Raw genomic sequence first — 57,671 nt, 5'->3', positions numbered from 1 at the left:
TAATAGTAGCTAAAAGTTTTTTAAACAAAATGAATATTCGTTATATCGGATTTTCAGATGATTATAATTCAAGTGAAAATCGTTTTATATTAAATCCCCGATTTAATTTTGATGTAAATCAAACGAATTTAAAACTTAATTTCAATTTAGACTACGTTAACACTTCTTTTGATAAAAGTTTTCAAATAAATGTAAGCAATCAAGGAAAAGACATATCGATACAACAATCCTCTCTCATTTTTAGTACACATCCCAGTATTACTTTTAAAAAGATGATGTATCTATAGATTTTGGTGCTGAATTAACCTATCAAGCTAGATTAAAAAATATTTATTCAGGAATAGATCAAGGAACTCAATCAAGCTTTTATATTTATCCTAAAATCTACGCATCCTATAAAGTAGTTAATGACTTAATGGTACTAACAACAGGAGTAGAAGGAGGTTTAGAGCAGCAAACATATCAAAATTTTGTGACTCAAAATAAATTCTTTTCTCCTACATTAGACGCTAAACCAAGTGATCGTCAATATGCCTTATTTATAGGTTTAAATGGTAAATTAGCCAATACGGTTTCTTATCATCTAAAATCAATGTATGAATCAGTAAAAAATAAAGCGCTCTTTGTAAGTAATCCCTATTTATCTAACCCTACAGAAAATTATAGTTACGGAAACTCATTTAATGTTATATACGATGATATTAAGAATTTTAGTTTCTTCGGAGAATTAAAAGCAGATGTTAATAAAGATATAGCATTAGGTATTCATGCAACCTTTAATTCATATCAAACAACAAATCAATTAGAGGCATGGAATTTACCTGTTGTTAAAATAGGCTTTTTAGCAGATTTTACTATAGGACAAAAATTTTATGCAGGAACACAATTATTTTATGTAGGTGAACGAAAAGATCAATTTAAAAATTATACAGGTTTTACTTATCCAGATTCTGTACAAAATGTAGAGGCTTATTTTGATATTAATGCGCATCTAGGTTATAAATACAACGATCGTTGGACATTTTTTGTAAAAGCTAATAATTTAGCCAATCAAAATTATCAAAGATGGTTAAACTATCCTGTACAAGGTACACAAATAATAGGAGGGGCAAGCTACAAGTTTGATTTATAAAATAGTCTAAAATGCTTAATTATTAATTTTTTTAAAAATAAAATAATTATTTTTCTATAAATAATATACCTGTTTATAATTGAAAATGATGCTAAAACAAGAAATTTACAGCCAGTATCTTCAAATCATACAAGATAAGATAGATGTTTTTCAAGATATGATTATAGATCTTACTAAAGACGCTTCCAATGATGCTAAAGGATCCGCAGGAGATAAGCACGAAACGGCTTTGTCTATGATGCATCTTGAACAAGAAAAACTATCAACCAAATTGCGAGAAGCAATTGAATCTAAATCTACTTTAGAAAAAAATAGACATAACTCAAGAACATAAAAATATTGTTTTAGGAAGTCTTGTAAAAACCAATAAGCTAACCGTTTTTATTAGTTGCGCTTTGCCTAAACTAATAATTGATAATAAAACTATTTTTGGCATTTCACCAAACTCTCCTCTAGGAAAAAAACTAATAGGACAATCAATAGATTACCAATTTGAACTAAATGGCGTTTTATACCAAGTGTTAGAAATCTATTAAAAGTATCTTTATAAAGAAAAATAACCGAAATGAAAGCATTCTTATCATTAATAATATTAAATCTTTTGATTTATTTTACCTCCTCAGCTCAAAAGCAAAAGGTTGATATGATTCTAGCTAACGGAACAGTTTATACAGTTGATAAAAACTTTTCTAGAACAGAGGCATTTGCCGTAAAAAATGGAAAAATTGTAGCCATAGGTAAATCTGCTGACATCATAAAAAAATACCAATCAACAAAAATGATTAATGCACAAGGAAAATATATCTTTCCAGGACTTTATGATGCGCATGCTCATTTTTATAGCTTTGGATTAAACCTTCAAAGAGTAGACTTAAGAGGTACGAAAAGCTATCAAGAAGTCCTAGATCGAATTGTTAAATTTCAAAAAGAAAAGAATCTCACGTTTATAACAGGACGAGGATGGGATCAGAATGATTGGAATATTAAAGAATTTCCTACAAAAAGGAATTAGATGCCCTATTTCCTAATATACCAGTAGTTTTAACTCGAATAGATGGTCATGCTCTTTTAGCTAATAAAAAAGCTTTAGAATTGGCTAAAATTACACCTCAGACTAAAGTATCAGGAGGTGAAATTCAAATCAAAAATGAAGAACTGACAGGTATTTTAATAGATAATCCTATGGATTTAGTCTATAATATTATACCAAAACCAACCAAACAAATTCAAGTACAAGCACTAAAAGATGCAGAAAAAGTAATGTTTCAATATGGTTTGACAACTATTAATGAAGCAGGTTTGGATAAAGAAACGATTAATTTAATAGACTCATTACAAAAAAATAAAGAGTTAAAAATTAATATTTACGCTATGGTAAATGCCACGCAAGATAATGTAGATTTATACACCCAGTTAGGCCCTTATAAAACAGATCAATTAAATGTTCGATCTTTTAAATTTATGGGAGATGGTGCTTTAGGATCCCGAGGAGCTTGTCTACACCAACCTTATAATGATCGACCAAATCATCATGGGGCATTATTAACATCGATAGAAGATATTCAAAAATTGGCAAAACAAATTGCAAATTCAGAATATCAAATGAATTCACATGCTATAGGAGACTCTACAAACACTGTTTTGCTAAATATTTATAAAGAAGTGTTAAAAGATAAACCCAACAGAAGATGGAAGATAGAACACGCACAGGTAATACAAGAAAGAGATTTTAATACTTTTTCCTCTAATATTATTCCATCTGTTCAACCAACACACGCAACATCCGATATGTATTGGGCAGCAGAACGTTTGGGGGAAAAGCGAATAAAACATTCGTATGCTTATAAAAAAATGTTAGATGCGGGAGGGATAATTGCTTTAGGAACTGATTTTCCTATAGAAGAAGTAAATCCCATGCTCACTTTTTATGCTTCGGTTGCCCGTAAAGATTTAAAAAAATATCCAGAAGGAGGATTTCAAATCGAAAATGCTTTGTCAAGAGAAGAAACAATAAAAGGAATGACCATTTGGTCTGCTTATTCTAATTTTGAAGAAGGCGAAAAAGGAAGTTTAGAAATAGGGAAATGGGCTGATTTTGTAATTTACGATAACGATCTGATGATAGAAGATATAGATGCTATTCCGTATATAAAACCAGTTAACACCTTTATAAAAGGACAACGGGTAAAATGATAAGAAAGAGTTCCTAAATCATCTTAAATCCAAATTTTTCATTCGATTTCTTGGTGAAGATAAAAAGACAAAGAAAATAAAAAGAGACAGAATTTTTTTCTCGCAGATATGGAGACAAAAGCCTAATTTAACGCTTGGTTTGTCACTTTGATCCAAGGGAGAAGAAAAGTAATATTATCAATATTATGTGATTTCTTCTATTGTAAAATAATAAGATTGAAAATTTCAAAACAAGCTAATTGAAGACAAAATAGTATTTTATTAGATTAGAATTTCTTTTTATTTCTAATAAATTTCTAAGATAGAATACGGGTTAATGCGAAAGAAGTTTACATTTCGAATCTGTTATTCTATATTATTTGAGAAAAAATAAATTCAATAATTTACTTGAGAGCTACTATCCTAAAAACTATTGAAAAAAAATCTTCTAAAACTTATAAAATTGAGTTTTGAAAATATAATTCCCCAAAAAAAATATTAAATCAACTATAAAAGGGCTGGATTTCATGAAGGGTTCAATTTTTCAACAGATCCTACTTAGTTACAATTGGATATCTATAAGATAAATAAAAGGGATAAAAACTTTTTTTAGGCATGATTATTGATGTTTCTTTTTTGTAATATGTATTTTTGTAGTAAAATACTGATATTTAGTGTGATAACTTTCATGTTTTTGTTAAAATATATGAGGGGTTGGTTTAAAAATATTAACTTTGTAGACGAATTTAAATGTAAGAGGGATGAAAAAAAGATTATTGTTAAGTTTTATTATTTTAAGCTCCATGTTACTTAAAGGACAGGTCGGAATAGGTACTGTAACGCCAGAAGGAATATTAGATCTTAATTCTAATACAAACGGATTAGTGCCTCCAAGAGTTGAACTAACGGCATCCAACATTCAAGCACCAGTTTTAAATCCACAAGGAGGAGCAATAGTAGCGGGTACTATTGTTTATAACACCGCAACTGCAGGAGTGTCACCAAATGATGTAATACCGGGTTTTTACTATTGGGATGGTAGTAAGTGGTTACTTTTAACCAGTCAAAATACATCTACTCCTACTAATTGGAGTATTTTAGGAAATAATAATACCACTCCAACTTCCAATTTTATAGGGACAACAAATAATAATGATTTTATAACCAAAACAAATAACATTGAAAGGTTAAGAGTGACAAATACAGGTAATTTAGGGATCGGAACAGCTTCGCCTACCTCTACATTAGATATAAATGGAAGTTTACGAGTTCGTAATATTCCAACTACTACAAGTTCAACTCAAATACTGACGAGCGATAGTAGTGGAAATATAGCGACATTCAATAGCTATCTTCCTTCAGATGTAGATGGTATTGTTGCTTCCAATCCTGTTAGCTATTCAATATCAACTCCGGGAACAGTAAATAATATAAATTTAGGCTTATCCACTAGTATAAGTCTTCCTGCCAATAAAAGTTGTATGATTATCATAAACTATTCAGTACCTATAGGTATTTCTAATTTTCCTAAGCAAGAAGTAGTAGGATATTATGGAATCCGGTTTTTAAAAAATGGGGTAGAGGCAGAAGCAGGCTCTAGAAAATCGACTATTGTAAATAATTATGAAGTTTCATCACCGTATGGATCAACAGCCGATATGTTAACGGTTTCGAATACATATATTGAAAAGTTAACAACAGGAGCATCTCCTGTAAATATAACCTATTCTCTTAATGGTTATATAGAGTACTATTCATCTTTTAATTCAACTTTCCTTTTTAATATGTGGTCTTCATCACCTCCTAATTATAATTGGGGAAGGGCAACCATTACAAAACAAGTTTATATATTATAAAATACTTTAATTTTAATATATAAATTATTTTATAATTAAAAAAAATAGAAACTATCTTTAAAAAGATGTTCAAAAAGTTTACAATTTTCTTATCTAACTTTAGTAACTTTACTTTATATTATCAAAGTGAGATAATGTAAAGATTTAAAAGAAAAGTTATTATTTCTTTTGGATAGGTAAACTAAATGCTAAATTGTTACTTTTTGAACGCCTTTTTAGTTACAGAATTTGCATAAATCAAATCTAAACCCCGTTAATTTAGTTAATCAAACTTTTTTGTGATTCCAAGAAAAATCAAAAATTAAATACCATAACATCTTTGTTCTATTCATTGTCTGATTTCTTCTATCTTCCGATGTAAAAAATATGTCAGTCATATAAATACATAGCAGTTTGTCAAAATGGGTATTTAGTATAAAAGTGAATATTCGATTTTAAAATGAATATTAGTACTGAATTGACTCCAGATTCCGCATTAGACTTCGTTGTGAAACAAAAAAATCAATAAATTTAAGTGCTCACGGAAAATTTTAGAAGATGAAATAGTGAACTATTTCGATGAATAAAAAGGGAGTACGTGTTTAAATTTAAAGAAAAATAAAATGAAATAGATTTACTTCGTCTATTCGTTACGCTCGGGTCTAATGCGTAATTTGGGTTAAAAGTAGATATTTCTAAATTTGCACTTTGCCAAGTTGCAAAATCTTATAAGTAAACAAAACCAGCTGTTTGTTTTTAAAATTAAAGTTTTGAGTAAAAGAAATAAAATTATTTTTTTAGCAGACTTTATTTAGGTTTAACCTAAATTCTGTATTATATTCCGTGCTGAAGATGAAAAGACAAATAAAAAATGTACGAAAATTTTTTCTTGTAGGTGTAAACGGACAAAAGCCCTAACTTAATGTATTCTCTGTCACTTTTATCAAAGAAAGAACTCACATTATCAATAGTATCTTATTTTATTTCTCCTTTTGTGTAAAGGATAAGATTTAGAACTTTTAGGCAACCTAATTAAGTGACAAAAAGCGCCATTTTTGACCACAATGCCTTATTTATTTGTAATCAATCTCTAACGCATAATCTAGGTTTAAGCTAATTTGTATAGTGCAATTTGTTTATAATTTCTTCACTTCTGGCAGATAACAAAAACACAGTAAAACCTTTACAGTAAAAAAGAAATTCATTTTCTTATTCTGATAGAGGAAGATTTTTATTAAATAATATGAAAAACAGGGTGTTATAATTTTATTTTTACAATTTTATCATCTTTAATAATGACAAGTTCACTATTACGTTCTTTTTAAATTCCAACATTTTTTGATAAGCAATAGCCAATCCTTTTATAATATTGTTACGACGTTCAATTTTAGCCTCTTTGGTCATAAATATTTTTAATTTCGTTGAATTTTTTAGCTTCCAATACATTCAATTCATCACTACTTGATTTCTCAGCTATTAACTGATGGTTTCCTTCTGAATTATCAAATAGGAGAACTTGTTCTACAATCGGTAAATATAGATCAAATAAATTTAAAATTCCCTTTTTGTATCTTCTTTCTATAATATCATCAGGAATATTGTGTCCACCTTCTTTTACTCTTGTTTTTACTCTTTCTTTGGCTAGATCAGTTGTTCGTAACCAAAAGAATAACAAAGTTATGTTATAATTTTTATTTTTAGCTTCCATAATTTTGTTTTTGTAACTTCTGGTAGACAAGGTAGTTTCAAATGCAAAGCTTTCATCCTGTGAAAGTAACTCATTAATTCTGTGTAACATAATTCTTCCCGCTTCAAAAGCCACTTTTTCAGGTTGAAAAGGGGAGAGCCCTTTGGCAATTTCATCTGCATTTACAAATTCTTTACAATCTAATATTTCAGGTAATATAGTAAAAGAAGCAGTGGTCTTTCCAGCACCATTACAACCTGAAATAATATAAAGATTCTTTTCTCTCATCCATACAAAGCTAATGAAAATTTTATTGATTTTATCTTTACTTTAAAACCAGATTGCGTATTAGAGTTCGTTTTGAAGAAAAATAAAGTGAAATAAGATTTGTTCTGCCAATTCACTTAGTTCAAGTTTAATACGGAAATTGGGTTAAAATCTTATGGATTGATTGCTTTTTGGATTATAAGAATATAAATTTTATGTTATTTAGTTTGTGTCTTTACTTTTTCTTTTGAAAAAGTAAAGACACATAAACTTTTCAATTGGCTATAAAATAATATTTCTGATTCCCATATAATTTTTATATAAAAACTAAATGTTTAAAATACAACGAATTTTACTCAAACCTATCCTTATATTTTTTAAATAAAGTATTCATTACTAGTAATACCACACCTACGCCCAGTAAGACTAAAGCTCTAATTAGAAAGTCGGCATTAGACAAATCGAAAAACATTAATCGAATAAGACATAAACCAACTAACAAAAGCGATACATATCGGAAATATTTCTCTTTTTAAAGCAATACCTAAAATAAGCAAGCCTAAAGCTTCTAATATCCAGAAGAAGGTTAATATTCCTTTATCAAAAGTCAAGTATAAAAAGGAGCCTATACTTAACGTAGCAGGGTAAATTAATAAGCTATTTTTGAGTTTAAACTCTTCCATCCATTTATAACTTAGATAAATATAAACAGCAAGTAGAATGAATATTAATAGATAAAAGATTAAAAATTTGGTTTCATAAAAATTAAAACTAAAGAAAGCTAAATGTAAATTGGCCAACAAATAATACACAAAATGGATATCTTTCACTTTGCTTATTTTCTTATGATACAAGTACAGATTTAGTATAGCAACAACACACCAAAAAATAGGTAACCATTTATGTTCTAATTGGGAAAACATGATAAAGGATAACCACGCGTTTATGGTAATTTGGTTATACGATTTTAGAGATTCAACTTTTTCTATTTTATCTAATAAAATAACCAATACAAAACCTAGGGTAATTGCTCCTAATTGTAAAAACCAATCACTAAAACTAAAATGATTCCATTGTAACATGCTGTAATTTAATGAGTTGGTTATAGAGAGTAAACCGATTATAGAGATGGTAAAAGATTGGATTTTTACTTTTAATCGGGTAATTACAAAGTAATTACTTATAGCTAAAAGCATTAAAAATAACGAAATGCAATTGGTATCTAATTGAATAAATAATAAGAATAATAGACCTATATTTTGAAGATAAGGTAAGATAAACGAATAATTTTTATCCTCAGGTATATTCTTATCTGTGATATATAAATAGGAATAAGCTAAGGTGATTGTAAAACTTATAAACTGAGACAGGTAAACGTAAAAAAAGGAGTCAGTTGTATTGTTTTTTAATGCAGTTGAAACCATTAGAACAGTAGCAGCTACTGTTAGTGCAAATGAATACACTAAAAAGCGTTTACACTCTGTGAATTTTTGAAAAGCGATAAAGAAAAGTATTCCTAACGAGGCAATGTATATAGGTAAATACGTTATTCTTATGCAAGAAATACCAAAAATCAAAGTCGTAATAATGATAAACTCGGTATTAAAAACATTTAATTTTTCCCAATTGGGTAAATTATCGTCGGTGAATTTTCTAAATCTTTTTCCAAATAAAACATACGATTCTATTAATACAACTCCTATGCTGATGAGAGCTGTATTTGTATTCGAAAACGTAGTTGTTTTGAAAATAAATGTTAAAGTACCTATAATTATAAATAAAAAGTAAAACAGATACAAAATCGATTGATTGTTACTGCAAAGATTTTTTCGTTTGTAGGCAACCCAAAGAAATTCGTGATTCAATAAACCAATACTAAACAAACTAAAAATTTGAAGTATCTCAAAATGGCTTAAATATTTAAAGTTTAAGATTAGTAGTAAGATATTTACCCCCACAATTCCTGAAAAGCGTACGTAAAAATCATTCTTGTAAAATTCTTTTTGGTACCAATTTAGGGTTATGATAGCGAATAAACCAATACTAAATAGTCCATCTTGGTAGGTTTTGTCTTGAATGTTAATTAGAACAAGGCCAATTAAAATAGTTAGCAAATAATAAAGAATTCTTCCTATTTCAAAAGTTTTAGCATCAAATTTCCATTTTAAAAAGAACCATATTCCTGCAAAAGCTATCAAAGCATAGTAAAAAGAATTACCGTGTAAAGCGTTCCATTTTAAAATAACGATGGTAGAAAAAATCATCGCTAATAGACCATTGATGCTAATGCTTTTTTCTAGGAAAAGAGAATCAACTTCTAGATATTCTTTTTTTACTTGTGAAATAATAGGAACAGCTATTGCTATACAAAAGAGTAGGATCGAAGAAAATAAAATAGTAAAACTCTGGTTTGCCTCAATATTATTTGTTACTAGTAATGCAAAGAAAATGGTCAAGGCTACTACCATAAAGTGATTTACTGACAAGAGTATTTTGTGTAGTAAAACTTCTTTTTCTTTGTAAACAATGAATAAACATACTAGAACTAGGCTATAAAGAATACAAGCAATAATATCAAGTCCTATATTCCAATCATTCAGCATAATGATACTCAATCCAGCAAGAATAAAAGAAACCATACCATCTAGATTATATAACCAGTACACTTTTTTCTTTCGTGCTTTGAGTGCCATAAAAAAGCAAATTATTGCACCTAGAAATAATACAACTATTTTAAATTTGCTTCCCGTTGCGTGCAATAGTAATCCCGTTGCAAACAAAAGCCAATTGGTCAAATGGGTAATAAAAGCAGGTTTGTCAAAATAGGAATTTTCATATATAGCTCTATACGGCATAAATAAACAGCTGCCAGCCACTGTAATGATTCCAAGAATAGCAAAAATATTTTCGGTAGCGGTTAATTTTGTTCCTTGGGCATTAAACCAAATATCGAATATCACAAAACCTATAATGACTATTAACAAGTGATATTCCCATTTTTCTTTATAAGATAGAAGAATACCTATCGTAGCTGTAATGGCTGCCAAGAGGAATGTAATTAATAATTTATCAGGAATAACACAAAGTATTAAGATACTCAAGACAACGTGAAGCGATAAAAAAGTTTGTTTTTTTATGATGTAACCTACATATAAATTTACCCCTATTCCAAGACCAATAAGAGCGTAACCCATTGTTGTGTTGGAAATAAAAGTCAAAGCATCAATTTGGGATGCACCAAAGCAACTAAATAAAAACAAACTGGCCCCTGCGCTTCGTAACCACAAACCAGTATTTACCCATTTTTCTTTCTTTTTAAGAATATAGTAAGAACCAACAAATAAGCCGGCGTATAACCATAAAATGAGTATTCTGAAAAACGGTGATACTTTCAAAGCCGTATAAATACTCAAATAGCCAATGCCCAAAACCATAATGGCAGTACCTAGAATTCCTGTCCAATTGTCTGCAAATTGTTTTTCGGCTTTTTTTAGAAAAATTGAAAAAGCACTTTCTTGGTATATTTCTTCTTTAGTTGGTTGTTTGGTAAAAGGAATCGCTTCTTTTTCTTCAATACTATTTATCTTATTAATTTCGGTTGGTACTACTTCTTGAATAGTTTTGGATTGAGGTTCTTCAATGAATTCTACTGAAGTTGGTGTAGCAACTGGAGTTTGAGACACTGTTTGAGATAATTCAATAGGAGTATTGATAGTTTCGGCTACAATTTGTTTTTCCTCCGTAGTGCTAGGAGGTACAAATTCAACGTCTATACGTGAAATATTTTCAATGCCTTGTTCCTGAACAACTTCTAAAGGTTTTTCTGTTTCAGGTATAACAGGAGAAGTTGTTATAAAACCTTCTTCAAGTTTATATTTTATGCTTTCTAATTCTTTTTTTAAGAAATTGTTTTCTGATTTTAGTTTGTTAATATCAGATAAAGCGTTGTTGAATCTTTTTTTTAAATCTTTAATTTGAGAATATAAAATGATGAAAAGTATAAGTAGTAGAAATATCCAGAAATCCATTGTTTAATTTTTTGTAAATATAAATTTATTTTATATTGCTTTGTAATTAAATTCTAAGAATCATTAACAGTTTATCACTTTGGGTTATATAATCCAGTTGAATTAAAATTAATTAAGTTTAAAAAGCTATGTGTTACGTACGTTATGTGATCCCTCCTTGGGTAAGGATGACAAGAATGCCGAATAATTTTTTATAGTAAATCATCGTCTAGTTTGTCACTCCGACGATAGGAGGAGTCACATAAAGAATTTAATATTTAATACAGTTATTCAAAAAAATGATTCAAAAATTCAAAGTTAGGATTGAATTCTTTAATTAATTCTAATTTCTTCTCTCGTCTCCAACTTTTTAATTCTTTTTCACGATTTATTACTTCTTGTACCCAAGTAAATGTTTGGTAATAAACCAAATGCTTTAAGTTGTATTTTCCTGCAAATGTTTTATTACCGATTTCTATATTTAATCTATGTTGTTCTAATCTGAGTTTAAGATTGTTTGTCATTCCAATGTAAAAAGTCGAACGAAAATCGTTTGTGATGATATAAACATAATATGTATGAAAACCTTTTTGAGGATTGAATGGATCCATAATATAAGTTATTTTTTGTTATTGAGTTTGTCACTCCGACGAAAGGAGGAGTTGCATAATCTAGATTAAATTTTATAAGCTATGTGTTACCCACTTTATGAGATCCCTCCTAGGGTCGGGATTAAAAGATTACGAATACATCTTTTTTAAATAAAATCAACGTTCTGTTTGTGACTCCGACGAAAGGAGGAGTTGCATAATCTAGATTAAATTTTATAAGCTATGTATTGCTTACTTTATGAGATCCCTCCTTGCGTCGGGATGACAAAATTTAGCTTTTGTCTTTCTCTTTCTTCTGTTGAAATAAATTTATAAATATTCAAAGAAACTTATCTAGACAAACATAGGATGACAAGATTACGAGTAATTCATTCCTAAAATCATCGTCCAGTTTGTCACTCCGACGGAAGGAGGAGTCACATAATCTAAGTCAAAATGAATTCTTTGAGCAATAATTTCCTCTAATTGTATTTAATTATAACCCGTTAACCAACATATAATCGTATCGACTTCCATTTTTGTACGACCTTTTTCTCCGCTTTAGCTATGTAATGCGGATACACGGAAGTGAATGTGGTTTTGAAGATGCATTGTTTTGCATTGCAGAATATAACATTTAGACTATATTATTAGCTTCAAAGAATAAATCAACTATTTTATTATGTCTGTTTTTTAAAAATGATATATAATTTGATTGATTTATATTATTGACAAAAGACAAATCGTTTTTTGAAGTATAAGTGTATTTCTCAATATTCTGAATTTCTTTTTGAGCTTGCTCGATTGTAAATTCACCTAGCGAAACCAAATTGTCGAAATGTTCATAAAATGTATCATTACCTTTTTCTCTATTTAATTTAGTTTCAAGTAAACATAAGTTAGGTAAGGCGCTGATTGGTAAACCATTATTTTTTGTTGCATAGTTTTTAAGTCTATCAACTGGTATTAGATGTTCGATATCAAATTGCTTGTCAGAGATTTCTTCATATGCACTTAAAGAATGTGTATATAAATATTTTAAAAAAAGGATTGCTTTATCATTTACTCCAACTCTTTGTTTTTCTTTCTTATCTAACTCATTAACCAACCATTCTTCAAAAACATTTTTCCAAGTATTTTTAGGGATTTGTGTTTCATATCTTGTTGAAAAAATTATAGAGTATGCCTTACTGTCACCAGAACCTTTCCAATGTTCTCTTATGATATCGTATAAATAATGATAAGGGATATTATTTTTTAAATTGATGTGTTTTTCATTCCATTCAGATTTAATGGATAGATTTGTATCATATTTAGAATGAAAGATTTTACCAATAATTGATATGATTTGGAATTCAGTATGATTTATAGGTATTCTCTTTTGTTTATTCATTTTTAAAGAAATAAATCCTTTTAGTAGATTGTAAGTTATATCAACAGAATCTAATAATTTAGATTCAAAATCTGAAAGAGAATATTTAGAAAGGTGTTCAGGTAATTTATCCATTTCATTGAAGGCTAATCCTAAACAAATATTAACTAAATTAAATCCAATTGAATCTTCTTGTTCAACTTTAGAAGAATCTTTGAATAAATATTCATATTTCTGACATAGGTGTTTTCCTAAACCAAACAAATATTCAAAATATGAAAATTGAGATGAATAAAAAGACCTAGGACTTCCATCATAATTCTCTACTTCATAACCTTCTTCGAGTAGGCGATCATACTTTTTCTTAATATTTTCAGTAATTTCTCTATTAAGTATTGAAATAGTTGAATACGAAGACCAAGTCGCAGCATAAATCTGATACTTACTCAGTTGAGTGCCTTTTGAATTAAGTCTTTCAAATATTGTCGGTAAATTATTTTGGTCACCAGTATAAACAAGGATTGGAATATTAAATTTTGATATATCAGCTTCATTTTTAATCTCCTCAAGAACAGGTACAAATAGATTAAATAAAGAATTTAATTCATTTTTTTTAAGCAATAAATCAAATTTTTCATCTATAAATGAACTAATTACAAATGAAGAAAAACCCTTACTTTCAATAAATCCTTCTAAATTTACAATCCAATCAACAACTGAGTTAATGATTTCATCTTCAGAAACATTTTGGTTTTTAGAAATTATAAAATCAATAATTGGTTTGAAGGATTCAAAATTAATATTTGTTTTATCGAAAAATTGTGTAGGTCTTTTATAATATTGATTTAAAGTTGAAGATCGTTGAAGTCCATCAATTAAACTAAAATATGTAATAGCATTTTTGTTAGTTGATGATTTAAATAATAAAAAAGATCCAACTGGAAATCCATTTTTTATTGAATCAATAAAACTTTTTTTTTTGTTCTTTATTCCATACTAGTGTCCTTTGAAATTTAGGAATTTCAATTTTATTTTTTTGTGACTTTCATCTGTTAGGGAAAGAATTAAGTCTTCAATAGTCCAAGTTTCTGTTTCAGTAAAATTTTTAGACATTAATTTTTAGTTTGTATTACTTTTCAAATATAAAAAAATCCCCACAAAAAAGCGATCTTACAACCGCTTTCATTTTTTTTATAATTTAATCTTTACAATCTTATCTTCTTTTAGAATAACAAGTTCGCTGTTTCGTTCTTTTTTAAACTCCAACATTTTTTGATAAGCAATTGCTAATCCTTTTATAATATTGTTACGACGTTCAATTTTAGCTTCTTTGGTCATAAATATTTTTAATTTCGTTGAACTTTTTAATGTCAATAATATTATTCACAAATATAAAAAATATCCCACAAAAAAAGCGGTCTTACAACCGCTTTCCTTTTATTTCTGATTTTCAATCCATTTTCTAGCATTCACAAAAGCTTCTAACCAAGGAGAAACTTCGTCTTTTTGTCCGCGGTCAGGGTAATGTGCCCAGTTCCAAGGGAAGATAGAACGTTCAATGTGTGGCATCATTACCAAGTGACGGCCTGTAGTATCACACATCATTGCAGTGTTATAGTCAGAACCATTCGGGTTGGCTGGATAACCTTCGTAAGCATATTTACCTACAATGTTGTATTTATCCTCACTGTATGGTAATTTGAATTTCCCTTCCCCGTGTGAAATCCAAACGCCTAAAGTCAATCCTTCTAATGAAGACAACATCACCGAGTTGTTTTTTTGGATTTTCACCGAAGTAAAGCCACTTTCGTGTTTGTTAGAAGTGTTGTGGTGCATTTTTCCGTGTACTTCGTGTTCTGGATTGATTAATTCCAATTCCATTAACAACTGACAACCATTACAAATACCTACTGATAACGTGTCTTCACGTTTAAAGAAGTTTTGTAAAGCAGTATTTGCCTTTTCGTTATATAAGAAAGCACCTGCCCAACCTTTTGCTGAACCTAATACGTCTGAGTTAGAGAAACCACCTACAGCTCCAATGAATTGGATATCTTCAAGCGTTTCACGACCTGAGATTAAGTCGGTCATATGTACGTCTTTTACATCAAAACCAGCTAAGTACATCGCATTGGCCATTTCACGCTCGGAGTTACTTCCTTTTTCACGGATGATAGCCGCTTTAGGAGCCCCTTCCCGACCTCCCCCAAAGGGTGAGGCGATAGTACCGCTGAAGTTTTTAGGGAATACAAACTGTAATGGTTGATTTTTGTAATTATTGTAACGTTCTTGTGCCATTCCATTTTTAGATTGTTTTGAATCTAATAGGAATGATGTTTTATACCAAGTGTCTCTTAACTGAGGAATATCAAAATTGAATTTGTCATTGAAATTTGCTATTGAAATTGTATTTCCTTCGGTTACTGTACCAATTTTAAATACTTTCACATTGCGTTTCGCAAAAGCTAAATCAATAGCTTCGTCTCCTAAATTAGACTGGAATACTACCCCAATATTTTCGTTGAATAAGGCTTTTACAGTATCCGCTTCATTAAGAATAGTCAAGTCGATGTTGGCACCAATATTTACATCAGCAAAACACATTTCTAATAAAGTTGTGATTAAACCACCACTTCCTACATCGTGACCTGCGCTGATATTTCTTTCTTTAATTTGGTTTTGAATTTCATTAAATGCTTTACGTACGTAAACCGCATCTTTCATTGTTGGAACTTCATTACCAATTTTATTCAAAATCTGATTAAAAGAAGAGCCTCCTAATTTGAAAGTATCTTGTGAAAGGTTGATATAGTAGATGTTACCACCGTCTTTCTTAAGTACAGGTTCAACTACTTTAGTGATGTTTGAACAACTTCCCATAGCTGAAATAATAACCGTACCAGGTGCTATTACTTCATCATTAGGGTATTTTTGTTTCATTGAAAGCGAATCTTTACCTGTTGGGATATTGATGCCTAATTCGATAGCAAAATCCGAACAACCTTTTACTGCTTCGTACAAACGAGCATCTTCACCTTCATTTTTACAAGGCCACATCCAGTTTGCTGATAAAGAAACCGATTGTAATCCATCTTTTAAAGGAGCCCAAACTAAGTTGGATAACGCTTCACCAATTGCATTTTTAGAACCTGCTACTGGGTCAACAATTGCGGCTACTGGAGCGTGTCCAATAGAAGTTGCAATACCTTCTTTGCCTTTATAATCTAATGCCATTACACCTACATTATTCAATGGTAATTGTAACGGACCAGCACATTGTTGTTTTGCTACACGTCCACCTACACAACGGTCAACTTTGTTGGTTAACCAGTCTTTACAAGCCACCGCTTCTAATTGTAATAGTTGGTTTAAGTAGTTTGGTATTTCGGTAACGTTATACTCTGGATTAGCATAATTACGATTAACCTTTTTATCCGTCATTATGGTTTTAGGCGAACTACCAAAGAAATCTTCTAAAGCATAATCCATTGGTTTTGCACCTGTAGTTTTCGATTCAAAAGTAAATCTATGGTCATTAGTTACATCACCTACAGTGTACATAGGAGAACGTTCTCTCTCAGCAATGCGATTTAAGGTTTCGATATCTTTTTCACCAATCACTAATCCCATTCTTTCTTGCGATTCGTTACCGATGATTTCTTTAGCCGAAAGCGTAGGGTCACCCACTGGTAATTTGTCTAAATCGATTAAACCACCCGTAGCTTCTACTAATTCTGATAAACAGTTTAAGTGTCCACCAGCACCGTGGTCGTGGATTGAAACGATAGGGTTATTATCACTTTCTACTAAACCACGAATGGCATTTGCTGCACGTTTTTGCATTTCTGGGTTAGAACGTTGGATGGCATTTAATTCGATACCCGAACCAAAAGCACCTGTATCTGCCGAAGATACCGCAGCACCACCCATACCAATTCTATAGTTTTCACCACCTAAAATAACGATTTTGTCGCCTGCTTTAGGTTCGTGTTTTTTAGCTTGTTCTAATTTTCCGTAACCAATACCGCCCGCTTGCATAATTACTTTGTCGAATCCTAATTTGCGCGCTTCTTCTTCGTGCTCGAAAGTTAAAATTGAACCTGTAATTAACGGTTGACCAAATTTATTTCCAAAATCAGAAGCTCCATTGGAAGCTTTGATTAAAATATCCATTGGAGTTTGGTATAACCAAGCTCTTTCATCCATAGCATTTTCCCACGGACGCGTTTCTTCTAAACGCGAGTAAGAAGTCATATACACCGCTGTACCAGCTAACGGCAAAGAACCTTGACCACCTGCTAAACGGTCACGAATTTCACCTCCTGAACCCGTAGCAGCACCGTTGAAAGGCTCTACTGTAGTAGGGAAATTGTGCGTTTCTGCTTTTAAGGATAAAACCGATTCGAATTCTTTTTCTTGGTAAAAATCAGGTTTGTCAGCACTTTTTGGGGCAAACTGAACCGCTTTTGGTCCTTTTACAAAAGCTACGTTATCTTTATAGGCTGAAACAATCTCGTTAGGATGTGTTTCCGATGTTTTTTTAATTAATTTGAATAAAGAAGTAGGTTGTTCTTCACCATCAATAACAAAAGTTCCATTGAAAATTTTGTGACGACAGTGTTCTGAATTGGCTTGTGAGAAAGCAAAAATTTCAGAATCAGTTAATTTTCTTCCAATTTTAGTTGAAAGATTATGTAAATAAGCAACTTCTTCGGTGCTTAATGCTAAACCTTCTTGTTGGTTGTAAGCTTCAATATCTTCAATTTCAAGAATGGGTTCTGGCTGAATATTGATAGTATAAATTTCTTGATTTAATTCCGAGTATTTTTGAGCTAACATCGGGTCAAAATCAATAAAATCTTCTGTTACTTTTTGAAACTCTTCAATACGGATAATCCCTTGAATACCCATATTTTGAGTGATTTCAACGGCATTCGTACTCCAAGGCGTTACCATAGCGGCACGAGGACCAACAAAAAAATCCGCCAATACGGATTTTTCTATTTTATGGGCGTTGCCAAAAAGCCAGTTTAATTTGTTGATATCTTCAGTCGATAATTCGTTTTGCGTTTGTACGGCAAAAACAGTGTTGGTTGCGTTACCAAAAAAATGAATCATTTTTATTGTGTTGTTGTGTTTGTTGGGACAAATGTAATATTTACTTTTTGAAAAAAGAAATAAGATTTTTCAAAACACTTTAAGGGATTTATGTGTATTTCGTCGTTTTTTTTAGTTCTTTTGTTATGTTTTCGGGTTATTTTGTATTAAAATAACAAACAATATTATGAAAACTTATTTAATAGCGGCTTTGCTGTTTTTTAATTTTAACTTCTATTCACAATCGTTTGTCTTTGATCAAAAGATGTATAAGTCAATTGAAGATAAGACTATTAAATTTGATGAGATTAATAAAAGAGTTGAAGAATCTTTTAAAAATCGCATTATTGATGCTAAGGGTAGTGGTTGGAAAGTGTATCAAAGATGGAAGTATATGGCAAGCTTTGAGGTAGACGAAAACGGTTATTTGCCTAATTCGATTGCAATTGATAAAATGAAGACTGAATTTAAAGAAAGTCCTTCTTTTAATGACAAAATTTACAGAAAATCATTAAACAATTTATGGGCACCAGCAGGGCCTTTTACATATACTAATAAGGGATCTTGGAGTACAGGTCAAGGTAGGGTGAATTGTTCTGTTACAGATCCTAATAATGAAGATATAATTTATATAGGTGCAGCTGCAGGAGGTGTTTGGAAATCTACAGATGGAGGATTAAATTGGTCGCCTAAAACTGATTTTATAGATTCTATAGGTATTTCAGGTTTAGCAATAGATCCTAATAATACGAATGTAATATATGCAATAACTGGAGATGCAGACGGAGCAGATACCGTTTTTGATGGTCTTTACAAATCTAATGATGGAGGGGATACTTGGATAAAAATGGGGCTAACAGATGTGAATTATGGTAGAACAATATTGATAGATCCTAATAATAGTAATGTTGTAATTGTAGGAACTAATTCAGGTGTATATCGTTCAGAGGATGGAGGACTTTCTTTTGAACTAACTTCAGATAGTGACGTTATCTATCAGTTGGCGTTTCATCCTACTAATTCAAATATAGTGTATGCTTCTAATTCAACAGGAGGAGATACTTTTATTTATAAAAGTGTTGATAATGGGGTAAATTGGGAAATGAAGAAATCTTTTGTGCGAGTAAAAAAGATGCTTATGGCTACTACAAAGGCAGATCCTAATTATTTGTACTTATTAGGTGCTAATACATCTGGAGATTTAAATGGCTTTAAAGGGGTTTATTTATCGGTTGATGCGGGAGAAAATTTTACACTTAAAAATGATAGGACTGATATTTTAGAAAGCTACCAAAGTTATTATGATTTGGCATTGGCTGTATCGCAAACTAATAAAGATTTGATTTATACAGGATGTCTTAATATGTGGGGTTCAAAAGATGGAGGGATAACGTTTACCAAATTGAATCATTGGAGTAATATTTCTGATCCACGATATACGCATGCAGATATACATAATATAAGAACAGTAGGTTCTGATGTATATGTATCTTCAGATGGAGGTATTTATATTTCTAAAGATGCGGGTAATACTTTTGTAAATAGAACATCGGGTTTGCAAATAAGCCAGTTTTATAAAATGGATACTTCACCATTAACTAATTCTAGATTGGTAGGAGGATTACAGGACAATGGGGGATATGTATCAGATAATGATGTTTGGTCTAATTTTTATGGAGGAGATGGTATGGATACCGCAATAAATCCAGTAAAACCTCATTTAGCATACGGTTTTACACAGTATGGCGGAAATTTATATGAATATAATTTTAATTCAAAATATGATGGTTCTTTTATTGCAAATCATAGTTATGAAAAAGGAGAGTGGGTTACTCCTTTAGAAATTTCAAATAGAGGAAATATTTATGGAGGCTGGAAAGAGATAGAGGAGTTGGTTAATAGGACTTGGAAACCGATAACGAATAATTCTAATGGATATAATATAAAGAATATGAAAGTTAATCCATTATATCCTAATAGATTGTTATATTATAGAAAAAGTAAGGCTAATGCTAATTTTGATGAATTAATTTATACTGAAGAAGAAAGGGATAATTTAGGTAATTTAGTTCCAAAAGTAATTACTCTTCCTTCTACTTCAAGATTGGTTAAGAACTTAGCAGCTATTTGTTTTAATCCTGTAAATCCAGCTATTTTTTATATACTATATGCAGGAAAAATTTATAAAACAGCTGATTCAGGAAAAACATGGAATGATATAAGTTTTAATTTGCCTTATTCAACTACTTATTGTATTGCAGCGCAAGGAAATCAAAAAAATTCAGTTTATGTAGGAACTAATTTAGGCGTGTATTATTTTGATGAAGAATCTAATTCTTGGAGTCTTTTTAATAATGGTTTGCCAAGAGTAAAAGTTACAGAGTTAAAAATTAATACTTCTGAAAATAACTTAACGGCTTCAACTTACGGAAGAGGAATATGGAGAGTTGCTTTACCTAGCGGGACACTTGCTGTAGAAGAGCAGGTATTAAATGAATATAAAGGAGGTGTTTTTCCTAATCCATCTAATGGCGTTTTTAAAATTAATGTTAGTATTGAAGAGCCTTTAAAAATGGCTATATATGACGTGTCAGGAAAAATGATTTTTGAAAAAAGTTTTCAATCGTTATCTCCTAATGACGAAATTAATATTTCAAATAATCCGAAAGGAATTTATTTATTAGACATAAAATCAGATCAATACACTATCAGAAAAAAGATTTTAATAAAATAATTAGAATTATATAGCGTAAAATCTTTTTAATTGAAAATAAAAAGGAGTAAGATGCGTTATACTTGTGTAGTAAAGACACTTTTAGACTGTCCTGAAATAATTTAAAAAGAAAATAAATAAAAGTAATATCAAGTTTTTTTTAGTTTTTAACCCTATTTTGAGTAAAAATCAAAATAGGGTTTTAATTTTCTATTAACTTCAAATTCGGTGTTGGATTTGAAGTGAATTAGCAACTTCTGATCTATTCCATTTTGTTTTTTAAATTCAAAATACGTATTCAAATTTTAATGATCAAAATAGTTTATTATTTCTTCTTTTGTAATTTTTGATGAGCATTTGAATTTATTGAGAAATTTTGTTTCACAATGAAGTTTTAATGCGGAATATGTGTAAATATGAAGAAGTAAAGAAAAAAGAATTAATCATAAATAGCGAGAGTTCGACTTAAAAAAACTTTTAACTTGCTAATAAACAGTTCTTTCATATTTCTTTGAGGAACTTTGTGAATAGCTATACGACGAAAAACACAAAGAAAGTACTAATGGAAGTACAAAGTTTTTGTGTAATATCTTAAAAATCAATGCTTTTTATGTCGAACTTACGTTAAATAGGAATGGTTTTGTATTTTTTTAGAGTGGTTTATAAGGATTGTTTTTTAGTTTATTGACATTTATTGTTTGCAAAGAACTAATTTAGTACAATCAAAAAGAGTCTTTTTTAAACTAAGTAAAGAGTATCTTTTGTGATGAAGATAGAAAAGACAAAGAAATCGCTTCTTTTTATATTCAAAGTTATTTTTATTTGGCTAAATTTATTATTTAAAGAGAAAAGTATATTGTGATATTAAAATTTATTCTGCTATTTTTCGTAATTGGTTTTTATTTTTAATAGCAATTTTTTTACCTGATATACTGATTAACTCTTGTTTGTTTAATTCAGAAAGTAATCGGATACAGCTTTCGGTAGCGGTACCTATTATACCAGCTAATTCTTCTCTGGATAGTTGAATACGAAGAGAGCCGTCTTCATTATTACCAAAAGTTTCTTCTAAATAAATAAGAGTTTCTGCTAAACGTTCTTTTACGCTTTTTTGAGCCATTGAAACCATGTGATCATCAGCTTCCTTTAAATCACTACAAATAGTTTTCATTATATTCATAGAAAACTGATTGTTTTGATTAAAAAATTTCAAAATTTCGCTTTTAGGAACAAAGCAAACTTCCATATCTTCTAAGGCAACAGCACTTAAGTTGGCGGGTTCTTCGCTAATCATAGATCGTTGTCCTAAGAGTTCTCCCGACTTTACTAATTTTACAATTTGGTCTTTACCATTAGTACTCAGTTTGGTCATTTTACAAACACCATCCTTTATACAAAATATGCCATTGGTCATATCACCTTCTTCAAAAATAGACTCTCCTTTTTTAATGGTGTATGACGTTTTACATTCGGCCATTCGTAATAATTCGTCCTTTGTTAGAGCCTTCAAAGAACTGAATTGTCTAACGATACATTGTTCACATTTGCTCATAGCACAAAAATCAGCATCCAAAGATATTTAAAGTATGACAAATATCATAGTAAAATAATCAATAAGAAAGGAAATTTGTTGAAGGTTTTAAAGAGCAAATGAATTTATGGATAAAATACATTGTTTTCATTGTGGAAACGATATTGTAAAAACGGAAGAAATTGTTTTAGAAGACAAGTCTTTTTGCTGTGTGGGCTGTAAAACAGTATATGAGATTTTTAGTCAAAATGATTTGGTTTGTTATTATGACTTTGAGCAATCCCCCGGTACTGCTCCACAGGATATTAAGGGGAAGTACGTTTTTTTGAATGATAAAAAAATCGTTTCTAAATTATTGGATTTTGAAGAAGAAGGAGTTCATGTTGTTTCTTTGTATATACCACATGTACACTGTAGTTCATGTATTTGGATTTTAGAAAATCTTCAAAAGTTAATCGAAGGAGTTGTTAGTTCACAAGTTAATTTTAATCAAAAGAAAGTTAGAATTACCTATAATCCAGTAAAAACGAATCTAAAAGATATTGTTGAAATACTTAGTAAAATAGGTTATGAACCTTACATTAGTTTAGAAAATTATGAAAATAAAAGACAAGAAGTTGATAGAACCTTAATTTATAAAATAGGGGTTGCCTTTTTTTCTTTTGGCAACATTATGTTGCTTTCTTTTCCAGAATATTTTGAAGTAGGGGAGTTTTGGATAGAACAATACAAAAGCTTTTTTCGTTGGTTAATTTTTTCTTTGTCATTACCTCCTTTTTTTTATTCCGCTTGGGGATATTATGTGTCTGCTTGGAAAAGCATTCAGTCAAAAATGCTTAACATAGATATTCCTATTGCTTTAGGAATTGTAGTCATGTTTGTTAGAAGTACTATAGATATAGTTTTTGATTACGGGCAAGGTTTTTTTGATAGTATGTGTGGATTGATTTTCTTTATGTTATTAGGAAGATTATTTCAGCAAAAAACCTATAATTTTTTATCATTTGAACGGGATTATAAATCTTATTTTCCAATAGCCATTACGAAAATTACAGCAGATGGATTAGAAGAACCTATTCAGGTATATGATATTTCAAAAGGAGATAGACTCTTAATTAGAAATCAAGAATTAATTCCTGTAGATGGTATTTTAATTACATCAGAAGGGTCTATTGATTATAGTTTTGTTACAGGTGAAGCCATTCCAATAAAGAAAAAATCGGGAGATAAGGTATATGCTGGAGGAAAGCAAATTGGTAAAGTAATAGAGATAGAAGTGTTAAACTCTGTATCGCAAAGTTATTTAACCCAATTATGGAGTAATGATGTTTTTCAAAAAAGAGTAGAACAAAAGTATAAAACAATTACAGATACTATCAGTCGATATTTTACCCCAGCATTGTTACTATTAGCTTTTTTATCCTTTGTTTTTTGGATATTTAGACAACCTGTTACCGCTTTTAATGTTTTTACGGCAATTCTAATTGTAGCCTGTCCTTGCGCATTGGCATTAACAGCTCCTTTTACGCTAGGTAATGTTCTTCGTATAATGGGGTATAGAAAATTGTATCTTAAAAACACAACGGTTATAGAACAGTTAGCAAAAGTAGACACAATTGTTTTTGATAAGACAGGAACCATTACAACTAATAAAAAAACGGCTATAACTTACGAAGGAACAGAACTAAGTTTAATAGAATTAAAACAGCTGAAAAATGTACTTAGAGGATCTAATCATCCTTTAAGTAGAAGATTATATGATTTTATTCCAGTTTATGAAAAAATAGAAGTAACAGACTTTGAAGAGATAACAGGAAAAGGAATTTTTGCAAAAATAGCTGGAAATTCAATAAAATTAGGTTCCTCTCAATTTTTGGAACACATGAGTGAAAATACTCATAAAAAAACCAAAGTACATATTGAATGGAATGGAATATATAAAGGGAGTTATGTTTTTAATAATCAGTATAGAGAAGGATTGGAACAACTGTTTGAAAATTTATCTAAAAAATACCAATTAGTTGTGTTGTCAGGAGATAATGATGGAGAAAAAAAGATTTTACAAAAAATGTTACCCTCTTCTACGCGTTTAGTTTTTAATCAAAAACCAGAGGAAAAGTTACAATATATTGAAAAATTGCAGAAAGAAGGCAAAAATGTTATGATGGTAGGAGATGGATTGAATGATGCAGGAGCATTAGCTCAAAGTAATATAGGAATTGCTATTTCAGAAAATGTGAATGTTTTTTCTCCTGCTTGTGATGGTATTTTAGATGCAACCCAATTTTCCAAGATACATTTTTTTATGCAATATTCAAAAAATGCCATGAAAACCATCTATATGAGTTTTGGATTATCACTATTGTATAATGTTATAGGACTTAGTTATGCTGTAACAGGTAATTTATTACCTATAGTGGCTGCTATTATAATGCCATTAAGCACTATTACTATTGTGAGTTTTGTAACATTAATGAGTAATTTTTATGCGTCTAAAAAATAATTTTAAGTTACAGATTTGAGGTTTATTAAAAAAAGAAACTTGAAATATTAAACAAAATAGGGAGTATGATAAAAATCATATTTTATCCCATATAGTCAAGGTAAATTTGAAGTGTAAAAATAAAGATATGAGTATTATATATTTATTAATCTGCATCAGCATTGTATTAGCTGTTACTTTTCTTTACATCTTTATTAGAGCAGTAAGAAGTGGTCAGTTTGACGATGATTATACTCCTTCAGTACGAATGTTATTTGAAGATGAGTTAAAAAATAGTAAACCCAAAACAAATATAAATTCAGAAAAACAAAATTAATTATGGAAATGCAACAATTTTATTACGACAACAAAATTGTAAATAAGTTCATATACGCAACCATAGTTTTTGGGGTAGTAGGTATGTTAGTAGGGCTATTGTTAGCAACAATGTATTTATTCCCTAATATTACAGATGGTATTTCGTGGTTGAGCTACGGACGATTACGCCCCCTGCATACAAATGCAATCATTTTTGCTTTTGTGGGCAATGCAATGTTTGCTGGTTATTACTACTCAATCCAGCGATTATTAAAAACAAGAATGTATAGCGATTTTTTAAGTAACCTAAATTTTTGGGGATGGCAGTTAATTATTGTTGCGGCTGCTATTTCTTTACCTTTAGGTTATACCACTTCTAAAGAATATGCAGAACTAGAATGGCCAATAGATATTGCTATAGCAGTAATTTGGGTAGTATTTGGTGTTAATATGATTATGACTATTTTACGTCGTAGAGAAAGACACCTTTATGTAGCCATTTGGTTTTATATAGCCACTTTTGTAACGGTAGCAGTATTACATATTTTTAATAGTTTAGAATTACCAGTTAATGGTTTAAAATCATATTCTGTTTATGCAGGCGTTCAAGACGCATTGGTACAATGGTGGTATGGACATAATGCGGTTGCCTTTTTCTTAACAACTCCTTTTCTTGGCTTAATGTATTATTTCATGCCAAAAGCAGCTAACAGACCCGTGTATTCTTACAGATTATCAATTATTCACTTTTGGTCTTTAATATTTCTATATATCTGGGCAGGACCTCACCATTTGTTATATACAGCTTTGCCTGATTGGGCGCAAAATTTAGGGGTAGTATTTTCTGTAATGCTAATTGCGCCCTCTTGGGGAGGTATGATTAACGGACTTTTAACCTTAAGAGGTGTTTGGGATAAAGTACGTACGGATGTTGTATTAAAATTCTTTGTAGTAGCGCTTACAGGTTATGGTATGGCTACTTTTGAAGGCCCTATGTTATCATTAAAGAATGTAAATGCCATAGCACATTTTACGGATTGGATCGTGGCACACGTACACGTTGGTGCTTTAGCTTGGAATGGCTTTATGACTTTTGGTATTATTTATTGGTTGTTACCTAGATTAACAAAAACATCATTATACTCCCAAAAATTAGCTAATTTCCACTTTTGGATAGGAACATTAGGTATCATCATGTACGCTTTACCAATGTATGTGGCTGGTTTTACACAAGCCTCTATGTGGAAACAGTTTAATCCAGACGGATCGTTAGTATATGGTAATTTCTTAGAAACAGTAACTCAAATCATGCCTATGTACGCTATTCGTGCTGTAGGAGGAAGTATGTACTTGATAGGAATGTTAGTAATGGTTTATAATGCTTATAAAACAGTTGTAAACGGACAATCAGTAGAAGATGAATTAGCCGAAGCACCCGCTCTAGTTACGATTGCTCCATATCGTTTAAAAAATGAAAAATTTCATGCTTGGTTAGAAAGAAAACCTGTTCAATTAACAGTTTTAGCTACAATAGCCATTTTAATAGGAGGAATTATACAAATTATTCCAACAATCGTTGTAAAATCTAATATTCCAACTATTTCAAGTGTAAAACCTTACACTCCTTTAGAATTAGAAGGACGTGATTTATATATCCGTGAAGGATGTGTAGGATGTCATTCCCAAATGATTCGTCCTTTCCGATCAGAAGTTGCACGCTATGGAGAGTATTCTAAGTCAGGTGAATATGTATATGATCATCCGTTCTTATGGGGATCAAAACGTACAGGTCCCGATTTATTTAGAGTTGGGGGTAAGTATAATGATAACTGGCATTTTAATCACATGTGGGATCCCCAAAGTACATCAGCGGGCTCTATTATGCCTGCATACAAATGGTTATTTGATAATAAATCTGCTGATTATTCTCAAATTGAGAAAAAAATGAAAGTAATGCAAACATTAGGAGTGCCTTATACCGAAGAAGACATCAAAAATGCCAAAACATCTATTGCAGAGCAATCAGCTAAAATAGAGACAAATTTGAAAAATGATCCAGATTTTGTAAAAAGTTATGCTGAAAGCGAAAAAAATGCTAAAATCCGTCAAGAAGAATTTGTTCCTATGAAGGATCGTGAAATTGTAGCTCTAATAGCCTATTTACAACGTTTAGGTACTGATATAAAAGTTAAAGATTCTCAAAAATAAAACTATGTTGAAGTTTGTTAAACATACTATGGAAAATATCACAGGAATTGAGATATATCCTATCATTTCATTGTTAATCTTTTTCTTCTTTTTTGTAGGATTGTATTGTTGGGTTTTTACCTATAAAAAAGAAAAGATAAATCAATTAAGTAATTTGCCTTTTGCTGAAGGTACTACAGACGAATTTTTAAATTTATAAAACATAAAACGGCTGTTTTATAGCAGATTGTAGCTCTATATCAAACATAATAAGATAATAGATATATACTGCTAAAAAATAAAATTTAAGCATTATGAAAAAAATATTTCCTATATACGTAAGAATTCCAGCATTTTTTGCCTTGTTTTTCATGGCGATGGAATTTTTTATAGACTCGGGCGACCGTCCAGCTTTTATTAAGTACCCTATACTAAATGTTATTTTATTGATTTTTTTGTTAATTCTGATAGCTGTAGAGTTAGTCCTTAAGGCAACAGATAAAGTTTTAGATACTTTATTAACTGAAGAACAACGTAAAGAAAAAGAATTAGAAGAAAATCTACCTTTTACTGAAACTCAATTTTTTAAAGGAATTATACAAAAATTAACTCGTTCTCGTAAAGTAGAAGAAGAAAATGAGTTAATTATGAATCATAATTACGATGGAATTCAAGAATTGGATAATGTTTTACCTCCTTGGTGGGTGTATCTATTTTATGGGACCATTGCATTTGCATTAATTTATTTAGTCCGTTTTCACATGCTAGGTCATGATGATCAAACAACTGAGTTTGAAAAAGAAATGACTATAGCAAAAGTTCAGGTAGAAGAATATAAGAAGACAGCCCCCGATTTAATGAGCAAAGAAAATGTTACTTTATTAACAGATGCTGAAAGTATTAATGCAGGTAAGGCTATTTTTCAAACAAACTGTATTGCGTGTCATAAGGCAGATGCAGGAGGAGCAATAGGTCCCAATCTAACAGATAAATATTGGGTTTTAGGCGGCGGAATTAAAAATGTATTTAATACCATTATGGAAGGTGGACGTGCTGGTAAGGGTATGATTTCATGGAAAGATCAAATAAAACCATCAGATATACAGAAAATAGCAAGTTATGTATTGAGTTTACAAGGTACCAATCCAGCTGGAGCTAAAGCACCCGAAGGAGATCTATGGGAAGAAGGCGCTACAACTATGCCTGCAACTCAAAACATTTCAGCAACTGTAGATTCAACTAAAGCTAAATAATACTAAATATAAAATTAGTTGCCATTTGAAACAAAGGGAGAAATCCGCTATAAGTATAAAAATATTGTATATGATTTCTCCATTTCACTCTGTTTTATTCAAAATGACATAAAAAATAACAAATTATGGCAGGCCATTTACCATCAGATAGCTTTAGAGATACCATTGCAACTATTGACAAAGAGGGAAAACGTGCATGGATTTTTCCTAAAAAACCAAGTGGGAAATTATATGATAAAAGAAAAATAGTAAGTTATTTTTTGTTAATATTTCTTTTCTCAGCACCTTTTGTAAAAGTAAACGGCAGTCCGTTTTTATTATTTAACGTAATAGAACGAAAATTTTCCATTTTTGGATTTCCATTTTGGCCTCAAGATTTCCATTTGGTCGTAATTTCAATGATCATTGGAGTTGTAGGATTAGCTCTATTTACAGTAGCATTTGGGCGCATTTTTTGTGGTTGGATTTGTCCGCAAACTATTTTTATGGAAATGGTTTTTAGACGAATAGAATATTGGATAGAAGGGGATAGAGGAGCGCAAATTAAATTAGCTAAACAAGAATGGAATGCTGAAAAAATAAGAAAAAGATTAACCAAATGGATGCTCTTTTTATAGCCTCCTTTTTATAGCCAATGTTTTCTTAGCTTATTTAATAGGAGGTGATTCCGTATTAGACATGGTACGCCAAGGACCCTTACAAAATACAACGACCCTAATTGCTCTTTTAATTTTTACAGGCGTTTTTTATTTTGTTTTTGCATGGTTTAGAGAACAAGTATGTATTATAGCTTGCCCTTACGGTCGTATGCAAGGAGTCTTGTTAGATAATAAGACAATCAATGTAGCGTATGATCACGTAAGAGGTGAAGGCGAAAAAGGAAGAGGAAAATTTAGGAAAGGAGAAGATAGAACACTATTAGGAAAAGGAGATTGTATTGATTGTCATCAATGCGTAAATGTTTGTCCTACAGGAATAGATATTAGAAATGGAGTTCAGCTAGAGTGTGTTAATTGTACTGCTTGTATAGACGAGTGTAATGCTATTATGACAAGTGTAAACTTACCCATTAACTTAATACGCTATGCAAGTGAAAATGAGATTGTAAAAAAGAAAAATTTGTTTTTACAACTCGAATGAAAGGATATGTAGCCGTTTTAAGTATTTTAATAGGTATTTTTATAGGAATGCTATTTTTAAGAAATGATGTAGAAGCCACTGTATTACGTTTACAGGACAATTATTTCAGCATAAAGGAGAAAATATTACAAATGTTTTTACTTATAAAATAGTAAACAAAACCATGGATGATTTTAAAAACGTAACCTTTAAATTAGTTAGTCCAAAAGGAAAAATTGAAATAGTAGGTAAACAAAGTGTTCAGGTTAAAAAAGATAATTTAGCCCAGTGGAACTTTGTTTGTAGAAATTCATCCAGCATTTTTGGAAGGAGATAAGACAAAAATAAAAATAGAAATTTATAATAATAAAAGGTTAATAGAAACCACTACTAGTAATTTTTTAGGGCCAAGAAAATTTAATTAGTATAGTTCAACTTTAATAAAACAAAAAGATGACATAAAAATGGATAAAATGGTTTTATTGAGTTAAAAAAAAGGTATGTAATAATAGAATTATGAAAGCAAATTGGGGAACAGGAATTGTGATAGCATTTGGGTTATTTATCACATTCATATTATACTTTGTATTTAAAGTACAAGGAACAAAAGAATACGATCATGAAATGGTTACAGAAGAATATTATAAAAAAGAAATAGGATACCAAGATCAATTAGATAAAGAAAAAAATGCTCTCAATCTAAACGAAAAGGTTATTTTAGAAATTAAAAAAGAAGGACTTATAATAAAATTTCCAAAATCATTTGATTACAAAAATATAATAGGTAAGGTGTCCTTTTATAGACCGTCTAATCAGCAATTAGATTTCGATGTGCCCATATCGTTATCTTCTTCCAATTTGCTCATACCTAAAACCAAGCTGATTGGCGGTCGTTGGGACATTACTATTGACTGGGAATACCAAGGAAACAAATATTTGAATAAAGAGAAAGTAAATTTATAATAGCAAACAATAATCGTATGCCATAAACTACTAAATAATAGTTTTAAAATAATAGGTATATGGTTATTGCTAATCATAAAAAAATGATATACTCAGCATTCATATTAGGTTTAATTAGCAGTTTGCACTGTGTGGGTATGTGCGGACCTATTGCTATGATGTTGCCAGTTGATAGAACTAATCAACTTACAAAAGTTATACAAATTATAACCTATAATATAGGAAGAATCATATCCTATATTTTATTAGGATTGTTTTTTGGTTTGTTGGGTAGAGGGCTTTTTCTTGCTGGTTTTCAGCAAAAAATGTCAATTATGATTGGCATTTTAATGATAGTAATAGTTTTAGTTCCAGAAAAAGTCTTCGCCCAATATAATTTGTCTAAGCCCATCTTAACAATATTAACTAAATTAAAATCGTCATTAGGACAGCAATTTAAAAAGAAAAGCTATCCCTCTATTTTTATGATCGGTTTACTCAACGGATTTTTACCCTGTGGATTAGTATATGTAGCACTTTTTGGAGCGATTGCAATGCAAAAATTCATTTAAGTATCCTATATATGACTTTGTACGGAATAGGAACCATTCCGATGATGGCAACAGTTGTATACACGGCTAATTTATTAACAATCCCTATACGAAGTAAAATTCAAAAAATAATACCCATAGCAGTTATTGGAGTGGGAATATTATTTGTTTTTAGAGGATTAGGATTAAATATCCCTTTTTTATCTCCCAGTACCATGAGTTTATTAATTCAAAGCACACCACATTGTAAATAAAAGAGATAAAGAAAAATCAATATAGAATTATAATAATAATTTAAATATAAGCAAAAATGGAAAGACACAACCTACTGAACGAATTCCCTGAATTCACTGAAAAAATTCATGATTTAAAAACAAAAGACAATCATTTTAGAAAACTATTTGATGAATACCATGAAGTAGAACATGAGATTCACCGATACAATTCTGGAGCAGAAGTCACTACAGATGCACACATGCACGAGTTAAAAGCTAAAATGTTATTTTTAAAAGATGAAATTTTTTCGATGCTGAAAAATTAATTAGATAAAAAGTGAAAATCTTAAACGATTTTCACTTTTTTATTTTATTTCAAAAAAACATTCAAAAAAATAAATTTTAAAAGTTATAAAAAAACAGTTCTCATAGCTTCGAATAAAAAAATAGTTCTACTATAATTTTATCCAATAAACAATTTCCTCTATTCATTCCTATCGTTCCTATTGATTAGGTTAAACAAAAAATACGATTACATTCAATACGGTAATAAATAGGGTAAAAATAAAATTTTCCATAAAAAACAGCAAAATATAATTATTTTGTAATTTAAAATGATAAATTTGATATTTATTGTAAAAAAAATAAATATAAAATTAAAAACAATATCTTGATGAAAAAAAACAAGCTATATAGGGTAAAAAAACACAATTGAAGAAGATGTAAATTTATGACACAATAACATGTTTTAATACAAGTATAAATATGGCTAACAAACAGTTTCAATACAAGACTATTAAAATAAAAGAACATCTTCCATTAAAAGATTTTAAATACAAATCAACTTGATAAAACATTTCTGTTTTATCGCTAAAAAACAAACAAAAACGAGATGAATATTAGTTGGTCAATGCATATTGTAAAAAAAGGAGATACCTTAGAATCTGTAGCACAAAAATTAGGAATCAGTAGTCAAACACTCAGACAATATCATAATACCTATTGCGATCTAAAAGAAATAATAGAAGAGAATCATCTAAAAGGAATTAGTGCAATCCTATTACCTTCCTCACAAGAAATCCAAGAGTTTAAAGAGTTTGAAAAAAAAATCAGACCCTTAACAGTCTACCATTACACTACTTACCTCATAATTTTTATAAACCCAGTTACAATATAGAAGAAACAATAGAATCATCAGCAAAAGCTCCCTTTACAGTAAGTTATAAGGCGACCCTAAAAACCACAAGAGAAAAAGAAGGAATCATAGTATCATTAGCAAACAGCTATTTTCAAAAAGAAGAAGAAACCCCAGAAGATAAGATTTCTACATTAGCCATAGCTTGTATGAACACAATATATCCGATAGAATTTATAATAAATTCTGGAGGTCAGATAATAAACATAAAAAATCATCAAGAAATAATAAACAAATTTAAAGAAAGAAAATTAGACCTTTTAACTTATTTTTCAGGAAAAATAAATCAAGCATATATTGATAAGTTTGAGAAAACTCTAACAGATAGAAAAAAATTCTAAAGAGTTATTGTTCAACCTTATTATACCAAGTCCTTTTTCCCAATATGAGTTGGTTTAGTGAAGAAGAAAAAAATGATTTTTTTATTATCAAGCCAATTCGTATAACGTAGAAAGTGCAGTTATAACACAACATAATTTTGAAAACACAGACTATATAAAAACAATTGTTACATCAAATTATGAAGAAGGGAGCACATTTGAAGAAATATTACGTAAAAAAATTATAGAATATTCCCATAATACAATAGATACCCAAGAAGAAGATCTATCAAATTGGCAAGGAAGTATAACTTTTATTTATTACACCTCCAAAAAAGAAAAACAATTACTAAAAGTAGAAGCCGAACTTAAGATAGAAAATAACCAAGAAATATATCTAAAGCATACCTTAAAAATAAATTAACTAAACAAACTAAACCAGTCTATATATGAAAAAATATAGAGTACAAAAAGGCGACACACTCAATAGCCTAGCGGAGAAATTTGCCATAAAAGACGGAGCCAGCCTTCGCGCATTTCACAACATATATTGTCCTTTAGAAGACTTATTAGATTCAGAAGTCGTAGTAGGAAAAGAGCTTCTAATAGCAGAAGAAGCCCCTTATATAAAAGAAAAGCAAGAAAACAATGCCCCACAGAACAACGATACAAAAACAGAAGTAGCAGTATCCCAGAGTTCCAAAGAAGCAGCAAAAAAGAAACAAGTCCAAGTTCTGACTCCTCCAGCTCCACTCCACACGAAGGCAAGCACTTTGTCGTACAAAAGGACAATGTCAGTGCAACCAAGGGTTTCAATTTCCATCCTTTAAAGTAACCAGTCATACCAAACATTATTGGAATGATTCCCAAGGCAAGTCTGATTACTTGGCCGTAACAGAAGAAGATATACAACTAAATCCAACAGCACAACCCTTTGGACAATGCAAACTAAAACCCAGCTCCGGAGGGTATTTACCCTGCTCCTTTGCAGCCGCAGGGAAATGGACTAAAACCTATGATAAAGTAAAAATTTTAGACAAAAAATGCGTCACCGAAATATCCGAGTTAATGTGCAGTACAGGCGGTAAAATTACCATTTTAAAACACGGACAAGAAAGTCAAACCAGTAAAAACCAAGTTAAAAAAGCCAATCCACACGAACAACATCTATACAACCCCATTCTGAATTTTGAAGAATTTCAAGAAGAAATTAACAGTGATAATAATGAAATTTGGTAATAAAAAAACAAATTTATAATGAAAAAAGGGATATCCGTAATATCAGGCGTAACCTCGCCCACAGTAGGCGAAAAAATGACCTACCACATATCCGAATGGTACCCCAATACCCCCTTATCCGAAAGAGAAAAAGCCAACGTTACTTGGGAACTATTCAAAAAAGAAGCGATGGAAGATTTACCACCACCCATGTTAAGAAAAAAGGAGACAGCCGTTTTACCTTTGGCGAATCTTCGGCAGGGGAAACCTACCGATTAGAAGCCTATTTATACCAACCCGAAGGAGGCGGATTAATCATAACCCCCAAAGCCAGCAGAATCCCCAAAATATGTAAAGTAGACCTAACCTATGTAGACGATAGTAAAGGAAGTGTTTTTAGTTTTACAGAAAAACTACGAGCCAAAGCGCATTGTGTAAATATGTTTAACAAAGAAATCTTATTTACCTTATGGGAAGACGACGCAAAAGGCAGCGGACACAATACCTCTAACAAACTCATTGATACAAAGAAGGCAAAAGTAGATTTATATGGTAATGTTGTAGTAGACTTTATGCTAACCAAAGCCTTGATGAAGAAAGCCATGCAAGGAGAAGCAGATATACGAGAACTAGAATTTTATGTAACAGTAGAATATTACAGAAATAAAAAGCACACAACAGCAAACGTAGATATACAAAATCCATTACCTACAGAAAATACCCCTCCTTCTCAGTCTACGGGAATAAAAAAAGCCAAAGGTTCTCCAGCTGAAGAAAAACCAAAAAGCAAGAAAGAGGAAAGTGGCTTATTAAACCCTATTTCCGAAGCCTTAGGCGAAATATGGGATTGGGTAGAAACCCAAGGAACCGCCCTAAGAGACAAACCCCACACCATTGAAATCCCGGAGGGAAAAAGCCCCGCTATTGTGGGGAAAACGAAAGTGGAGAAGACTTCCACTACAGGTACAAGCTGTGGTGAAAGATATTGCATTAAAAAAGGAGACAAGAGTGAACTCATACGAGAAATTAATATTCGTTTAGCGGGTTTTGGCGGAAATGTCCCGACTGATGAATTTACAGACCGCACCGAAAAAATGATTAAACAGTTTCAACGGGATTATATGAAAGTTCCTGAAACGGGTAAGGTTTGTGGGAATGTTTTGAGAGCGATTGATGATTTTTCTACTAAGTTTGATATAGGTGTGCCTTTTTGGAACCAATTAAAATGTAGTTGTTCAACCAAAGGTAGACAAGCTAGTTCTAAATTAAGAGTAATTAAAGAAAAAAATATTTGTGATGGTTTTGGTGATCATACTGGAAAAGGCACATATAAAAAAAACCTCATAATGAAGCAAATCATAATTATGAATATCCGGGCATACATAGAAGCTTATTGTTTGGTTTAAAAACTTTAAAATTTTATTTCAGCCAGCAAACTATTTATTCTCTAGATTTAATTTCATCTGGATACAGATGTAGATTTAAAAATTACACAACAACAAATCATCAAGGAAAAGCAATTGATATTCAGTTTAGTAAAGGGGATTGGAATATCAGAGGTGAACAAAAAAAGAATTTGGAAACATTGCGAAAAATTAGGGATGAATTTTATATAAAATATTTAGGAGGACAAGAAAATTGGACAAATCCAAATAAATTTTCAATTGAACAAATTGATTTGTTATATAAAAAAAATGGGAGTGTTAGATTTGATCATACTTTTAGTTGGATTCATTTTGATGTTAGACGATTTGATGCAATTTACTTAGAAGATAAATATTTTTGTAAAAATAGTCAGTCCTTAAATGGTAAGAGCATAGTTCAATTAGCAAGAGAAATGGGATTAAATGATTTGTGTAATTGTTTTAGAAGTTTTACACCTCAAGGTAAACCAGAAGCTGAAAAAAAAGACTCGAATGAAAGAGTTGATCCTAAAACCCTAAAACTATCGGATAAAGGCAAACAATTCATAAAAGATTGGGAAAAATTTGAGCCTAAGGCTTATAATGATTCTGAAGGATATTGTACTATTGGGTATGGTCATTTAATAAAAAGAAAAAAATGTGAGGATATTACAATTCCTGATGAATTTAAAAATGGAATAACCAAAGAAAGAGCAAATGAATTATTTGAGCTTAGATTAAAAAAATTCGAAAATTCCGTAAAAAGAGACATCACTGCTCCTCTATATCAATATGAATATGATGCTTTAGTAAGTTTAGTATTTAACACTGGGGAAAATTTTTTAAATACAGGTGGCAAAAATGATGGTGAGACAAAAATTAAAAAAAATATAAATAATAAAGAATATGAAGCAGGAGCTAATGAAATGAAAGATGTCACAAATGGAGGAACTTCTGGTTTAGTAAAAAGAAGAAATGCAGAAATTAAAATGTTTAAAAATAATATATATGATTCAACACATTAAACTTATAAAAATGATTTTATTTATTTAACCAACTTATTATTCCTAGTTTCAGGATGTAAGACTGATTCTAAAAATGGTTTAGAAAAGAGAATGTTATTTCAAATACAGAAATAACAAATACTTTACCAATTAATGAAGATAAAAAAGATAGTACTTCTGATGATTTAATAGAAAAAAAAGAAAACTTTGAATTAATTGAAGTAAAACAAATATCTAATAACAAAACTGTAGATTCAATTGTATCAAGATTGAAATCGATAAAAATTAATATTACTGACAATAACATCATTATAAATAATATTAAAGCCCAATTTACTGTCAATAAATCAAATTCGAAAAATTTATTTGGTCAAAATTATATATACAAATATTATTCTGACTATCTGTCCAAAAATTACAAAATCAACATACAAAATGAAGTTGATTATATTGAAGTGAGTTATGAAGATTCTCAAAAGTATCCCTTTAAGGATTTTTTTATGGAGGGTGGTATTGCCGTTTTTACTAATGGCTATCTAATTTTACAATACTCTGATTACTTAATAACTTTCAGAAAAAAATCAAGCAATAACAACAATTCAAATAATCTAGTATCTCTCCCATTTGATTATCAAAAATACACAAATGACTGTTACTTAAAAAATAATGCTGAATGTGATAAAAGATATCCTCAAATTCAAGGTAATGAATTGAACTTAGTCACTAGTTTAATTAATAAAAAAATCAACAAGAACAAACCTTATGCAATTTATCATATTGATAATGGTGGGTTATCTTTCGAGACATACATAATTCAAATTCGTGATGATATAGAAGAATATTTTTTAAATCATTTAATGATAAATGTAAAAAACAATATACTGATTTCTAAACAACTGATAGGAATTCAATTAGATGGTGATGCACCCGAAGATCTGACTTATACTGCTAAAACATTTACTTTAAATAAAAATCTAAGTATAGATATTTTCGAAATGAGATTTTCCAAGATTTATAAAAAAATAGAAAGTTATAAATTAAACTCTGATGGAAGTTTATCTAAAATTTAAATAATAGAAAACGGCTTAAAACCGTTTTTCTCAACATTCTTGACAAAGTAAAAACCAATGAAAAAATTCATTTATCTAGCATTAATAGTTGTGTGTTTTTCTTGCAAAAAAGATAATTATATAACAAATAATTTTAACGATTCAAATAAGGAAGACACATCTAAACTTAATAATCAAGAAAGTAACAGTTTAGAAAATCAAGAAAATTCAATAGAATTTGGCAATTTATTCAATGAAGGATCTCAAATAAATTTTACTCCAAGCGATTTAGTTAATCCAAGCAATGAAGAACAAAAAGAATTTAAAAAAAAATTATCTGAATTTGAAAACAGTATTCCAATTGAAGATTTCGATCCAGAGAATTTAAAAATTTTAATTAACAATTCCACTTATTTTGATTCACAATACTATGTAAATAGTCAATGGCTAGACTATTTTATCAAAAAATTCAAATTAGAAAACTATCTTGATTCAATTATGCAAGAAGCAATAAAAAATGAAGACTTTAATGCTGTGAAAATTATTATTGCAAATAATTATATAGTCAATTTGACAAATATAGAAATGGCAAACGAAAGAAAATCTGAACAAAAACTTCTAATTGAAAGAGATGTAAAAGAAAACGAAAACTTTTACATAAAGGAAAAGTCAAAAATAGATGAAATAATTATTCTTTTAAATAAAAAATTTAATTCAAATATGATTTTTGACAAAGATGGTTATTCAAATCTAAGAAGTAAGCCAAGTTCAAATTCAGATATTATGACAAAAATAAATACCAATGAACATATAATAGTTCTTAAATGTATTGAAGAAGATGTTGAGGAAAGCAAAAAAGGATGGTATTATATCGAGACAAAAGATGGTAAAAAAGGCTATGTACACAAATCAAGAATTGTATCAAAATAAATAAAAACGGCCGTAATGCCGTTTTTTGTTGTACGTTCCTTGACAAACTAAAAAATAAAGGAGGCATATCTGATATAAAAGAAGGGAAATAGAAAAGACATAATATGATAATATCATTCCGTATAAATCTGTCTTTTTTATAAATAAAAAAAGCCTCCACTATTTTATTTTCTTCAATTCCTTATCAATTAAAATGAGATTGATTTTCTACACAATAACACAAATATCAAAATAATAGTAAATAAAAAGTACAAAAATTGATAAGAATATTTAAATTTGACAAAACAACCAAATGTTTAACAAAATATTTTTAAACATTAAAAACTAACTAAAAAACAGATTTATAATGAAAAAAGGGATATCTGTAATATCAGGCGTAACCTCGCCCACAGTAGGCGAAAAAATGACCTACCACATATCCGAATGGTACCCCAATACCCCCTTATCCGAAAGAGAAAAAGCCAACGTTACTTGGGAACTATTCAAAAAAAGAAGCGATGGAAGATTTACCACCACCCATGTTAAGAAAAAAGGAGACAGCAGTTTTACCTTTGGCGAATCTTCGGCAGGAGAAACCTATCGATTAGAAGCCTATTTATACCAACCCGAAGGAGGCGGATTAATCATAACCCCCAAAGCCAGCAGAATCCCCAAAATATGCAAAGTAGACCTAACCTATGTAGACGATAGTAAAGGAAGTGTTTTTAGTTTTACAGAAAAACTACGAGCCAAAGCGCATTGTGTAAATATGTTTAACAAAGAAATCTTATTTACCTTATGGGAAGACGACGCAAAAGGCAGCGGACACAATGCCTCTAACAAACTCATCGATACAAAGAAGGCAAAAGTAGATTTATATGGTAATGTTGTAGTAGACTTTATGCTAACCAAAGCCTTGATGAAGAAAGCCATGCAAGGTGAAACAGATATACGAGAACTAGAATTTTATGTAACAGTAGAATATTACAAAAATAAAAAGCACACAACAACAAACGTAGATATACAAAATCCATTACCTACAGAAAATACCCCACCTTCTCAGCCTACGGGAATAAAAAAAGCCAAAGGTTCTCCAGCTGAAGAAAAACCAAAAAGCAAGAAAGAGGAAAGTGGCTTATTAAACCCTATTTCCGAAACCTTAGGCGAAATATGGGATTGGGTAGAAACCCAAGGAACCGCCCTAAGAGACAAACCCCACACCATTGAAATCCCGGAGGGAAAAAGCCCCGCTATTGTGGGGAAAACGAAGAGTGAGAAGGCTTCGGTAGAAGCTATTATTGATGCTTACTTTGCCAAGGAAGAATTTACAAAGGAAACAATTGAAAAAACTGGAAATCATCAATATATATTTAAAAGTGATAATAAAAATATAGATAAAGACAAAATTGCCACTATCATAAAGAAAAAAGTAGATGCAGACCTAAAGAAAGATAAAAAATATTCGAAACTAGAAGATATAAAAGCTGCTTTAACTAAAACTACTTATGCTAAAAATGAAGTAATCTCTTTTGACCTCTATAAGCTAGGGGCTAATTTTGTTAAAATCAAGAATGCTCCACTAGAAGATGAAATATATGTAGTAGCAAAAACCGTATTGCTAGATGGGAAAGAAGTAAACATTAAAATAAAAGAAAAAGAAGAAATTTTAATAGCTAAAACTGCCGATTTACCCGTTCAAGAAGCGAAAAAAGAGGGTGCAGAACTAACCACATTAAAAGCTACAGTAGAAAAAGGAGAAGCTAAAATAAAAATTAAGCTACGCCCAAAATCTGATGAAGATTTAAAAAAGTGGAAAGAAAAACTGGCTGGAATAAAAGACGGACAGTATACATATACTTTTGGAGGTAAAAATGACACTAGTACCGATGCTAAGAAAAAAACGGTTGCTGGCGTAATTATTAAAAAAATAAAAGACGAATTAGCTAAAAATAAAAAATTTTCTAAAGCTGAGGATATTGTAAAATCATTGGCAAATACCTCGTATGACAAAGGCGAAAAAATCACTTTCGACACCTACAAAGTACCGACCGAATACCTATGGCTACAGGCAGAATGCCAAGGTAACGTTAAAAAACACGAAGGTGAATTTTTGAAAAAAAGATGGGGAGTATTTTGAGATAGGGAAAAAATGTGAGTGCGAAGCTAGAATAAGAGCATTTATGAGGATGTTAAGAGTTGGTGAAGGAACAGATGGAGAAAAAGGCTATACAAGACAATACAGTGGTAAACAGTTTTCTGATATGAATGACCATCCACATGAGGTAATAACTTCTGGAAAATATTCTTCCTCTGCTGCTGGAGCTTATCAAATAGTGGCTGACACTTATGATGGTCTAGCCACTTATAGAACCAAATATAATATTCCAAATTTCAATCAAGAATCTCAAGACAAATTATGTGTAGTAATTTTAAAACATAGTTACCAAGATGAGAGGCCTAATAATTTTTATAATCCAACATATTGGAAAGATAAAGAAAAAAAAATTAGAGATTACGAAAAGGAGAACATAGCAAAAGAAAGAAGAAAACGCTTTAAAGGACAAAATGGGGACATTATTAAAATGATTTTAGATAATAATTATGAAAAAGCAGTTTTGTTGTCAGCTCTTTGTTGGGCAAGTCTTCCCGATTCTCCTTATGGTCAGCCTACAAAAACAAAAGAAGATTGTAAAGCGAATTATGAAAAGTTTCTTAAAGAAGAGTTGGAAGAAAAATCAGATTTACATATTAAAAAAGGTTTTCTAAAAGAATTTGGATATAGTTGTGGTTGTAATAATGATACTTGTCCTGATGATTTTTCACAATGTTTTAACTATGCAGATGTTTGGGATAATCCAGAAATAAGTAGTGATAATGGAGGTAAAAATAACAACCGTTATGGCTATAATTCAACTCGTGGTCATAAAGGGATAGATATTTTGTCAGGTCCTATATATAAAGATGTACATTCTTTAATGTGTGGCACTGTGGGAAAAATTGTTGATACATTTAAAACAAATGAATACAAAGAGCATAGTTTAGGAAATACTCTGATGATAAAATCTAAAGATAAGGATGGCAACGAAATTTTTATTTTATATTGTCATTTAGATGAGATTTATGTACAAGAAGGAGATAAAGTAAAGCATGGGCAAAGAGTAGCGAAATCTGGAAGTACAGGCAATGCTTCTTATAGCGGGTTGCCAAATGGGGTTAAAGGACATGGTATTGAGAAAGAGTATTGGCATTGCCATATAGAAGCAGCTACAAAAGGTGAAGGCTCAAATAATTTTTTTAATTTGGGAAGTTATAGAGTAAAAGCTGAAGATTATATGAAAACAAAATTTGATGAAAATGGTAATAAAATTTAGTATTATGAAATCGCAACTATCAACGAGTTTTTTATAAACAAATATCAATGATGATAAGTGATTCTGTATGACAAATAAAATTTAAAAGTATGAAGCAAATAATAAAACTTGTAATAATTAGTTTTTTGATTATTTCTTGTAATGGACAAAATAATAAGAAAGTTGAAATCAGACAAGTAACTAATAAAGGTGATAATTTAGAACAAAATATTAATTTTTTAGACAAAAAGTATCTAAAAGGATATACTTTAAACATTGATGGATCATCTTTATCAGAACATCCTATAATGAGTTATCTTGATTGCAATAAAGAAGGATTGTTTACACTGCATTTTGTGCCAAGAACAGATTCATTGAGTTTTTTTTGGACAGAGGGGTATTTTAAAAAATACAAATACGAATATGACGATGCAGAAACAGAAAATAAAAATATTAGCAATCTTTTGGATAACAATCTTAAATCGTATAATATTTTTTCATACACAGTAAAAAAGAATATTTGACAGGTAATCCTTGTTCATTAGAAGCTGTATATCTTAAAAGTAATACAATTGCAGAAATTTATATTTTTGATCAAAATAATAAAGTTTGGAAAAAACTAAGAGATGTAAAGTCTCAAACCCTTCCTGCTTATCACGACAATAATTATTTTTCAAATTTATTTCCAGATTTATTTTCTTTTGAAAATAATAATAAAACAAATTCTTTAGGAACAACATTTAAGACAGACAGAATAAAAATTAAAGAAGATTTATATCATTCTAAAAATTTAGACAATTTATTCAATTTGAATGGAGCAACTTATTCGCAAGGAAAAACTTATGTAAATATTGATTACAAATATCAATTGGAAACAATAAACATTATCGATATTAAAACAAATGAAATTAAAGACGTATATATTTTGTCAAAGAAAGATGAAATCTTATGCGATACACTTAAAATCAACAAAAAATTAATTATTGATACAAATATCATAATTAAAAAGATAATAATAAAAAAGCGTTTTGTTTAAGGACTGCTAAAAACAATGAATTAAGTGCTATTTATATATTAGATAAAAATAATAAACTTTTAAAAATGCCTATAAACACCAAAATAGAATCAGCAGGAATTATCAATTTAGATGATAGAGATTAACCCGAAAGCCAAGACGACACTAAAAACACGAAGGAGATTTTTTGAAAAAAATTTGATCTTATTTTGAAGTTGCTATGAAATACAACATATAATGGAGTGGGCTTACAAAAATAGATATAGTATCTTTTTTTTTGAGAAAAAGGTTGAACCTGAATTATATGAAAACAAAATTTGATAGCAATGGAGATAAAATATAGAGTGATGAAACAAATAATTAAAATTCTTTTATTCAGCTTCTTGATTACTGCTTGTAACGGCCAAGTTACAAATAGCAAAAAACTGAAAACCTATAAAGACAATACACAAAATCAAAACACCAATAAGGAACAAGTACCTGTTGATTTTTTTGATAAAAAATATTTTAATGGTTATATGATTTCATTTGGTGATTCTGATATATCTGAGCATCCGTATCGTTATTATTATAATTATAGAAATAAAGAGGTACAATGGTTTGCCATAAGTTATGTACCAAAAGACATAAGTTTACGCAATTATTGGTTGAACTATCTTCAAGATCCTAATACAAATGAAATTGGAAAGAGCTCAGAAATTGAAAAAATAGTCACAAAAAAATTGAATTTATATAACATTTTTGCAGTTTATATACCTAAAATATACTTAGATGTATCAAATGGAGAATCGGAAGAAGCAATGTTTTTTAAAAAAATACCGAAATTTATTTTTATGAATATAATCTTTCAGAAAAAAATGGAATTTTCTAAAAAAATTAAAAACAAATAATCCTTTAATCGGAAAATATGATTTTTTTTATAAACAGTTTCCACAATTATTTTCTTCAGATACTGTTTCAAAATCAAGAAATAATGAAATTGAAAATTTTTCAACATCTAAAAAATTTAAATTTAAGTTCCAAGTTTCTACAATCAATAACGACGAAGACAATGAAAAACAAAAATTAATATTACTATAAAAAATATCGAAACAAATAAAAATCAAGAAATTGATTTTGTACCAGAGATGTTATATACAAAAAGAACAATTTAAACTCTTCAATTCATTCCTATTTTAATCCTAAACAGGAATTGATAAAAACTTCAGAAGGGATTGAACAATATCACGATTTTATATTACTAGATTTTAATTTTGATGGTCTAGAAGATTTTGCAATAATAAATTATGAAGGAAGTAATGGAGGTCCTCAATATGCTTATTACAAACAAAACTCTAAAGGACAATTTGAATTGGATTTACAGCTAACTGATGATATTAGATTATTTCCTATAGAAATTAATAATAAAGGGAGAAATTTGAAATTTGGTCATCCTTCTGGATGTTGCAAAATAAATACATTTGTTATCAAGATTCAATCTAATGGAAAATGGAAAGAAACGTATTCTAAGTTAGATGATATTAAATAACTAATAGCCATAACTTTTTGGGAATCATATCTGATTTCTAGATAAAAATTAAAATGAAGCAGAAAGCTTTTAAGAATAAAGTTTTGAATATTAATTTGAATAAAAATTAAATTTGACTAAACAAGAAAAGGTAATGTAAAATGAAAATAAAAAACTTTTTCAAAAATTTATTAGTCGTGCTTACTTTTATTAGTTGCAATGGACAAACAAAAACTTCTGAAATAAAGTCAAAAAAGAAAGTTCAAAATCATCTATTGTAGATAATTTTAATGCAGAAAAAAACTTCATTTTGATTCAGAGAAAAAAGTTATATACTCAACTACATTCATTAAAAATTTAGGAAAATTCACAATTTATTATCTTCCTATTTCTAAACAAAACATTGATTATTACGATAAATTTGAAGTAAATAACAATATTAAACCCTTATATGAAGAATTAAATTCAGTTAATTATTATTCATCAAGTGATGAAAAAAAAATTGATCAAATACTCAAAGCTAAAGTAAAATTTGAAAACGATTTTTTAATAATAAGTACATTCATCCCTAAAGAATATATAAATATTCAAAGTGAAGAAGATTTTAGTATTGGATTCCCTTTCATACAAAAATACTATAAAAAGAACAAGGAAATTGGTCATTTTTAATTGATAAAAAAATTAAAAATGCTAATGAAGAACAAAGCTTTAATTCGAAGGAATATTTTTTTACATTTTATCAAAATAAAAATTTAAACAAAAAATATTCAATCAATGGAAAATGGTAAGTTGATTGTAAAAATGGGCTTGGAAATTTAAATATAAAAGATAAAGAGGCTTCTTTAGTAGTTCTTTATAATCAGATATATATTGATATGTCAGAAATTAAAAAAAATGATATTGAAAATGGGGTATCTTATAAGTTAAAAGAAATCCCTGAAGATATTGGAAATATTGGACGTAATTTAAATTGGAAAGAATATTTAAATGATGAGCCAATAGCATATATAAAAATGATAAATGATAAAACTATAAAATTTTATTGGTATGGTTTTTATAATGAAAAAACAAAAAAAGAGAATTTAAAGAAATAAGTTTTAATCAAGAGAAGCAAGGAAAAGAAATAATACTGAAATTATGTAAATAATAACCGACATATTTAAGTATTAAAACCAATAAATGAAGTATTTATTTTATATACCGCTACTATTTCAAGTTATAACTTGTAAATACGAAATGCTTAATCCTTCACACCCTCAAAAGAAAGATTCGTATATTAATTATAATAAAATCAACAAACATCTCAATAATTCTGTAGATAAGAGTTCAATAGAAAAAAAATACTCAATTTATAGATGGGAATGATTGTAAAATTTTAATATTATGTTAATTAATTATATATGAAAAAAGTAATCCAAATAATTGTTTTAAGTTTTTTCTTTCTTACATGTAAGAAAAATCCAAATTCAGAAAATTTAAATTCAGAAAATTTAAATAATATATATTCTAAAGATTCTTTAGTTGTTGAAAATGATTCTGTTCAAGGTATATTAATGTTAAATGAATTTTATTCAAAATTTTATTTTGATGACAATATTAAGATTGATAATGAGCAATTGAAGTCTTATCTTTCTGAAAAAATTAAGTTTAAAATTGATAGTTTAAGAAATGAAGAAAATTATGTTTTAGATTATGACCCTTTTATAAAAGGACAAGACTATAATGGTGAATCAATCAAAAAAACTTTAAAAATCATTTCTTTAGATAATAAAAATCAATTTAGAGTAAGCTTTAGATTATTCGACAACAAGAATGAACAAAGGGTAAACGTTGATTATTTATTAGAAAAAGACGATAGTGGGAAAATTTTAATCAACAGTATTTTAAATGATAAATATTTGAATTTAACTACTTCAAATTCAAGGAAATCACTTTCGAATTCAGAAAACATTGGAGATTTAAAAATAATTAATTGGATAGGAACTTATAATGGGACATTTCTAAGACTAAAAGATGAATCATCTGATCCTAGAGGTTGGGCAAACTTCAATATTAAAATAGATAAAAATTTTCAAGATTTTTATCTATTTAGTTATGTAGAAGAGAAAAATTCAAAGCTAAAGTTAATAAACACAAATAATGATGAGTTAATTTTTAGAATGGATGATAATAATACAATTAAAATTAAGAAAGATAAAAAAGTAAATATACACTTGAAAGCTCATACATTGACAGTTTAACAGGTAAAAAAAATATCCTTTTATTAGAGAAAAAATAAAGGCCATCTAGTAAGTAATGAAAAATTTTCTAAAGCTGAGGATATTGTAAAAGCATTAGCAAATGTCTCGTATGACAAAGGCGAAAAAATCACTTTCGACACCTACAAAGTACCGACCGAATACCTATGGCTACAGGCAGAATGCCGGGTAACGTTAAAAAACACGAAGGGGAATTTTTGAAAAAAGAGGGGTCTTATTTTGAAATAGGAAAAAAATGTGAGTGTGAAGCTAAGATTAGGACTTTTATGAGAGTATTGAGAATAGCCGATGATTTTATTTCTAATAAGCAGGCCAATTATACGCATTTTTTGATGAAGAATACTGGTGCTTTGTAGAGACTAAAGATGGTAAAAAAAGCTATGTACAAATCAAGAATTGTATCAAAATAAGTAAGAGGCTGTCTAAGTGCACTGACCCCAAATAGTATCTAACTTTTTGGTGCAGTGCATTTTTTAGACAGTCTCAAAACGAGTTGTATAGCTAAGAAAAAATATTTTTTTTCTTAGCCTTTACTTTTTTATCACAAAATATAATGCGGAATTTGTTATAAAGTCTGCTGTCATACATTTTTTTAGTAAGGCTAATAAAAATTTTATGTTTTAGATGTAAAATTTTTATTATCAAATTCATTTATGCCGAGACCTAATAAAGTACCTAATAAAGCAATATGAATCATAATATTCATCCAATTTCCTGATGGTATATGAACCGTCGCTAGGGCAATAAACATCACAAGTGATAAAAAGCTGTAAGAATAAAAAAGTTTTTTATTAATAATAAGAAAAATACCAGCAATTAATTCTAATAAAGCTAAAATAAGGGCTAAAATAAAAGTTCCTTTATCGCCTAAAAAACTCCAACCAGTAGATTTTAAAAAATTAGCCATATTTTGTAAACCTACACCTCCTAAAAAACCTTCAAATAATTTTTCAAGTCCGCCCCAAATAAATAATAGACCAAAGGCTATTCTGATGATTAAATTTCCCGATTTCATTTTGATAAAATTTTAAAAGTTAATTAAAGTTCAGATGCAATTGGAAAGTCAATGGCAAACTCCGTTAAATTGTGTAGGTAATTACTAATTATTTTGTCTCCTACGATAATAACGAGATCAATTAAATTGGCTTCTGTATAGCCTGCAGCAAAAAAAGAGGCTTTACTTGTTTCAGTTGCTTTACCACGATTTTCTACTACTGAAGCGGTAAATTTAGCCAAAGCGTCTAATTTAGGATCAAAAGAAGCAAAACCCTTACGAAGTTCTATTACCTGCTCTTCTGTAAAACCATTCATCTTACCTAGCATAGTATGGGCTGATAGACAATAACGGCATCCATTAATTTGACTTGTTACAAGATTGATTACTTCTCTTTCCTTTGCCTTAAGTGTACTTTTTCTATTTTGCAAAGTAAGATAATCGCTTAATGCGGTTTCATTTTTTGCGTAATAAGCGTATAAATTAGGTATAAAACCTAAGTTTTTTTGAAGATTGTCAAAAATTACTTGATTGTTTTCTGATACTTCTTCTCGAGTTGGAATTGTAAACTTTGTCATTGTTTTATTTTTTATGTTATTGGAATAATTACAATGCAAAGATCAGGTAATAGTAAGATCAAGGGTTAGGTTTTCGTTCCCGATGAGTTGGCAATATTTCCCAATAATGAGTTTTTAAATTCAGAAGGGCTGATTTTTTCAGATTTTTTAAAAAAACGACTAAATGATTGTATGTCTTCAAAGCCAAGTTCGTATGCTATTTCTTTAACTGCCTTATCAGTATACCTAAGCATTCTTTTGGCTTCTAAAAGTTTTCTTTCATGAATGATTTGTAAAGGGCTTTTTTTAGAAACTTGTGAAAAAATATTAGCCAGTGTTTTTGCTGATTTATTTAATAAGCTGGCATATTCTTTTACGGTATGTTTTTGTTTAAAATGTTGTTCTACCAAAAAATGAAATTCTCTAACAATATCAATTTCTTTTGTCTCTAATTTAAATAAGTTTTGTTGTAATTTGTAAATGCGTGTACAAAGAATAATAAATCTTTTTAACATCATTTGAAGCATTTCTAATTGTAAACTATCTTTTGATTGCATCTCAATTAAAAACATTTGCCATAACGTTTCAAATTTATCAATTTCATCTTCTGGTATTTGAAAATAAGGTAATTGATTGGCTCCATAAAAGAGTAATCCCTTGCAGCTTACTTCGCTGTCATGATCTTTAACACAATAAAATTCACGATTAAATTTTATAACCCTTGCTGCTTCTAAATGATCAATTTCAATTTTATGAAAAGATGTAAGACATAAAATAGTATTATTAGCAAGATTTAAAGTATTTCCTTCATAAGAAAAATCCGCTTGGTCACTTTTTATCCATATAAATAAAAGAGGATAAGATAAAGTGTTGTCTAATGTTAATAAACTGCCAGTATGGAGGTTTATTAGTTCTATGTATTCATTATTTAATCCGCTATATATCATTAGAAAGAGCTCTTTAATAAAGTTTTTAGTGGCTTTAATGTGTAAAAAAACAAACTCAAATATAATTAAAATAGTTCGTTTAAAAGAAAGACTTTATTATATCTTATATAATGGTAATATATTTAATAAAGCAATTGGAAGATATGAATGAAGAATGAAATTGAATATAAAAAGTATGAGCTCGATAAGTTCGAGCTCATATTCTAATTAAAGCAATTATAAACTAATTGATGTTTTTGAGTGCAGTGTATAACGGCATTCTTTTTATATAGGATAAAATTATTTTATTAAACCTCTAGAAATAACAATTCTTTGAATTTCAGAAGTTCCTTCATAAATTTGAGTAATTTTAGCATCACGCATCATTCTTTCTACATGATATTCACTAACGTATCCGTTACCACCGTGTATCTGAACTGCTTCTATTGTTACATTCATTGCAGTTTCTGAAGCAAATAATTTAGCCATTGCGCCAGAATGAGATATATCTTGTCCTGCATCTTTTTCACAAGCAGCTTTTAAACAAAGCATTCTTGCAGCAGTAATTTGGGTAGCCATATCTGCTAATTTAAAAGCAATAGCTTGATGTTGGAAAATTGGTTTTTTGAAAGCTACACGTTCTTGTGAATATTTTAATGCTAAATCGTAAGCACCAGAAGCAATACCTAAAGCTTGAGAAGCAATACCAATACGTCCACCATTTAAAACAGCCATAGCAAAATTAAAACCAAAACCATCTTCACCTATACGGTTTTCTTTTGGTACTTTTACATCCGAAAACATAAGAGAATGTGTGTCAGAACCTCTGATTCCCATTTTTTTCTCTTTAGGGCCTATAGAAAAACCTTCCCATCCTTTTTCAACGATAAAAGCATTGATTCCTTTATGTCCTTTTTCAGCATCTGTTTGAGCAATAACGATATAGGTAGAAGCAGATCCACCATTTGTTATCCAGTTTTTAGTGCCATTTAATAAATAATGATCTCCTTTGTCAATTGCCGTCGTTTTTTGGGAAGTAGCATCTGAACCAGCTTCAGGCTCAGACAAACAAAAAGCACCAATAACATCACCTTTAGCAAGAGGAACTAAATACTTCATTTTTTGCTCTTCACTAGCAAATTTTTCCAAACCTGCGCATACTAATGAGTTATTTACGGACATGATTACAGCTGCAGAAGCATCAATTTTAGCTATTTCTTCCATAGCCAGTACATAAGAAACGCTATCTAAACCTGCTCCTCCATATTTAGGATCAACCATCATACCTAAAAAGCCTAGTTCAGCCATTTTTTTTACTTGTTCCGTTGGAAATATAGAATGTTCATCTCTTTCTATAACACTCGGTAATAATTCAACCTGAGCAAAATCTTTTGCAGCTTGCTGAATCATTAAATGTTCCTCGCTTAAATTAAAGTTCATTGTATTTTTGTGTTTTTGTTTTATAAAAGTTTTCAAATATAGTTATTTATACTAATTTACCAATAAGTTTGATTATTTTTGCAGGTTATGGAAAAAAAGTTTTTTAATGTTATAGGCGTTATGTCGGGCACCTCTTTAGACGGGGTTGATTTAGCCCATATTTTTTTCAAAGAAGAAGATCAAACTTGGAAATTTGAAATATTAGAAGTAGAAACGGTACCTTATGACCAAGAGTGGGTATTAAGGTTAAAATTAGCTGTAAACTATAATCAACAAGATTTAGAAAAGTTAAATGAGGATTATACGCTATATCTAAGTTCTATCATTAATAAATTTATAAATCAATACCAATTAAATAATGTAGATGCTATTTGTTCACACGGGCATACTATTTTACATCAACCAGAAAAAGGTATTACCCTACAAATAGGTAATTTACCTATGATAGCTCATTTAGTTAAGCAGACGGTAGTGTGTGATTTTAGAGTTCAAGATGTTAATAAAGGAGGACAAGGAGCCCCTTTAGTTCCCATAGGAGATCATATTCTGTTTTCAGATTTTGATTATTGTTTGAATTTAGGAGGATTTTCTAATATTTCATTTCAACTATTAGATAAAAGAATTGCTTTTGATATTTCTCCAGTAAATACGGTTTTGAATTTCTTTGCAGAAAAAACAGGAAATAACTTTGATGACAAAGGAGCTATGGCTAGATCTGGATCTATTAATCATTCTTTGTTAATGAAGTTAAATCAATTAGCCTATTATCAATTACCTTTTCCTAAATCTTTAGGAATAGAATATGTAAAAAGTCAAATATTACCGATTATCAAACAATTTGAAGGTTTAAGTATTCCAGATATTTTATGCACATTTTCAGAGCATATTGCCGTTCAAATTAAAAATGTATTATTAAATAAATCAGGGAAAATGCTAGTTACGGGAGGAGGAGTGTATAATGATTATTTAATTGAAAGAATCAGAAATAATAATCCTAATATAAAAGTTTTAATTCCTGATCAAAAAATAATTGAGTTTAAAGAAGCATTAATTTTTGCATTTTTAGGCGTTTTAAAATTAGAAAATAAAATAAATGTACTCTCCAGTGTAACAGGCGCTTCAGAAGATCATTCGGCAGGTTACATATATAAGATTAAATCAGAATAAAGCAATCATTTTTTGGAATAAAATTTAAATGTGGTACATTTGTATTACCCTAAAATATTGAAAATTATGAAATTGAAAAAGTTATTTTTTCTTGCTTTAATGTGTACCGCTTTTATCTCTAATGCGCAAACACAATTTGAAACAGACGGCGTAATAGTTCCCAGAACTATAGAGGTAAATGGAGGAAAAAAATTCAATTAAATGGATTTGGAACTCGATCAAAGGCTTGGGTTGATGTATATGTACAAGCTTTATACTTAACTGCTTTATCTCAAGATCCACACGTGATTATGGATAGTGAAACAGATATGGCTATTCGTATTGAAATAATTTCAAAAATGGTTACAGCTCGTAAACTAACTAATGCAATGGAAAAAGGGTTTGAAAAATCATGTGGAGAAAAATTAAACGCCATGATGCCTAAAATTAACCAATTTAAGTCATTGCTTTCGGAAGAAATAGTGAAAGGAGATGTGTATGTATTATCTTATAATCCCAAAGAAGAAGCTATTACAGTTACTAAAAATGAAAAATTAAAAGGTAAAGTAGAAGGAAAAGACTTTAAAAAAGCTCTTTTTGGTATTTGGTTATCAGATGAACCAGCAGATGAAGATTTAAAGAATGAACTTTTAGGAAAACATTAAAAGAATAAGTCCTTGAAAAAAGTTGTGCAAAATAATTACATTTGCACAACTTTTTTCATAAAATACACATCTAAAATTAATATATAATATGAAAGAGCTTTTAAAGAAATTTGAAAATAAAGAACCAGAAGTAGTATTTCATTGGAAAGATCCAGAAACAGATGCAGAAGGTTGGACTGTAATTAATTCATTGCGTGGAGGGGCTGCAGGAGGAGGAACTCGTATGCGTAAAGGTTTAGATATGAATGAAGTTTTATCTTTAGCTAAAACAATGGAGGTTAAATTTTCAGTTTCTGGACCAGCTATAGGTGGAGCAAAGTCAGGAATTAATTTTGATCCAAATGATCCAAGAAAAAAAGAAGTCCTGCAACGTTGGTATAAAGCCGTATCTCCCTTGTTGAAAAGCTATTATGGTACAGGAGGTGATTTAAATGTAGATGAAATTCATGAAGTAATACCAATGACCGAAGAATGCGGTGTTTGGCATCCACAAGAAGGTGTTTTTAATGGCCATTTTAAGCCTACTGAAGCAGATAAAATCAATCGTATTGGACAATTACGTCAAGGAGTTGTAAAAGTTATAGAAAACACAACTTTTTCGCCAGATATTCATAAAAAATATACCGTAGCTGATATGATTACAGGTTACGGAGTTGCACAAGCCGTAAGACATTATTATGATATTTATGGAGGTAATGTTGCGGGTAAAAAAGCCATTGTTCAAGGTTTTGGAAATGTGGGATCAGCCGCTGCTTTTTATTTAGCAGAAATGGGAGCCAAGATTGTAGGAATTATAGATAGAGAAGGAGGGCTTATTAATAAAAACGGTTTTACTTTTGAAGAAATTAGAACGTTATTTCTTAATAAAGATGGCAACAAATTAGTAGCAAATAATATGCTTTCTTTTGCCGAAATTAATAAAGAAATTTGGACTATAGGAGCTGAAATTTTTGCACCATGCGCCGCTTCTCGTTTAGTTACAAAAGAACAAGTAGAAAACATGATAACATCAGGATTAGAAGTAATCTCTTGTGGAGCTAATGTTCCTTTTGCCGATAAAGAAATTTTCTTTGGTCCTATTATGGAGGAAACAGATAGCAAAATAAGTTTGATTCCTGATTTTATTTCAAATTGTGGAATGGCTCGCGTTTTTGCTTATTTCATGGAACGAAAAGTACAAATGACAGACGAAGCTATTTTTAATGATACTTCAGATGTTATTAAAACGGCTATCCAAAAAACATTTGATTCAAGTTCTGATAAAAAGAATATAAGTGCAAGAGCTTTTGAAATAGCCTTAAACCAATTAGTATAATTTTTATAGTCTTTAAAAAATAATATTTTAAAAAGAAATAAGATTTAAATGCAATACGAATTGTTTTGTTTCTTGCTTCTTCAAATTTCCTTTTACTGATTAAAGTAAGGTGATTTTTGAATTAAAATAATAAGATTTCAACTTTTTGAATCGTTTTAATTTTTATAGATTTATGTAAAAAGAGAATATCATAATTTTTTGAATATTCTCTTTTTAGTTGTAAAATATTACCCAAGCCAGCCTTCTCGGTCTAAACTCCTGTATTGTATTGCTTCCGCTATATGATCCGCTTGGACATTTTCTGAATTTTCAAGATCGGCAATCGTGCGAGACACTTTTAAAATTCTATCATAAGCTCTAGCAGATAAGTTTAAACGATCCATAGCAGTTTTTAATAAATGGATAGAATCGGCATCTAAAAGACAATATTCTCTTATTTGTTTTGTTGTCATTTGAGCATTGTAGTGTAAATGATCATATTTTTCGAATCTTAAACTCTGAATTTCGCGTGCTTTACAAACTCTCTTTCTAATTTCAAAACTAGATTCTGATGGTTTATTATCCGAAAGTTTTTCAAAAGGTACAGGGGTTACTTCTATATGTAAATCTATTCGATCCAACAAAGGACCTGATATTTTACTCATATAACGCTGCATTTCATTAGCAGTGCCACTTAATTTAGAATTAGAATCATGAAAATATCCACTAGGACTAGGATTCATACTAGCAACAAGCATAAAAGAAGAGGGGTAGGTAATGGTAAATTTAGCTCTTGCTATTGTTACTTCTCGATCCTCTAACGGCTGTCGCATTACTTCCAAAACTTCTCGTTTAAACTCAGGTAGTTCATCTAAAAAAAGAACACCATTATGGGCTAAAGAAATTTCGCCAGGTTGTGGATAACTACCTCCTCCAACTAAAGAAACACTTGAGGCAGAATGATGAGGTGCTCTAAAAGGACGTTGATTCATTAAGCCTGAATCCTTAGCTTTTCCAGCAACACTGTGTATTTTAGTTGTTTCCAATGCTTCTTTTAGTGTCATAGGAGGTAAAATGCTGGGTAGTCGTTTGGCTAACATAGTTTTACCCGATCCAGAGGTCCAATTAAAATGATGTTATGACCTCCAGCTGCCGCTATTTCCATACATCTTTTAATAGATTCTTGCCCTCTTACTTCTGCAAAATCAAATTCTGCAAAATCAATAGTTTTAAAAAATTCTTCACGAGTGTTGATTTTTGTAGGCTCTAGTTGTATTTTCTTTTCAAAAAAATCAATAATTTCACGTACATTTTCAATACCATAAACCGCCAAATCAGATACAATAGCTGCTTCATTAGCATTTTGTTTTGGCAAGAAAAAACCTTTAAAACCTTCTTCTCTAGCTTTTATAGCAATAGGAAGAGCTCCTTTTATAGGTTGTAAACTCCCATCTAAAGAAAGTTCACCCATTATAATGTATTCCTTTATTTGGGCTTCATTAATTTGTCCAGAAGCAGCTAAAATACCTATTGCAATTGTTAAATCATAAGCAGATCCTTCTTTGCGTAAATCGGCTGGGGCCATATTTACAATTATTTTTTTCCAGGAAATTGATAATGATTATTCTTAAGAGCAGCTGCTATTCTAAAACAACTTTCCTTAATGGTACTATCAGGTAGTCCTACTAGATGATAACCAATCCCTTTTTCTGTATTTACTTCTACTGTAATAGTAGTAGCATCTACACCAAATACGGCACTTCCAAATACTTTTACTAACATGGCTTATATTATTTTAAATGGCTTATATATGACAAAAGTAATAAAAACATTTATTATTTAGTTTTGTTCTTAAATAAATGTTAAAATTTTAATAAATAAACTCTAAATAGAGATGTTATTTTTAATTTTCAAAAATAAATAAATCATGAATGATGAAAAAAATTATAGCATGCTTATTCCTTAATTTAATATTGTTAAATACTATAAATTCCCAAGAGTATTTTCCTAATAATGAAAGCGTTCAAAGCAAAACTTCTAATTTTATAGCTTTTATTAATGCAAAAATTTACGTTACACCTTCAGAAATAATAGAAAATGGAATATTATTAATCAAAGAAGGCAAAGTGGTGGAAGTTGGTCAAAATCTAATAATTCCAAAAAATACTATCACTATTGATTTAAAAGGAAAGAACCTCTATCCTTCATTTATTGATTTATATACCAATTTTGGTATCCAAACCAATGAAAAGTTAAATGCGTATAAAGATAATAATCCATTATATGATACCAAAAAGAAAGGATATTATTGGAACGAACATATCAAACCAGAAAAAAATGCTTTTGAAGCTTACAAATATGATACTCAAAAAGCAGAAGAATTTTTAAAAGCTGGATTTGGAGTGTTAGGAACTCATATTCCAGACGGGATTGCAAGAGGTACAGGTGCTTTAGTTTTTTTAAATAATGAAAATGGAATTAATAATTTCTTAGAAAAATCAGCCACTCATCATTTTGCCCTCATGAGAAGTGCCTCTTCTAATCAAGCTTATCCATCGTCATTAATGGGGATTTTAGCACTTTTGAAGCAAATGTATTACGATGCTAATTGGTATAAAAAGGAAATTCAGAATATAAAGATACCTCATTAGAAGCTTTAATAAAAAATGAAAAATTAATTCAAATTTTTGCTACAGAAGACAAATTAAATGCACTGCGTGTAGCGAAAATAGGAAAACAATTAGGCGTTAATTATATATTTAAAGGTTCAGGAAATGAATTTGAGCGTATTGAAGAAATAAAAAAACAAATTCCCAATTTATTATTCCCATTCATTTTCCTGAAACTTACGACGTATCCGATCCTTATATAGCCAACCAAATAGAATTGGCCGATTTACGTTTTTGGAATCAAGCACCCTTAAACCCTAAAATATTAAACGAAAACGGTATTGTATTTGCTTTAACAACAGATAAATTAAAGAAATTAGAAGACTTTAAGACCAATTTGTTAAAGGCAATAAAATATGGTTTAAATACGACCACAGCATTAGAAGCCTTAACTACAGTTCCAGCTCATTTATTAGGCAAAGAAAATCAGATAGGTTGTTTAAAAGCAGGAGCTTATGCCAATTTTTTAATTACTTCAGGAGATATTTTTGATATAAAAACAACTTTGTTTGAAAACTGGGTTAATGGTAAGAAATATGTAATTAATGATTTAGAAGCAAAAGATATCAGAGGAAATTATCAGTTAACTATTGGAAATGAAAACTATAAAATGAAAATTGAAGGGGAAATAAAAACACCCAAAATAGAAATTAAAAATGATCAAGATAAAACAATAAATTCCAAATTAACACTATCTAATAATTGGGTAAACATCCTGTTACAAACAGTAGATACCACTAAAACAGAATTTCATAGATTAGCAGGTTTTGTTTCAGATACTAAAAAAATGACAGGAAAAGTCATAAAAGCCGATGGATCAGAATCGGTTTGGGAAGCAAAACAATCCGCTATCTTTATATCCAAAGAAGAAGAACAAAAGAAAGAATATTTAAATAAAATTTTTCCCATAACCTATCCTAACTTACCTTATGGTAATAAAGAAAAACCCAAAGAAAAAAATGTACTATTTAAAAATGCAACAGTTTGGACAAATGAAAAAGAAGGAATTTTAACAGAAACCGATGTTTTAGTAAAAAATGGAAAAATAGTAGCTTTAGGAAAATCAATAAAAGAAGAAACAGCACAAATAATAGATGCTAAAGGCAAGCATCTAACAAGTGGAATCATAGATGAACATTCTCATATAGCAATATCTAATGGAGTGAATGAAGGAGGACATAACTCATCAGCAGAAGTTACAATAGAAGATGTTATTAATTCAGAAGATGTAAATATTTATAGAAATCTAGCAGGAGGCGTAACAACTTCACAATTATTACAT

At 29.7% G+C, this 57,671-nt stretch carries 46 protein-coding genes and 6 pseudogenes (1 of these 52 cut by a window edge); 39 read left to right on the top strand and 13 right to left on the bottom strand.

Features of this window, described 5'->3' with window-relative positions:
• The first annotated feature begins 29 nt into the window (after positions 1-29).
• The 5 genes and pseudogenes from JJC05_RS16410 (at position 30) to JJC05_RS02050 (ending at position 5,160) form a co-directional block, all read left to right on the top strand.
• Complete coding sequence (locus tag JJC05_RS16410) at positions 30-287, top strand: hypothetical protein (RefSeq protein WP_258929410.1); 258 nt, start codon at positions 30-32, stop codon at positions 285-287.
• Between the two features lie 128 nt (positions 288-415).
• Positions 416-1,132: a hypothetical protein gene (locus JJC05_RS16405; protein ID WP_258929409.1), complete on the top strand. Its 717-nt coding sequence runs from the start codon at positions 416-418 to the stop codon at positions 1,130-1,132.
• An 85-nt stretch (positions 1,133-1,217) separates the two neighbouring features.
• Positions 1,218-1,466, top strand: coding sequence for a hypothetical protein (locus JJC05_RS17875; protein ID WP_309597387.1), 249 nt, complete (start codon positions 1,218-1,220; stop codon positions 1,464-1,466).
• A 231-nt stretch (positions 1,467-1,697) separates the two neighbouring features.
• Positions 1,698-3,325 (top strand): annotated as a pseudogene (locus tag JJC05_RS02055) (amidohydrolase).
• A gap of 740 nt (positions 3,326-4,065) precedes the next feature.
• Positions 4,066-5,160, top strand: coding sequence for a phage tail-like protein (locus tag JJC05_RS02050; protein WP_105196784.1), 1,095 nt, complete (start codon positions 4,066-4,068; stop codon positions 5,158-5,160).
• Positions 5,161-6,526: 1,366 nt separating this feature from the next.
• Here JJC05_RS02050 and JJC05_RS02045 read toward each other — a convergent pair.
• The 7 genes and pseudogenes from JJC05_RS02045 to purL all read right to left on the bottom strand — a co-directional run bounded on the left by JJC05_RS02045 (position 6,527) and on the right by purL (position 18,180).
• A complete protein-coding gene (locus tag JJC05_RS02045; RefSeq protein ID WP_088394704.1) occupies positions 6,527-7,114 on the bottom strand; it encodes an ATPase in 588 nt (195 codons plus the stop codon).
• A 431-nt stretch (positions 7,115-7,545) separates the two neighbouring features.
• Entirely contained in the window at positions 7,546-11,121 is a 3,576-nt protein-coding gene (locus JJC05_RS02040) for a hypothetical protein (RefSeq protein WP_235878109.1), read from the bottom strand.
• 266 nt (positions 11,122-11,387) lie between these two features.
• Entirely contained in the window at positions 11,388-11,711 is a 324-nt protein-coding gene (locus JJC05_RS02035; RefSeq protein ID WP_127823162.1) for a GIY-YIG nuclease family protein, read from the bottom strand.
• 474 nt (positions 11,712-12,185) lie between these two features.
• Positions 12,186-12,322: pseudogene (locus JJC05_RS18645) on the bottom strand (DUF2200 family protein); the annotation flags it as partial.
• A 5-nt stretch (positions 12,323-12,327) separates the two neighbouring features.
• Positions 12,328-14,052 (bottom strand): DUF262 domain-containing protein, encoded by a 1,725-nt coding sequence (locus tag JJC05_RS02025; RefSeq protein WP_258929746.1) that lies wholly within the window; start codon positions 14,050-14,052, stop codon positions 12,328-12,330.
• A gap of 201 nt (positions 14,053-14,253) precedes the next feature.
• Positions 14,254-14,400 carry a hypothetical protein gene (locus JJC05_RS02020; RefSeq protein ID WP_235878107.1) on the bottom strand — a complete coding sequence of 49 codons (147 nt, stop codon included), beginning with the start codon at positions 14,398-14,400 and terminating at the stop codon, positions 14,254-14,256.
• Positions 14,401-14,499: 99 nt separating this feature from the next.
• Entirely contained in the window at positions 14,500-18,180 is a 3,681-nt protein-coding gene (gene purL / locus JJC05_RS02015; RefSeq protein WP_235878106.1) for a phosphoribosylformylglycinamidine synthase, read from the bottom strand.
• Between the two features lie 244 nt (positions 18,181-18,424).
• Here purL and JJC05_RS02010 point away from each other — a divergent pair, with 244 nt between their 5' ends.
• A complete protein-coding gene (locus JJC05_RS02010) occupies positions 18,425-20,893 on the top strand; it encodes a T9SS type A sorting domain-containing protein (protein WP_164849080.1) in 2,469 nt (822 codons plus the stop codon).
• An 850-nt stretch (positions 20,894-21,743) separates the two neighbouring features.
• On the opposite strand, the gene JJC05_RS02005 is transcribed toward JJC05_RS02010, so the two are convergent.
• Complete coding sequence (locus tag JJC05_RS02005) at positions 21,744-22,424, bottom strand: Crp/Fnr family transcriptional regulator (RefSeq protein WP_105196807.1); 681 nt, start codon at positions 22,422-22,424, stop codon at positions 21,744-21,746.
• A gap of 106 nt (positions 22,425-22,530) precedes the next feature.
• On the opposite strand from JJC05_RS02005, the gene JJC05_RS02000 reads away from it, so the two are divergent.
• From JJC05_RS02000 to JJC05_RS01870, 27 genes and pseudogenes are all read left to right on the top strand, one after another.
• Entirely contained in the window at positions 22,531-24,906 is a 2,376-nt protein-coding gene (locus JJC05_RS02000; protein ID WP_105196779.1) for a heavy metal translocating P-type ATPase metal-binding domain-containing protein, read from the top strand.
• A 127-nt stretch (positions 24,907-25,033) separates the two neighbouring features.
• The gene (ccoS, locus tag JJC05_RS01995) at positions 25,034-25,222 is read left to right on the top strand and encodes a cbb3-type cytochrome oxidase assembly protein CcoS (RefSeq protein WP_088391602.1); all 189 of its coding nucleotides are present in this window, start codon (positions 25,034-25,036) and stop codon (positions 25,220-25,222) included.
• A 2-nt stretch (positions 25,223-25,224) separates the two neighbouring features.
• Positions 25,225-27,411 (top strand): cytochrome-c oxidase, cbb3-type subunit I, encoded by a 2,187-nt coding sequence (gene ccoN, locus JJC05_RS01990; RefSeq protein WP_235878105.1) that lies wholly within the window; start codon positions 25,225-25,227, stop codon positions 27,409-27,411.
• Positions 27,412-27,415: 4 nt separating this feature from the next.
• Complete coding sequence (locus JJC05_RS01985; RefSeq protein WP_088391606.1) at positions 27,416-27,610, top strand: CcoQ/FixQ family Cbb3-type cytochrome c oxidase assembly chaperone; 195 nt, start codon at positions 27,416-27,418, stop codon at positions 27,608-27,610.
• A gap of 94 nt (positions 27,611-27,704) precedes the next feature.
• Positions 27,705-28,643, top strand: coding sequence for a cbb3-type cytochrome c oxidase N-terminal domain-containing protein (locus JJC05_RS01980; protein ID WP_105196777.1), 939 nt, complete (start codon positions 27,705-27,707; stop codon positions 28,641-28,643).
• A gap of 125 nt (positions 28,644-28,768) precedes the next feature.
• Positions 28,769-30,187 (top strand): annotated as a pseudogene (gene ccoG / locus JJC05_RS01975) (cytochrome c oxidase accessory protein CcoG).
• A 91-nt stretch (positions 30,188-30,278) separates the two neighbouring features.
• Positions 30,279-30,725, top strand: a complete 447-nt coding sequence (locus tag JJC05_RS01970; RefSeq protein ID WP_105196775.1) for a FixH family protein — start codon at positions 30,279-30,281, stop codon at positions 30,723-30,725.
• 83 nt (positions 30,726-30,808) lie between these two features.
• Positions 30,809-31,509, top strand: a pseudogene (locus JJC05_RS01965) (sulfite exporter TauE/SafE family protein).
• 56 nt (positions 31,510-31,565) lie between these two features.
• Positions 31,566-31,796, top strand: coding sequence for an HP1242/YdcH family protein (locus JJC05_RS01960; RefSeq protein ID WP_088391614.1), 231 nt, complete (start codon positions 31,566-31,568; stop codon positions 31,794-31,796).
• A gap of 566 nt (positions 31,797-32,362) precedes the next feature.
• Complete coding sequence (locus tag JJC05_RS01955; protein ID WP_235878104.1) at positions 32,363-32,647, top strand: LysM peptidoglycan-binding domain-containing protein; 285 nt, start codon at positions 32,363-32,365, stop codon at positions 32,645-32,647.
• A gap of 167 nt (positions 32,648-32,814) precedes the next feature.
• Complete coding sequence (locus JJC05_RS01950) at positions 32,815-33,006, top strand: hypothetical protein (protein ID WP_235878103.1); 192 nt, start codon at positions 32,815-32,817, stop codon at positions 33,004-33,006.
• 428 nt (positions 33,007-33,434) lie between these two features.
• Positions 33,435-33,815, top strand: coding sequence for a hypothetical protein (locus tag JJC05_RS16395; RefSeq protein WP_258929408.1), 381 nt, complete (start codon positions 33,435-33,437; stop codon positions 33,813-33,815).
• 13 nt (positions 33,816-33,828) lie between these two features.
• Positions 33,829-34,224, top strand: a pseudogene (locus tag JJC05_RS01940) (DUF4280 domain-containing protein); the annotation flags it as partial.
• 18 nt (positions 34,225-34,242) lie between these two features.
• Complete coding sequence (locus JJC05_RS01935; protein WP_235878102.1) at positions 34,243-34,482, top strand: hypothetical protein; 240 nt, start codon at positions 34,243-34,245, stop codon at positions 34,480-34,482.
• Positions 34,368-35,609: a peptidoglycan-binding domain-containing protein gene (locus JJC05_RS01930; protein WP_235878100.1), complete on the top strand. Its 1,242-nt coding sequence runs from the start codon at positions 34,368-34,370 to the stop codon at positions 35,607-35,609. The genes JJC05_RS01935 and JJC05_RS01930 overlap by 115 nt, the downstream gene beginning before the upstream one ends.
• A complete protein-coding gene (locus tag JJC05_RS01925; RefSeq protein WP_235878099.1) occupies positions 35,597-36,631 on the top strand; it encodes a lysozyme in 1,035 nt (344 codons plus the stop codon). The genes JJC05_RS01930 and JJC05_RS01925 overlap by 13 nt, the downstream gene beginning before the upstream one ends.
• Before the next feature lie 248 nt (positions 36,632-36,879).
• Positions 36,880-37,680 (top strand): hypothetical protein, encoded by an 801-nt coding sequence (locus tag JJC05_RS01920; RefSeq protein WP_235878098.1) that lies wholly within the window; start codon positions 36,880-36,882, stop codon positions 37,678-37,680.
• Between the two features lie 57 nt (positions 37,681-37,737).
• Positions 37,738-38,589 carry an SH3 domain-containing protein gene (locus JJC05_RS01915; protein ID WP_235878097.1) on the top strand — a complete coding sequence of 284 codons (852 nt, stop codon included), beginning with the start codon at positions 37,738-37,740 and terminating at the stop codon, positions 38,587-38,589.
• 346 nt (positions 38,590-38,935) lie between these two features.
• Positions 38,936-40,705, top strand: coding sequence for a hypothetical protein (locus JJC05_RS01910; RefSeq protein ID WP_235878096.1), 1,770 nt, complete (start codon positions 38,936-38,938; stop codon positions 40,703-40,705).
• A 43-nt stretch (positions 40,706-40,748) separates the two neighbouring features.
• On the top strand, positions 40,749-41,939 hold the full coding sequence (locus JJC05_RS01905; protein WP_508625124.1) for a peptidoglycan DD-metalloendopeptidase family protein: 1,191 nt from the start codon (positions 40,749-40,751) through the stop codon (positions 41,937-41,939).
• Between the two features lie 89 nt (positions 41,940-42,028).
• Positions 42,029-42,442: a hypothetical protein gene (locus JJC05_RS01900; protein ID WP_235878094.1), complete on the top strand. Its 414-nt coding sequence runs from the start codon at positions 42,029-42,031 to the stop codon at positions 42,440-42,442.
• The gene (locus JJC05_RS01895; RefSeq protein WP_235878093.1) at positions 42,439-42,954 is read left to right on the top strand and encodes a hypothetical protein; all 516 of its coding nucleotides are present in this window, start codon (positions 42,439-42,441) and stop codon (positions 42,952-42,954) included. Before JJC05_RS01900 ends, JJC05_RS01895 begins: the two co-directional genes overlap by 4 nt.
• Before the next feature lie 326 nt (positions 42,955-43,280).
• Positions 43,281-43,823 carry a hypothetical protein gene (locus tag JJC05_RS01890; protein ID WP_235878092.1) on the top strand — a complete coding sequence of 181 codons (543 nt, stop codon included), beginning with the start codon at positions 43,281-43,283 and terminating at the stop codon, positions 43,821-43,823.
• A gap of 302 nt (positions 43,824-44,125) precedes the next feature.
• Positions 44,126-44,461, top strand: a complete 336-nt coding sequence (locus tag JJC05_RS01885; protein WP_235878090.1) for an XAC2610-related protein — start codon at positions 44,126-44,128, stop codon at positions 44,459-44,461.
• Between the two features lie 854 nt (positions 44,462-45,315).
• The gene (locus JJC05_RS01880; RefSeq protein ID WP_235878088.1) at positions 45,316-45,534 is read left to right on the top strand and encodes a hypothetical protein; all 219 of its coding nucleotides are present in this window, start codon (positions 45,316-45,318) and stop codon (positions 45,532-45,534) included.
• Between the two features lie 306 nt (positions 45,535-45,840).
• Positions 45,841-46,680 carry a DUF3828 domain-containing protein gene (locus JJC05_RS01875; protein ID WP_235878086.1) on the top strand — a complete coding sequence of 280 codons (840 nt, stop codon included), beginning with the start codon at positions 45,841-45,843 and terminating at the stop codon, positions 46,678-46,680.
• A gap of 164 nt (positions 46,681-46,844) precedes the next feature.
• Entirely contained in the window at positions 46,845-47,054 is a 210-nt protein-coding gene (locus tag JJC05_RS01870; protein WP_235878084.1) for a hypothetical protein, read from the top strand.
• 257 nt (positions 47,055-47,311) lie between these two features.
• Here the strand turns inward: JJC05_RS01870 and JJC05_RS01865 are convergent, their stop codons facing one another.
• From JJC05_RS01865 to JJC05_RS01850, 4 genes are all read right to left on the bottom strand, one after another.
• Entirely contained in the window at positions 47,312-47,713 is a 402-nt protein-coding gene (locus tag JJC05_RS01865) for a DoxX family membrane protein (protein WP_235878082.1), read from the bottom strand.
• A 23-nt stretch (positions 47,714-47,736) separates the two neighbouring features.
• On the bottom strand, positions 47,737-48,270 hold the full coding sequence (locus tag JJC05_RS01860; protein WP_088391722.1) for a carboxymuconolactone decarboxylase family protein: 534 nt from the start codon (positions 48,268-48,270) through the stop codon (positions 47,737-47,739).
• A 65-nt stretch (positions 48,271-48,335) separates the two neighbouring features.
• The gene (locus JJC05_RS01855) at positions 48,336-49,196 is read right to left on the bottom strand and encodes a helix-turn-helix domain-containing protein (RefSeq protein ID WP_088391720.1); all 861 of its coding nucleotides are present in this window, start codon (positions 49,194-49,196) and stop codon (positions 48,336-48,338) included.
• 279 nt (positions 49,197-49,475) lie between these two features.
• A complete protein-coding gene (locus JJC05_RS01850; protein WP_235878784.1) occupies positions 49,476-50,615 on the bottom strand; it encodes an acyl-CoA dehydrogenase in 1,140 nt (379 codons plus the stop codon).
• 87 nt (positions 50,616-50,702) lie between these two features.
• Between JJC05_RS01850 and JJC05_RS01845 the strand changes: the two genes are divergently transcribed.
• From JJC05_RS01845 to JJC05_RS01835, 4 genes are all read left to right on the top strand, one after another.
• Positions 50,703-51,782, top strand: coding sequence for an anhydro-N-acetylmuramic acid kinase (locus JJC05_RS01845; protein ID WP_088391716.1), 1,080 nt, complete (start codon positions 50,703-50,705; stop codon positions 51,780-51,782).
• 72 nt (positions 51,783-51,854) lie between these two features.
• Positions 51,855-51,983, top strand: a complete 129-nt coding sequence (locus JJC05_RS16390) for a hypothetical protein (protein WP_258929406.1) — start codon at positions 51,855-51,857, stop codon at positions 51,981-51,983.
• Complete coding sequence (locus JJC05_RS01840) at positions 51,974-52,426, top strand: chalcone isomerase family protein (RefSeq protein WP_258929745.1); 453 nt, start codon at positions 51,974-51,976, stop codon at positions 52,424-52,426. Before JJC05_RS16390 ends, JJC05_RS01840 begins: the two co-directional genes overlap by 10 nt.
• 88 nt (positions 52,427-52,514) lie before the next feature.
• A complete protein-coding gene (locus tag JJC05_RS01835; RefSeq protein WP_088391714.1) occupies positions 52,515-53,741 on the top strand; it encodes a Glu/Leu/Phe/Val dehydrogenase dimerization domain-containing protein in 1,227 nt (408 codons plus the stop codon).
• A 227-nt stretch (positions 53,742-53,968) separates the two neighbouring features.
• On the opposite strand, the pseudogene JJC05_RS01830 reads toward JJC05_RS01835, so the two are convergent.
• A pseudogene (locus JJC05_RS01830) lies at positions 53,969-55,502 on the bottom strand (YifB family Mg chelatase-like AAA ATPase).
• 149 nt (positions 55,503-55,651) lie between these two features.
• On the opposite strand from JJC05_RS01830, the gene JJC05_RS19015 reads away from it, so the two are divergent.
• The gene (locus JJC05_RS19015) at positions 55,652-56,371 is read left to right on the top strand and encodes a hypothetical protein (protein ID WP_445297832.1); all 720 of its coding nucleotides are present in this window, start codon (positions 55,652-55,654) and stop codon (positions 56,369-56,371) included.
• Between the two features lie 235 nt (positions 56,372-56,606).
• Positions 56,607-57,671 carry the 5' portion of an amidohydrolase gene (locus JJC05_RS01825; protein WP_445297831.1) on the top strand. The gene runs 981 nt beyond the window's last position, so only the first 1,065 of its 2,046 coding nucleotides appear in the window; its start codon is at positions 56,607-56,609; the stop codon falls past the right edge of the window.

It is taken from the genome of Flavobacterium davisii, from assembly GCF_019565505.1.
Lineage (GTDB): Bacteria > Bacteroidota > Bacteroidia > Flavobacteriales > Flavobacteriaceae > Flavobacterium > Flavobacterium davisii.
Note: the sequence above shows the minus strand (reverse complement) of the source record. Positions and strands in the feature narration are given on the sequence as shown.

Excerpts from the sequence above, each read along its gene's own strand:
- JJC05_RS01880 (WP_235878088.1), top strand. The coding sequence starts at position 45,316 with ATGTCAGAAATTAAAAAAAATGATATTGAAAATGGGGTATCTTATAAG.
- JJC05_RS01905 (WP_508625124.1), top strand. The coding sequence starts at position 40,749 with ATGAGGATGTTAAGAGTTGGTGAAGGAACAGATGGAGAAAAAGGCTAT.
- JJC05_RS17875 (WP_309597387.1), top strand. The coding sequence starts at position 1,218 with ATGATGCTAAAACAAGAAATTTACAGCCAGTATCTTCAAATCATACAA.
- JJC05_RS01955 (WP_235878104.1), top strand. The coding sequence starts at position 32,363 with ATGAATATTAGTTGGTCAATGCATATTGTAAAAAAAGGAGATACCTTA.
- JJC05_RS01860 (WP_088391722.1), bottom strand. The coding sequence starts at position 48,270 with ATGACAAAGTTTACAATTCCAACTCGAGAAGAAGTATCAGAAAACAAT.
- JJC05_RS16405 (WP_258929409.1), top strand. The coding sequence starts at position 416 with ATGGTACTAACAACAGGAGTAGAAGGAGGTTTAGAGCAGCAAACATAT.
- JJC05_RS01835 (WP_088391714.1), top strand. The coding sequence starts at position 52,515 with ATGAAAGAGCTTTTAAAGAAATTTGAAAATAAAGAACCAGAAGTAGTA.
- ccoN (WP_235878105.1), top strand. The coding sequence starts at position 25,225 with ATGGAAATGCAACAATTTTATTACGACAACAAAATTGTAAATAAGTTC.
- purL (WP_235878106.1), bottom strand. The coding sequence starts at position 18,180 with ATGATTCATTTTTTTGGTAACGCAACCAACACTGTTTTTGCCGTACAA.
- JJC05_RS01875 (WP_235878086.1), top strand. The coding sequence starts at position 45,841 with ATGAAAAAAGTAATCCAAATAATTGTTTTAAGTTTTTTCTTTCTTACA.
- JJC05_RS01985 (WP_088391606.1), top strand. The coding sequence starts at position 27,416 with ATGTTGAAGTTTGTTAAACATACTATGGAAAATATCACAGGAATTGAG.
- JJC05_RS02050 (WP_105196784.1), top strand. The coding sequence starts at position 4,066 with ATGAAAAAAAGATTATTGTTAAGTTTTATTATTTTAAGCTCCATGTTA.
- JJC05_RS16395 (WP_258929408.1), top strand. The coding sequence starts at position 33,435 with ATGAAAAAATATAGAGTACAAAAAGGCGACACACTCAATAGCCTAGCG.
- JJC05_RS01900 (WP_235878094.1), top strand. The coding sequence starts at position 42,029 with ATGAAGCAAATAATAAAACTTGTAATAATTAGTTTTTTGATTATTTCT.
- JJC05_RS01850 (WP_235878784.1), bottom strand. The coding sequence starts at position 50,615 with ATGAACTTTAATTTAAGCGAGGAACATTTAATGATTCAGCAAGCTGCA.
- JJC05_RS02000 (WP_105196779.1), top strand. The coding sequence starts at position 22,531 with ATGGATAAAATACATTGTTTTCATTGTGGAAACGATATTGTAAAAACG.
- JJC05_RS19015 (WP_445297832.1), top strand. The coding sequence starts at position 55,652 with ATGATGAAAAAAATTATAGCATGCTTATTCCTTAATTTAATATTGTTA.
- ccoS (WP_088391602.1), top strand. The coding sequence starts at position 25,034 with ATGAGTATTATATATTTATTAATCTGCATCAGCATTGTATTAGCTGTT.
- JJC05_RS02020 (WP_235878107.1), bottom strand. The coding sequence starts at position 14,400 with ATGACCAAAGAAGCTAAAATTGAACGTCGTAACAATATTATAAAAGGA.
- JJC05_RS01980 (WP_105196777.1), top strand. The coding sequence starts at position 27,705 with ATGAAAAAAATATTTCCTATATACGTAAGAATTCCAGCATTTTTTGCC.
- JJC05_RS01890 (WP_235878092.1), top strand. The coding sequence starts at position 43,281 with ATGAAACAAATAATTAAAATTCTTTTATTCAGCTTCTTGATTACTGCT.
- JJC05_RS01960 (WP_088391614.1), top strand. The coding sequence starts at position 31,566 with ATGGAAAGACACAACCTACTGAACGAATTCCCTGAATTCACTGAAAAA.
- JJC05_RS01865 (WP_235878082.1), bottom strand. The coding sequence starts at position 47,713 with ATGAAATCGGGAAATTTAATCATCAGAATAGCCTTTGGTCTATTATTT.
- JJC05_RS16410 (WP_258929410.1), top strand. The coding sequence starts at position 30 with ATGAATATTCGTTATATCGGATTTTCAGATGATTATAATTCAAGTGAA.
- JJC05_RS01970 (WP_105196775.1), top strand. The coding sequence starts at position 30,279 with ATGAAAGCAAATTGGGGAACAGGAATTGTGATAGCATTTGGGTTATTT.
- JJC05_RS01910 (WP_235878096.1), top strand. The coding sequence starts at position 38,936 with ATGAAAAAAGGGATATCTGTAATATCAGGCGTAACCTCGCCCACAGTA.
- JJC05_RS01935 (WP_235878102.1), top strand. The coding sequence starts at position 34,243 with ATGAAAAAAGGGATATCCGTAATATCAGGCGTAACCTCGCCCACAGTA.
- JJC05_RS02010 (WP_164849080.1), top strand. The coding sequence starts at position 18,425 with ATGTATAAGTCAATTGAAGATAAGACTATTAAATTTGATGAGATTAAT.
- JJC05_RS02045 (WP_088394704.1), bottom strand. The coding sequence starts at position 7,114 with ATGAGAGAAAAGAATCTTTATATTATTTCAGGTTGTAATGGTGCTGGA.
- JJC05_RS01855 (WP_088391720.1), bottom strand. The coding sequence starts at position 49,196 with ATGATATATAGCGGATTAAATAATGAATACATAGAACTAATAAACCTC.
- JJC05_RS01845 (WP_088391716.1), top strand. The coding sequence starts at position 50,703 with ATGGAAAAAAAGTTTTTTAATGTTATAGGCGTTATGTCGGGCACCTCT.
- JJC05_RS02040 (WP_235878109.1), bottom strand. The coding sequence starts at position 11,121 with ATGGATTTCTGGATATTTCTACTACTTATACTTTTCATCATTTTATAT.
- JJC05_RS02005 (WP_105196807.1), bottom strand. The coding sequence starts at position 22,424 with ATGAGCAAATGTGAACAATGTATCGTTAGACAATTCAGTTCTTTGAAG.
- JJC05_RS01950 (WP_235878103.1), top strand. The coding sequence starts at position 32,815 with ATGAACACAATATATCCGATAGAATTTATAATAAATTCTGGAGGTCAG.
- JJC05_RS01915 (WP_235878097.1), top strand. The coding sequence starts at position 37,738 with ATGAAAAAATTCATTTATCTAGCATTAATAGTTGTGTGTTTTTCTTGC.
- JJC05_RS02035 (WP_127823162.1), bottom strand. The coding sequence starts at position 11,711 with ATGGATCCATTCAATCCTCAAAAAGGTTTTCATACATATTATGTTTAT.
- JJC05_RS01870 (WP_235878084.1), top strand. The coding sequence starts at position 46,845 with ATGGCTACAGGCAGAATGCCGGGTAACGTTAAAAAACACGAAGGGGAA.